Here is a 57067-nt window from a genome sequence, read left to right as displayed (position 1 = left end):
AACCTTCTGAAGTGCTTTCAATTGGAATTTCCATTTTCATAGATTCAAGCATCACGACTTCCTGACCAAGTTGTACTTGATTCCCTTTTGCTGCGAATATATTTAAAACAGTACCTGCCATACTTGCTGTTATTTCTTTCATTTTCATTCTCCCCCTAGTTCACTAATTTTTTGGTTAAAAAGCTTGTGGTGTACTTTCCCTTTTGAAAATCATTATCCGTTAGTACATTAAGGAAAAGTGGTGCATTAGTTTTAATCCCTTCAATTTTTAAGTCTTTAAAGAAGCGAACCGCTTCTTCTAATGCTTTTACACGTGTTTCATTGTGAATAATAACTTTCGCAATCATTGGATCATAGAACGGTGTAACCACACTTCCTTCATCATAACCTGAATCAATTCTTACTCCCGCCGAATGATTCCATTCAAGCCTGCTGATTTTACCTGGTGACGGAAAAAAACGAACAGGGTCTTCAGCATAAAGCCTAAATTCAATAGCGTGACCTGACAATGTGATTTCATCTTGGAGCAATGGTAACCGTTCACCTCGAGAGATGAGGATTTGCCATTTCACTAAATCGAGACCAGTTATCATTTCAGTTGCCGGATGTTCAACCTGAAGGCGAGTGTTCATTTCTAGAAAATAAAAATTTTCCTTTTCATCAACAATAAATTCAATAGTTCCTGCATTTGTATAATTAACAGCACTCGCCGCTTTTAAGGCTGTTTCAAACATCATATTTCGAGAATGGTCCGATAAACAAGGTGACGGAGATTCCTCGATTACTTTTTGATGTCTTCTTTGAACAGAACAGTTTCTTTCAAACAAATGAACGATATTTCCATGGCTGTCACCAAACACCTGGACTTCGACATGTCTTGCATCTTTGATATACTTCTCGATAAAGACTTCGTCAGAGCCAAAATAGGCCATTGCTCTTGCTTTTGTCTGGTCAAAAGACTTAACGAGCGCTTGCTCATCTTCACAAAATACCATTCCTATCCCGCCGCCGCCGCCGCTTGCCTTCAGCATAACTGGGAAGCCGATTGTATCTGCAAGAACAATTGCTTCCTCAATAGCTTTTATACCGCAGCCACTGCCGGGAACCACCGGGACACCCGCCTTTTCCATCGTCTGACGAGAAATAATTTTGTCACCCATTAATTCAATAGTTGCCGGGTTCGGGCCGATAAAAATAATACCTTCCTCTATTGCTCGTTTAGCAAATGTAGCATTTTCAGATAAAAAGCCGTAACCAGGGTGAATTGCATCTACTTTCTCTCGTTTTGCTATTTCTAAAATTTTATCTACTTGTAGATAGGACTTGTTTACAGGAGGCTCCCCCACACAGAAAGCCATATTTGCTGCTTTTACAAAGGGCATTTCCTTATCAGCCTCGGAATAAATAGCAATTGTTTCAATCCCCATCTCCTGACAGGTTCGAATAATCCGAAGGGCAATTTCTCCTCGATTAGCAATTAAAATTTTTTGCACGCTTTTTCCCCTTTCGTACCCTGTTTATTCCACCATTTATATGTTTCTACACGATTCTCTGAATTTCCTGCAAATTTTTGAAAACGCTTTCTGAACTTATTTGAAGAATTTTTTGAGTTTTTGTTATATAATTAGAGTGATTCATTTGAAAAATGCCAAAATTACTTCAGTTCATGTTATTCAAGAGCAAATGAATATATACAAGATTATGAGTAATCATATTTAGGAGGTTGACTATGGCAGTAAAAGTGGAAAGACTCAAAGTAAATTATAAAACACTAGAAGAGTTTAAAAAATTCAAAGAATATGGGATTCAAGAATTATCAATGCTTGAAGATCTTGAAGCAAATATGGTTGATAATAATAGTGACTCACCTTTTTACGGAATTTATTTTGGAGACAAATTAGTAGCTCGAATGAGTCTATACCAAATTGATGCAAAGTTTGACCGCTATTTTTATCCGCCGCAAAATTACTTAGAGTTATGGAAACTTGAGGTATTACCGGATTATCAAGGTAAGGGTTATGGCAAGGCGCTTGTCGAATTTGCGAAAAGCAGCTTTGGTCTCCCGATTAAGACGAATCCAAGAGTACAATCAAGAGATTTTTGGGAAAAGATGGGCTTTGCGAATGTCGATTACGATATGGAGCGTGACCGCGGAGAAAATCCATTGGTTTGGTACCCTTCAGGCGTAGAGGCACAACAGCATAATTAATACAAATAAAAAAGCGGACATTTGGTCCGCTTTTTCTACTTTTCTACTCTTTCGAGGTTACCATTTTTGTCCATCTGGAATTTTACTTTTTGTTGGCGGTCCTCATCTTGAAGAACTACCATTTTCCGAGCTCTTTCCATAATTTCAATTAACGAACGATAATCCTCTTCAATAGCCTTTAAATTTTTAGATAATCTTTCGTTTTCTGCTGCCAAGTAGTATGCCTTTTTTTCCAACTCTTTGATTTTTTCATTAGATTTCTTCCGTTCCGCTTCATTGTTGGATGAGGCTAGTGCTTTTTGTTGGAGTCCCTCTAAAAAATGGATCACCGTCGAAAATGTAATTGTGCTTCCTTGTTCATTTCCTGTTGGAGAGGGAACAGCTTCTACTTTAACTGGTTCTTCAAATGATTCTATTTCATTTGAAACTGGCTGTTTTTTTAACTCTTTACGCTGCTTTTTAGCCAACTCAATGCCCGATTTATACTGTTTTCTAACAAACGAATTCCAACGAAAGCCACAGGCTGCTGAAGTACGTGTGAGCTGCTTCCCTACTTCTTCGAATGCTTGCAGTTGCGTACCGCCTTCCCGGATGTGTCGTAACACAACCTCAGCAAGCAACAAGTCTTCATCTTGGGACCATGCATCTTGTCGAGTCGGTGACATGAAATCATCCCTCCTAGTGTTTTTATAATACATATGCATCTACTAGAAAAGATAGACTTAATCAAGCCCTGTGTTTTTCATCTTTATTCATTGTTTTTTCGTATAAACTCATTTACATATTCATGATGAATTTCGCTTTCCCAAAGGATTGCACACTCTCTAATCTCTTCATCTATTCTTTCACGCAGTTTTGTTTCTTCCCACTTTCTAATCCAAATTCTTTTATAGGATTTTAATACACTTATATCGTTAGATATCATCTGTCCAAGGTATCTATCACAAGCCTGGAGAGAGTCATCAGTGTATAGTGAGTTAATAAACCCAATTTTCTTTAAATATGATGCAGTTTGGAGCTCTGCTTCCATTAAAAGCTTCATTGCAATGGAAGCAGGCAGCTTTTCTGCTAAAATTGAACCTCCGCCCCATCCCGTTGTTATCGCTTGCTTTCCTTGGATAAACCCTGCCAATATACCTTCTCGGGCAATACGATAATCGCAAGCAGCCGCAAGTTCACAACCACCGCCAACTGCTGTTCCATTAATGAGAGCAACAGTCGGAATAGGCAATGTAAGCAGCGAATAAAGTATATTCGCCATTTTTGAGAGCATCCGATAAGCTTCTTCCTTTGTGCGAAGGGAATGAAAAACAGACAAGTCTCCCCCTGAACAAAAAGCAAGATCATCTTCTCCGGTAATAACTAGTGCCTTAATATCAGGGTGAAAAGATCTTTTTATTGCTTCAGCCAATCCTTCCATGACTTCAAAATTAATAGCATTTCTTTTTTCACTTCTAGTAATGGTAAATACCAAATAACCCATATCACGTTTTTCAATTTTGTACGACAACCTGTAACACAGCCCTTCTTTATTATTTCGCAAAAATGAGTATGTATAAATCCAAAGAAACGACAAAAGCACAAGGGAAATAAACCCTTGTGCTTTTTATCTTACCTTAAAATTAGTCGTTCACTACATCTTTTCCTTTGTATGTTCCGCAAGCTTTACATACACGGTGTGAAAGTTTCATTTCACCACAGTTTGGGCAGCTTACCATACCAGGTACGTTTAATTTAAAATGAGTACGACGTTTTCTTTTTGCAGTTTTAGAAGTCCTTCTAAAAGGTACAGCCATTCTTCCCACCTCCTTAAAGAGTATTAAGAAAGTAATGAAGGCCAGGAATGCTGGGTCTTCACTTTGCTTCTTAGATTTGTCGATTAAATTTACGAAGAAGAATTGTTTTCATCGAGAAACTTTGCGAGACCTGCTAGTCTCGGATCAATTTTTTTAGATTGATCTTCTCCATGAACAACTTCCCAATCCTTGCCAGATTGTGGAGCAGCATCTTCACGATTAACATCTTCGCAAAAAACTTGCATTGGTACCTCAAGTAAAAGAATCTCTCGAAGGATCGGCATCACATCAATCACTTCACCTTTCACTTGATATGCTTCCTCTTCAGTTTCATAAACTGAACCTTGCAAGAGAAACGTTTCAGTTGTTTCGACATTAATTGGAAGTTTAACATCCACTAAAGTACGAGAACATGGAAGTATTAAGTAACCTTCGATTTTTAAATGGAACGTTACTTTTGTTGAATCGATATCGCCCCGACCTGTAATATGCATCGGAGAAACTTCCCGGATGGTTGGATCATCTTGTTTGATCTCATCCACACGAACTATCTCATCAATAATAAATTCCTTGTTTCGATATTTTTGTAATTGACTTAATGTCCATTTCAATTGAATCACCCCAAGGCAACAAAGGTAATTATAGCCTTCGATAAATTTTTTGTCAATGTTTTTTCTTTACACCCCGTCAGATGATTAAAAAGCAAAATACACCTATCTGTTTCCTATACTAGTTTAACCAGATAACTCTTTTGCAAACATCCTTAATATCTTACCATATAATTTGATTGGTTTCCTTAAAATATTGCTATAATGTTAAGAAAAGCAAAAATCACACGAGATTTTAAAGTTTTAAGGAGAAATTAAATGAGAGCTGTTGGATTAATCGTAGAGTATAACCCTTTTCATAATGGGCATGCCTATCATTTACAGGCATCTAAGGAAGCAGCAGAAGCTGATATTGTTATTGCAGTAATGAGCGGGAACTTTTTACAGCGCGGGGAACCTGCACTTGTGTCCAAATGGCAGCGAACCAAAATGGCATTGTTAAATGGAGTAGATATTGTTTTTGAACTACCTTATTGCTTCGCCACTCAAAAAGCAGAAACCTTCGCAAATGGTGCTGTGTCAATGTTGGATGCAGTGGGCACTCATTGCCTCTGTTTTGGAAGCGAGAGCGGAGACATATCCGATTTCTTTTGTACAATTGATCACTTAGAAGCGAAGCAACATCTATTTAATGAGAACATTAAACAGTTCCTAAGCACAGGTGTCAGTTATCCGAAAGCTTTATCCCTTGCATTTGGGCAACTGCCAGATTCGGATAAATATTTGGATTTAGCTAAGCCAAATAATATACTTGGACTCGAATACATAAAAGCTATAAAACAACAAAAGTCGAATGTCATCCCAATGACGATACCTCGAAAAAATGCTAACTACCATGATCAGGATTTTACCTCTGCAACGATTGCAAGTGCAACTAGTATCCGAAAAGCTATCTTTGCTGATAGCGATGGAAAATCTGCTATAGACCAATATGTACCAAAGGCTACCAAACAATTGCTAAATGAATATTTACAATCTTATCAAGTATTTCACCAATGGGAAAACTATTGGAGCTATCTTCAATTTCGTTTAATTCATGCGAGCCCGGAAGAGCTGAGGAATATTTATGAAATGGAAGAGGGGCTTGAAAATAGACTTCTCTCTGCGGCACGAGAGGCTGATACATATCTTGAGTTTATGCAAAAAATTAAAACGAAACGTTATACTTGGACAAGACTGCAAAGATTATGTGTTCATATATTAACTAATTCAAAAAAAGAGGACATGGCAATGATCTCAGAAAAAGCCTCTTATTTAAGACTTCTTGGCATGACCACCAAGGGCAAAGAATACCTAAATAAAAACAAGACTCATCTTAGTCTCCCCCTAATATCGAAACTTTCTTCTTTTAAAGGAAAAGAGATTAACCTAGATATTAAAGCAGCAAGGGTTTTTTCACTTGGGCTTTCTAACCATTTAAAAAATAAAATGATCCATCAAGAATATCAGCAGCCACCTATTTATATAAAGTAAAAAGCTCTGTTAAACAGGGCCTGTTGATTTCCGCTCCAATCAACGAGATGCCAAAGTCAACAATATTTCTTAACTTAACCATAATAAAAAGATGATGCAGGCGCACCATCTTTTTATTATTTTTCCTTTAGCTTTTCTAAGTAGCTAACAGCTTCGTCAAATGTATCAATAGGAACAATTTTCATGTTGGTTTTTATCTCACGGGCGGTCTTTACAGCATCCCGGTAATTGGAACTCTTTATTCCTTTTTCATTCGGGGCTAAAAAGATTTCTGCGCCTGCTTTGTCCGCTGCAACTATTTTTTGTTCAATTCCCCCTATAGGACCAACCGTCCCATCCACTTCAATGGTCCCTGTACCTGCAATCTGATACCCTTTTGTCAGGTCACCGTCGGTCAACTGGTTATAGATTTCTAAAGAAAACATGAATCCTGCGGAAGGTCCACCAATTTCATCCGTCTTTACCTTAACTTTTGGATCAACCATTATTTCTTTATCATCAACGAGCGAAATCCCAATTCCAACCTTTCGAGGATCTTCTTTAAAAGCTTGGAGTTTTAATGTAACAGTCTTTGTACTTTTATTTCGTAAATAGGTTAATTCTACCTTGTCACCAGCATGTTTATTACTCACGTAATCAATGAATTTTTCCGAGGAAGGAAATTGCTTCCCATCCACTTTAAAAATCCGATCACCCGCGGAAAGTTTGCCATATGCAGGCATATCAGGAATCACTTGAACCACATAAATTCCCTTATATTTATATTTAACAGGCAGACCCGCTTTCCGGTAAGCTACCTCAATGGCATTTAATTTCGAACCCGCCATAAGATGGAGCTGTCGTACATTGTATTCTTCTTCGGTTTCTTTTTTATTTAATATCATATCAAGTGGATAAAGCTCCTCATATTTTCTAACTTTTGCTTCTATATAAGAGAAAACATTAGCTCTACCCATTCTAACCGTCGTAAGCATAAAATTTCCTTCATCCTTATCGCCGCCTTCAACACTGATGATTGGTCCCAGTTCCTTCGCCATTCCCGGTTTGGAGACATAGTATGGCAATGAATAAAACATTCCCCAAACAAAGATAATCGTAATAACTAGTGCAGACCCTATATATATTTTTTTGCGCATCGCAATTTTTACCCCTTCCACTGTTCAATCACGGTTTTTATTTGCGTTAGATGTTTTTTCGCTTCAGCCTCGCCTATATTAATAATCTCTTCAATATTTGTAAAGGCTCGTGAACTATAAGTTTCGACAGGGGGACGAAGCATTACACTTGCAGCAATTTCCCGATTGTTAATTATCTCTGCTTGCATAATATCAATACTCTGCATAATGACATCATAGATAGAGGTAATTTCTGCGTTCCTCTTTACCCTTGAAACATCTACAGCGATAACGATATCTGCCCCCATCTCTTTAGCGACAGAAACAGGAACGCGATCAGATACGCCGCCATCTACAAGGATTCTGCCATTATATTTTTCGGGCACAAAAATTCCGGGTATCGAAATGCTTGCCCGGACTGCATCTGCAACAGGACCCTTTTTAAATACCACCTTTTCACCCGTTAATAAATCAGTAGCGACGATTCCAATTGGAATCGAGAGCTCCTCAATATTTTTACCGTGGGTAAATACCTTAATAAATTCCTTTACCTTTTTACCTGAAATAAAGCCCATTTTTGGAACTGTAAAGTCCAAAAAGTACTTCCTCTTAAAGGCAGTGGATAATTTATATAACCGATCCATATCAATACCTGCACCGTAAAAACTTGCAACTAGTGCTCCCATACTGCTGCCAGCAATCAGATGAATCGGAATTTCAGCGTCTATTAATGCTTTAATGACACCTAAATGAGCAAACCCGCGTGCACCTCCTGAACCAAGCGCCAACCCTATTTTTGGGTGCTCCATAATTATAGACCTCCTATCAATACCTAATCAAAATAATTGATTTCTTAATTGACGGACTTTACGAATTCCTTCCATGTAAAAGTGAAATCTCGTTCAATCTTATGGTCTAAATAAACGTTCTATGAGTATATTTGAGTTATATGAGGACAAGTCAGGATGGAATATTTCTTTATTTTACCATTCATTTAATCGATTGCACAGTTCAACGATTTCCTCGGGAGGAGGTCTCTTCATTGTTTCGGTCCAAATTAAAAACAATTTTTTTATCCATATCCGTCACCATTCTAGCTGGCTCGCTAATATTTTATCCACAAGAGTCCTTGGATGCATCTATCCGTGGCCTAAATATGTGGTGGGAAATAGTTTTTCCATCCTTATTACCATTTTTTATTGTTTCCGAAATGTTAATTGGCTTCGGGGTTGTAAAATTTATTGGTGTATTATTGGAACCACTAATGAGACCTCTTTTCAAGGTTCCTGGTGTGGGCGGATTTGTTTGGGCTATGGGGATGGCTTCTGGATTTCCTGCTGGAGCAAAGTTCACAGCAAGATTAAGAGAAGAAGGCCAGTTAACACGAATTGAAGCGGAAAGACTTGTTTCTTTCACAAATTCATCAAATCCATTATTTATTTTCGGGGCTGTTTCGGTAGGATTTTTCTATAATCCACATTTAGGGGTTATCCTTGCACTATCTCATTATTTAGGAAATATTTGTGTTGGGTTAATCATGCGCTTTTATGGAAAAGAATCACCTGATGAAATCCCTACGAAAAGAAAAAAGTTCAAAATCCGTTCAGCTTTATCAGCTTTGCATCAAACGAGACTAAAAGATAATCGACCAATTGGAAAACTACTTGGGGATGCGGTTAATTCTTCTATTCAAACCTTATTAATGGTTGGCGGGTTTATCATTCTTTTCTCTGTGATAAACAAAATACTTTATCATTTACATATTACGGCCACATTAGCAAAATCTATTGAGGTGCTGCTATCTGCGCTGTCCTTCCCTGAAATGTTAAGTATTCCGTTTATTTCAGGTTTATTTGAGATCACTTTAGGCAGTCAATTAACGAGTCAAAATCCAGATGCAACACTTTTACAAAAAGCGATGATTACCAGCTTTATTTTAGCCTTTAGTGGTTTTAGTGTCCAAGCCCAAGTTGCTAGTATCCTGGCACAAACAGATATTAGATTTAAACCATTTTTTATGGCGAGAATCCTTCAAGGTATTTTCGCAAGTTTGTTTGCATTGATCTTATGGAAGCCCGTTTATTTGCGTTTTAATGGGAATGAACAGCCTTCAAATGCCTTGCCAGTCAGTTTTTTCGAGAATGGCTCATGGGCAGACCCTCTATTTCATAAAATGATTGTCATTGGGCCGATTATCACCATCATCTCACTCGTAGTTTATGTGCTTATTTTGTTTTCCCGCTTAAAAAAACAATAATAAAAGAGCTGGCATGCATAGCCTGGCTCTTTTTTCATTTACCCTTTAAACTTCTTTTGTAATTCTTTTTCAACAATTGGCGGGACTAGGGACGAAATATCCCCATTATATTTCGCCACTTCTTTAACAATACTTGAGCTTAAGAAGGAATATTGATTATTCGTCATGATAAAAAAGGTTTCAATCTCATCATTTAGCACTCTATTCATCGAAGTAATTTGCATTTCGTACTCAAAGTCCGAAACTGCCCGCAATCCACGGATGATGGCATTAGCATTAACTGCCTTTGCATAATCAACCAGTAAGCCTGAATGAACATCTACTTTAACATTCGGAAGATCTTTTGTTACAGCCTTGATGAGATTCATTCGCTCTTCAACAGTAAATAATGGATTTTTAGATGAATTATTTAAAACGCTAACATAAACGGTATCAAATACTTTGGCACCTCTTCTAATAATATCTAAATGACCAAATGTAATTGGATCAAAGCTTCCTGGACAAACGGCTATTTTCGTCAAATTGATTCCCCCTTACTCAATATCTGTTCGAATATAAATCGTTACCGCAATCATCCCATACTTTTCATGTTTTATTTGGCTAAATCGTCCTACTGCTTTGGGTAATTCAACATCAAAGCCATGCTCACATACAACGATTCCATCCTTGTTCACTACATTCTGATTATCCATCTTTTCCATTAAATTGACCAGTTGCTGTTTTTTGTATGGCGGATCTAAAAATATGTAATCAAAGCAAATCTCTCTTTTAATGAGAGCCTTAAGTGCTCTGTCAGCATCATTACGGTAAACCTCTGTCTGGTCCTCAAATTTACAGGCTTTTATGTTTTCCTGAATCACTTGTATGGCTTTTGGCTCTCGATCAATAAATATAATTTTATCCAATCCTCTGCTAAGTGCCTCCAAACCTAATCCACCACTGCCAGCAAACAGGTCTAACCCAATCCCTCCATCAAAATAAGGACCAATCATATTAAATATAGCTTCTTTGACCTTATCCGTTGTCGGTCTCGTCGTATTTCCGGGAACTGCTTTCAGCGGTCTTCCTTTACAACTGCCTGAAACCACTCTCACTTACCTATCACCACATTTTTTCAGAAATAATTTCTTAATTCATCCTACCATAGTTTATTAAAACTAGACAATTTCTGTGGATGATATCTTAATTATTTTGTCGAAGCACACCAAAGATTGTTATATCTCGAAATTTTATCATAAAACACGTATAAGCTTTTGTGTTGTGGAAATAATGTAATTAACAACATCAATTCGAGGATGTTGTTGCCAACCGCGGAGAAGACTTACGTTTCCCCATAAGTTCTTCCTCCGGTTTCTCCTCTCCCTTTGCCTTCTATCCTTTATGAGGATGTGGAAGGACCCTGCAGAAAGTTCTGCAGGTTTTTTTTGTTTTTTATTCAAAAAATCCTTTTTAAGTGATAAAGTATTGATGTATTGATTCATTCTAAAGGAGCGTTTTAATTGATCCAGCGTTTTATTGAATTAGGTGAGGGCTATTCAGATTTATATGAATTACTAGAACTTATTAATGCCAATCAGCACCGTCTTCAACATCTGCTTGCACTTCACACAAAAATAGATGGCAGAGAACTAACTTCCTTGGTTGTTATTTTAAAACCTACTGACCCAGGAAAGTTCCAACCACTTTATGTTTGTCGTGAGGGCATTCCGAATCCAAATTATTGTCCTAATAAAAGGTATGAACTTTTTGCCCAAACTGCTGCCGCGTATAATAAACAAATTCACGAACTATCGGTTAAACCATCTTCCATCTTTTATGAAAAGGAACTTTATTTCCAATACCTAATTGGGATTCTGAGGCTTAATCATTATTTATTACCACTACAATAGGAAAAGGTGAGGGACTAAATATATTCCCTCACCTTTTTAAATACCCATTTTATAGTCATATTCTTTTGCTTTATCGGGTGCTGAATTTTCATACTCCATTCTTAAGAATGGTTTATATGAAGGTTCTACTTTTTTTACAAACGAAAAAGAATTCAACTTTTCCATAATCTCATCTACTTCTTGTTGATTACAATACAGTACAACATATTTTAGCTTTTTTGAAACATAATGTACATTTCCGAAGCGTCTAAGCATTTTAGCTTGTTTTAATGAGTAAAGCCAAACCACCAATCCTTGTCTTTGAACAAACATACTATTTCCCCTTCAACAGAACCATCATTTTAACTAAGTCTAGCATATAAAAACGCTTCATTTCAATTCAAACTTTAATTCTTATCCATATTATATGGTAGTAAAAAAATATTTACTGTACTCTAAAGAAAAAAAATCAGCTAACATTAGCTGATTTTCTCATCCACACCCACAACTTCCTCCACCGCCACAGCCGCTTCTATGGTTGGAATTTGTTTCGAAAAACTGGTTGCCGGTTGGGACTTTTATATGTTCTGAAACAGCACCACCTACGATGATGCTGATTGCATCTAGAAGGTCTTGCAGGTCATTTTCTGCCAATTTAAACTCCGCTACTAGTGGATCCAAATCCATTTCTCTTTTACTTTCGCGGATTTGGGTCATTACTTTTTTATAATCAGGATGGTATTTTCCAAAGCGTTGAACCTCATCATATAATTCCTTTAGACTAACAAAACGCTTTATTTTACGCTGTGACTCCCTATTACTTTGCAATTTATATAAACAAATTTGATATTGTTCTGCAATTTCGGATTCCAGAACCATTTTTGCTAGTTGTTCAGCCTGTTCCAATAATTCAACTCTTTCTAATGTAGCAAGCACGATTACGCCCACCTCCAATGATATTTTAACATGAAAGTGTTAGTAATGCGAAAAATACAGTTTATCTAGTGATATTTACCATAAATTCTTTTTCCATTCCATACGGTTGATTATTTAAATCCACAACTTCAAGTTTAACCCTGTGGCTGCCCGCAGAAAGCCCTTTAATGATAAATGCTGCCGCATTAACTTCTGATTTTTTCTTACCATCAATCCATATCACAAGCTTTCCTAAATTCTTCTTTGAATGATCGGTTTCGCGAAAACTAATTCCTGAAACAACACAATTAATTAATACTGTTTCTCCTTTTATTTGGTGGTGGACAAATAATGAAGGTATTTCGGTCCTTGGCTTAATATGATTAAATCCGGAAAGCATTCCAATCAAAAAAATAATAAGGACTACCTGCGGAAGCTGTTTTTTCATTTTGATTCACTCCTTCTTTGATTGTATTGTTCGCCTCCATTTCATTTTTTAGTCTTAATCCTCTTGTTAACACACAAAAAAAGCCACAAAATAAACATGTGGACTTAGTTAATTTTGATTTTTCATTGCTTGAAACATATGATACATCATGGACGCCATTTGTACACTATTTGAAAATTTATTCACTTGATCTGGAATGGTCTTTTTATAATAGTGTAAGGACTCAATTTCAAGTGCTTGTAAATCATATGGATTTCTTGATAACTTTCGGTACCAGATTGGTTGTTCGCGGATAAACTGCTTTAAATCCTTCTGACTTTCAATATATTCAAGGACATCTCTTCTCATAAATTAAAGCCCCTTCCTATCAGTCTTTTCTAAACAAAAAGGGATGTTTTGGTCCTTCAGGTGGTTTTGCTGCACCCCCCGCTGCATTGTTTCCTTGAAATTGCGAAAGGACACTTTGGACTGCTCCGAGGGCCTGACTTAAGTTATTAATATGGTTTTGCATCTGATTCGGATCCATTTTCTTAACCATCCCCATAATTGTCGAAATCCAATCACCTTTTGATTCTGTGCTTGCTTCTTCAGCAGCTGATTCATCACTAGTTCCAATCGTTTCCCACCGAGTATCCTCTTCCCCTAACAAATACCACTCTTCATATAACTCCTGCCAGGTTGCCTTCCCCCTCCGTACTTCCTGGACAAGTTTAGGATTGCTTTTAACAAATTCTTTAAATTGTATAACGGTAGGGTGTAATTGTTTTTGTGTCATTTTTCTCACCTCAACCCATATTACTGCCAATAATACATTATGAAAGATCATTCAAAATGTGAAAGGACCACGCAGGATAAATATATTTAATATTTTTTCTGTAAATGATAAGATGTCAGAAGAATAAGGATTGAAAGAGGTATCTAGAATGAAAGATGAATTACGACAATTATTAGAAACATGTATCGAAAATGGTTCAGAAGCAGATCTCAGTTCACTTACCTTCCTCTTAGAAGGGCTAAAACAAAAAATTAATCAAAACCGCATTACCTATATTGACGGGATTCTTCAAATGGACAGGAAATTTGTAGAGAATACTTGCGAAATTACCATTCCCATTCATCCAATAATAAATAATAATCTAGACATCGTCCATGGCGGAATTACTGCTACTGTTCTTGATACTACGATGGGTAGTTTAGCTAATTACTATTTGCCAAAAGGATTTGGGGCTGTTACTAATCAATTAAATATCCATTACATAGCACCAGGTATTGGAGAAACGATTCGTTGTAAAGCGGAGATAGTCCATAAGGGCAGCAAAACAATGGTAATATCAGGAGAAGCCTACCGGAGCGATGGAAAAAAAATGGCCTATGCGACAGGTACATTCTTTATTATTAACAAATCATGACCAGGGGAGTTTGAAACATAATGGTCACCGCCATCGTCATTCCAATTATTTGCCTTTACTTTTATTGGCTTACAAAAAAAGAGATGAAGGAAAATGATTCAAAGTGGGCTAGTGCTGGTCACGTCCAGCACGAAGCAATTTTAATTGGGGAAATTAAAAGCATCATAGAGGAGAAACAACGGTTTTATTATCACCGTTATATTCATGTTCAATCATTAAGATTGCAAACAGAAACAAAATTAATTACAGTTCAAAAGATTACGCCCATTACAAAAGGCTTTCAGAAAGTTTCCTTTAAAGTAGGGGATACCATTAAAGTATATGGAATGTGGAAGGATAATAAATTTGTATTTAACGAATATGTTATTGAAAAAAGGTGACCTTAACGTCACCTTTTTATTGTTCTATTTTTTGAATGAAATTTTGTGTATAGTATTTTTCATAAACTCCTACTCCAAGATGTGAATAATCCTTATTTAATAATGCCTCCCGATGACCTTTACTATTGAGCCAACCTTCCACCACAGCAGGGCCATCGGTATAGTTTGCCGCGATATTCTCACCTGCAGACTTATAAACCACTTCAGCAGTTTTTAATCTTTTGTCGAGGTCTCCAAATTTCTTAGATGTATGTGAGAAGTCATTGTTTTCTGACATGTCCTTACTGTGTTGAAACGCTGCTTTAGCCGTATTTTCATCCCACTTTAAAACCTTTAATTTGTTTCTTTCTCTTAAGACATTGGTAATGTCAAATATCTGTTGTTCGGTGTCTTCTTCAATCTTGCGCCGCCTTTCCTCGCTAGGCTCAGGAGCCTGAATTAAGACTCCATTATAAACCAGTTCATAGGGACGCTGCTTGATTAGTGTAGACGCATCTAAGAAACGAACACTTGAGAGGTTTCCTGTGAACTTATCTATATATAGTTGAACAAAAATATCACCCAATTGTACCATCGGCCGAAGATTTAAATCAGTATCGTTTAGTTCAAAGCGATAAGAATTTCCCTTAAATTCGAGATTAACATTCGTATCAATATAGTGTGTATTAAAAATTTCCTCAACTGGTTGTCCAATTTCAAATGGTGCTACATCTAAATTCTGACCAATCGCAAAAATCGTAACAATACGCTTATTTTCTACACCCACTTGTAAATAGCCTTTAGAATTTTGATTATAAATATACCACTGATAGCCATACATAGATTCATCAATCCGTAATGGTCTACCAAGTTCCTTTTCTAAATTCTCTTCATTTTTTCCAATTAATAAAGCCAAACCTTCTTTTGGTTTCTCTGAGATAATTTTTTTACTAGGTTTATTCACTGGGTTTTGGCTTATATTTTGTTCTTTTACTTCTGATGTATTATTTTCTTTAATTAAAATAGTATCATCATTATTTTCGTTTATACTGACATAAAAACCAATGGTTAAAAAAACAGCTGAAAGGATTAAAATTTTTGACAGTATACGCAGAGGCATTCACCCTCTCTGGAACTTTTTCTATCATTATATGTGTAGATAAAATTATTATATCATCTATAGCTTGAATAATAATAGTGATTATCATAAATATCAGATAAATGAACTGATTAAAAGAAAACAGGTACACTGAGTACCTGTTTTCTTTTAATCGACTATTTTTTTTATATAATAATTCTTAGTGTTGTACATTATTAAAGTTTTGTTCAGATATTTCTGTTAAGGCGACCTTTGCCTGATCATCAGATAATTCTCTGATGGCGAAGTCACCTAATGAAACAATTCCAACTAATTTATCTCCTTCGACCACAGGTAAACGGCGGATTTGATGTTCTGCCATTATTTTTGCCGCTTCCTTGCTTGAAGCATCAGGTGTGACTGTAATCAGTTGATTACTCATGATATCTTCTACCTTGGTAGACCCAGGATGTTTTTCTGCAACACCTCTTACGACAATATCACGGTCTGTTATCATGCCCACAAGCTTGTCCTGGTCAAGAATTGGGATAGCACCTACATTTAACTCTTTCATTTTTAAAGCCACTTCATATACATTATCCAATAAAGTACAACTTTCAACGTCTTCCGTCATAATATCCCTGATATTTTCCATTTTCTTACCCCCATGGTATAATTATTACAGCTTATCATTATTCTAGGTTTTCCATCCAATAATGTTTTATTCGCCTGAATCTATTCATTGCAAGTTGCTTGATTTTCAACTATTATTAAAATTGAATAATAATTGCTTTACTGATAAAAGAAACATTGGGGTAATGGTATCGTTTTTAGGAGGGATTATTTATGAAATTCGAGAATACTGAGATTGAAAAGTTAAAGGCTGACTTAAACCGACTAGATGAAGTCATGTTAGACCACGGTTTAGTGCGCGAGGGGCAATGGGACTATGAACGTGTTACATATGACCGCAAGTTTGAATTAAAAGAAGGGGTATTTTATTTGCGCGTTCGCGGACATGCGATAGAAGGTGATATTGGGGCTGATAAAGCAACAATTCAATTAATGACCCCGCTATTAGGTAAACATTACTATCCGCATGGTGTGGAATATGGTGAAGGTGAAAACTTCCCTGCCTCACTTGTGAACCAATGTAAAAAAATCCTTGATGCTGTGAAAGCCGAAGTAAGTAAATTTGCTCTATAAAATAAAATATAATAAAAAAGACGCATGGAGTCATGCGTCTTTTTTATTTTGAAGTTGCAAGGACCTTAATTTACAGTCCTAGGATTGCTTTAATCATCGAAGTGGTCTCTCCGCCATGATAAAATACATAAAGCAATAGATATACAGCAACTCCAGTGATTGCTGTAAAAAACCATATAACACTTGTTATTGGGCCAAGTTTGCGATGGGTAGAAAGTTTATTTTTGTATCCGGTAAGAATAGACACAACACCGAACACAGCTCCTATTGTCGCAAGTGTAATATGAAAGATTAAAAATATGGTGTAATAAATTTTAATATTTTCTGGCCCACCGAACGACGTGTTTCCAATAAAGATTGTCCGGGAAGCATAAATGATAAAAAATATCACAGCAAAAATAGCAGCCAAAACCATTGTTTTTTTATGAGATTCAATCTTCCTGTGCGCAATTTGCCACCATCCAATGGCAACGGTAATAGCACTTAATACGATAAATGAAGTACTGATCGTGGGTAAAATCGGTAAGGAGTTCATTCCATATCCTCTCTTTTCTTTTATTCTACAATAATAGTAGTTCAACTACCTTAACAATTCAACGGATAAACATGAAATTTCCTCTAAACAGTAAAAAAATCTCCCAAGAGTATGGGAGATTATTTTATAATGAGAGGATTTAGCTGCTGCTTCATTTCTTGTTCAGTATCGTCTTGATCTTTTCGATACCATTCAAAGAAAACATGTCCAAGAATTACTCCGTAAATGATTTCTTGAATAATTTTCATTAATACTCCACCAAGCTGCTGGTCATGAAGCAGTGACATCGAACTAAAAAGCTCGGGACCACTTAAATTCAAGCTATCAAAGTTCGCAGAACCGACACATAAACTCATTACTTGTCCCCAAACCTGTGGGTCAGAATAGGTCGCATACATTGGTGTATCTGCAAAGATAATTAAGGCACAAGCAGGTGTTAACAGAATTCCATCTGCAAAAATATAACCCACCTTTTTTAGTCCACTTAATGTCTCATGTTCTGGCAATTGATTAAGTAACGGCCACCACATGAAAGTTGCAACAACAAATAATAGGATAGAATAAATAGCATGCAGCCAACCATTTTGCATGACATGGTCAAAAATTATTGGTACATGATAAAAGGAAAATAAGCCATTAAAAACAATCAAGGCAATTAGCGGCTTTGTTAAAACTGTAAAGATAGAATTGACTGCGCTAATGCTAAAAATTTTCCTCCACACCCAATTTGGGATACTAATAATTAATATAGGTGGTACCACCAATACTAAAGCAGCCATTTGAATCATATGAACCCAAAACATAAGATGGGCTAATAAATCGACTGGCGATCCCTTAATGATATACAGAAGGATTATTGATAAAAGAAACAAACTACCTTGTGTTTTCGTTAAGGGCTCACTATTTGGAAACCAGGTTCTATATTTTGTTGTAAGTACAAAGTATCCTGCAGTAACTACAATTAAGATTAATAAAAAGTACGGGCTCCAAAGTGCTTTAAAACCAAAAATATCTAAAGTAAGCACCCAAATCACCTCTTTTTGAATTAAAAGAATTATTGACTCTATTATACCCTTGGTTAAAACGATAAGCAAAGAAATGGAAGCTTCCATTTCTTGCTCTTAAAAAAGAAAATCGGCTAGTAGCCGATTTTCTTTTTTTGAACCTATTACCACCAAATAATTGTTGAAAAGGCAAGTATAGTTATTGCTCCAACCAACACACCTGAGTATAAAAAGAGTGATGGAGCTTCATGCCCTTTATGGCTCATATGCATGAAATAATATAGTTGGAAAATAACTTGAACCACTGCTAATAAAATAATAAACGGTACAGTAAACCATGAAGTAAACCCTTTAATATATACAGCTGCAAAAGCAATTAATGTTAAGAAAATCATTAAGGCAAAAGAAACTAACTGATATTTCATTTCTTCTGCATTTTTCCTGCGACGATATTCAATGTCTACTCTTGGGTTACCTGAATTTAATTGTTGATTAGCCATCAGTTTATCCCACCATTCCCATTAAATATACTACTGTAAAGATAAATACCCAAACAACGTCAATAAAATGCCAGTATAAACTAAACACATAGAATTTTGGAGCGTTGTAAAGGTCTAAGCCCCGTTTAGAATTTCTAAACATCAATGTTAAACACCAAAGTAAACCAAAAGCAACGTGGCCCCCGTGGAAACCAACTAGTGTATAGAAGGCAGATCCGAAAGCACTGCTTGTAAATGTATGCCCTTCATGGACATAATGGGTAAATTCGTAAACCTCTAGTCCTAAGAACCCTGCACCTAATAGAGCTGTAAGACCAAGCCAAACCATCATTTTTTTGAAGGCAAAATTCTTCATATGATACATTGCGTACACACTTGTTAATGAGCTGGTTAAGAGCAGCATTGTCGCAACAAATGTTAACGGTAATTCAAATAAATCCTTTGCTAAAGGATGACTTGAACTTGGAACTTTATCCTTTAAAGCAAGGTATGTGGCAAAGAGGGAGGCAAAAAGAACTGTCTCTCCCCCTAGGAAAAACCAAAAACCTAAAAATTTATTTTTTGATTCAAGGGTTGATTTTTCCGGCGCAGCAGGCCATGTTTCATAAGTAAATTTTTCATCAGCGTGCATTATGCCTTTACCCCCTTATCATCATCATCCATTAAGTCCTCTTTGTGAATATGGAATCCATGATCATCTTTTACTGAACGTAAGAACATGGAACCAAACGTTACTAACAATCCAATAATCATTACTGGTAAAGCCCAAGCCTTATCATTTACATGATACATTGCTCCAAAAGCTGCAATGAATAATCCTAAAGCCATCATAAACGGTAAGAAAGATGAATTAGGCATATGAATGTCACCAAGCGGCTCAGCTGGAGTCATTCCTTTTTTACCATCCATTTTTTCTAACCAGTATGCATCTAACCCACGAACAAGTGGAAGTTGTTTAAAGTTATAGAACGGTGGTGGTGAAGGGATTGCCCATTCTAGGGTTCTTCCATCTCCCCATGGATCATTACCGACTTTAACATTTTTCACAGATGTTACGATGATGTTATATAACATTACAATAACACCTAAGCCCATAAAGGCAGCTCCTATTGAACTAACCATGTTGGCACTGTCAAATCCTTGACCAGGAAGGTATGTGAATACGCGTCGCGGCATTCCCCATAAACCTAAGAAATGTTGGATAAAGAAGGTTAAATGGAACCCGATAAAGAACAACCAGAAAGTAATTTTACCTAACGTTTCATTCAACATTGTTCCAAACATTTTTGGCCAATAAAGATGTGTGCCCGCAAATACTGCAAATACTACACCACCAACAATAACGTAATGGAAGTGCGCAACAACGAAATAAGTATCATGGTATTGATAATCTGCTGCTGCGGAGGCAAGCATTACCCCTGTTACTCCACCCGCAAGAAATGATGGAATAAATGCCATTGCCCAATGCATAGGAGTGGTAAATTTAACACTTCCTCCCCACATTGTTAAAAGCCAGTTAAATATTTTAATTCCTGTCGGTACACCAATTGCCATAGTAGCTACTGCAAAAATGGCATTAGCTACAGGTCCTAAACCAGTTGTAAACATATGGTGAGCCCATACCATGAAGCCTAGGAAACCAATTAATACCGTTGCAAAAACCATGGAAGAGTAACCAAATAAACGTTTTCTTGAGAAAATTGGGAAAATCTCCGAAAAAATCCCGAATGCCGGAAGTATTAATATATATACTTCTGGGTGACCGAAGATCCAGAATAGATGTTCCCAAATTACGGTATTTCCACCTAATGTAACATCAAAGAAATTCGCACCAAACAATCGGTCGAACATCATTAGAACTAAACCAACCGTTAATGGAGGAAATGCGAACAAAATCAGTGCAGAAGTAACAAATGTAGTCCAAGTAAACAAAGGCATTCTCATATATGTCATACCCGGAGCACGCATGTTAATGATGGTAACTAGGAAGTTAATACCACCAATCAAGGTTCCAATACCAGATATCTGTAAACCTAAGATATAAAAGTCTACACCATGGCCTTTTGAGTGAAGTGCAAGTGACGCATAAGATGTCCAACCTGCATCAGGAGCTCCACCTAAGAACCATGAAAGGTTTAGAAATATTCCACCAAAGAAGAATAACCAAAATCCTAGAGCATTTACAAATGGAAACGCAACGTCGCGTGCTCCAATTTGTAATGGCATTACCGCATTCATAAATGCAAATACAAGCGGCATTGCAGCAAGGAAAATCATTGTTGTTCCATGCATTGTGATAATTTCATTAAATAATCCGGCACTAACAAAGTCATTATTAGGCACTGCAAGCTGGATGCGGATAAATATTGCCTCAAGTCCGCCCACTAAGAAGAAAAATCCACCTGCAATGAGATATAGGATAGCGATCTTTTTATGGTCAACAGTTGTTAAAAAGTCCCATAAAGTTGCCCCAAATCCCTTTTTTTGAGCATAGGTACTCACAATTTTACCTCCCTTTCAACCAATTCCCCTTTTATTTCTGAACCTTTAATCCCATTAAATACTCTGATAAGGCATTAAGCTGTTCTTCAGACATTTCAGGGTATTTACCTGTCATCATGTTTCCAGGTTTGTATGTTTCCGGGTTACGGATCCAATTTTTTAACTCTTCTTTATTATGATCCAAAACACCTGCTACACGAGTGCGATTACCAAAATCTGATAAATTTGGTGCAAGACGTGCTGTCTCAGGCATTTTATTTGATGGTGTTACGGCATGACAACCGATACAGCTTTGATTGAAAATTTCTTGTCCCTGTGCAGCAACAGTGCCTTGTGCTTTAGCTGGCTCTTTCACATTCTGCATCGAAGCAACCCAATCATCAAATTTATCTCTGCTGATTGCTTTTACTTTAAAGTCCATTAATGCATGGGATGGTCCACAAAGTTCTGCACATTTCCCATAGAAAAGATTTCCGGCTTCGTTGGCTTGTTTATCATCAAACTCTAACCAGAATTTATTGATATTATCAGTGTTAGTATCAAGTTTTCCACCAACAGCTGGTATCCAGAATGAATGTTTAACATCAGTAGACTTTAAATTGAAGTACACTTTTTCATTCGTAGGTACAACTAAATCCTGACTTGTTACAATCTTCTGTCCAGGATATTCAAAATCCCACCAGTATAAATGTGAGCGCACATTAATAACAAGCGCTTTTGTATTTTTCTTGTCCATTGGTGATACATCTGCAAGCTTAAAGGTTGCAGCTACTGTCGGAACGGCAAGAATCAATAGTAAAAGAATCGGTACAACAGTCCAAATAATTTCTAATTTGTGACTTCCTTCTACTTGTTTTGGGATTCTGTCATCCTTTCGTTTAAAACGAACCAAGATCAAAATGAAAATGATCGCGACAACAATAATAACCCCAACCATGATTAAAGTACTTAACTTCATTAAATCATATTGCGTTTTCGCAACTTCACCGGCAGGCTTTAACGTGGAAAGGTACGGTTCGCCACATCCGGAGAGTACAAGCGCTAAAATCGAAAATAACGAAATCAAACGCCACTTTGCAAGCCTTTTCATAGCTTAATCAAACCCCTCTTTCACTAATAAATTATAAAACATTTGGTGGATCAAAGAAGTATGTAGGATGACTGTTTCCTCCAATTTCATTTAGAAACAATCAATTGCAAAACTAAATCAATGTAAGGATAACCATTGCTACAAAAATAATAGTTAAGTATTGCAAAGAGTAAACAAACATTAGTTTTGCCCACTTTATGTCATCTTTGATTCTATATCCATAAATCCCTAATGCCAGCCACCCGATATTTAATAAGATAGCAAGTACTAGAAATGGGATTCCTAACTTGGTTAGAAAAAACGGAATCGGTTGAAGTGCAGCAACCCAGAGAACGATGTGAATTTTGGTGGTTTTAAACCCCTTCACTACCGGTAGCATTGGAATACCAGCTGCTTTATATTCTTTAACTCTTCTCATCGCCAATGCATAAAAATGTGGTGGCTGCCAAGCAAACATTAAAACAAACAATGACCATGCCATAATATCAAGATTTGCATCGACCGCTGCCCACCCAATAAGCGGAGGTACGGCTCCTGAAATGCTCCCGATAATTGTATTGGAAACCAATTGCCTCTTCGACCACAGGGTATAGAGGAAAACATAGCTAAAAACTCCAAGCAGTCCAATTACTGTTGCAGTCATCGTAGTAAAGAATAAAGACAGTGTTCCCAGTCCAATGAGTAAAATACCTAATGAAAGAACTTTTACCGGCCCAATTTTCCCAGTTACAGTTGGTCGCGCTTTCGTTCTTTCCATTAAATGGTCAATATCGCGATCAACATAATTATTGATTGCACAGGACCCAGCGATAATTAATGAAGAACCAACTACGGTAAAAAAGACAATATCTAAATTATTTAGAAAGCTTTGCCCTGTAAAATGTAGTGCTAACCATAAACCAGTAAAAGTAGTAATAAGGTTGGAATTTACAATCCCTATTTTTATTAGGGCCATAAGGTCTTTCCAAGCTGTGGTTTGTAAATTGGTATTCAGGCCCGCAGCGCCATTATCAATAGCAGCATCTCCGTAAGCCTTAGAGTCAGACATTTGTTTCTCCTCCTAAACCTAAATAACAAAACATTCATCATTTAAGTACGTAATATTGATACTTCATTATTTATGCCCTCATTTGTAATAAAAAGGAATGCTCATCAGAAAAAATCAATAAATTTTTTTCGACTTGAATAATAATTATCAAAAAAGAATAGTGATTTTTAAAACACTTTCTCTGTATATTAAATCACACTTTCCGATATTTTTGTGAACTTTTTTTGAATAATTTTATACAAAATTGTAACAGAATTCATTATTTCATGACTAATGTATGAATTTTATGGTTAGGACCTCTTATTTTTATATATGAATCATTCTATAATATATACCCTTATCTATTACTAACAGACTAAAAGCAAAGTTTCAACTGTTTCCACTATAATAATAGTGTTAATCATTTGTTATTCAGGACCTTTTTATTACTAAAAGTTATTTAATAATCTATACTTAATTTCTGTTCTTTTTCGACATTATTCGGTATTATTAATAGGGATTTTAAAAATCTTGTTCTTTTCCATTTATTATACTGTCAGGTTTATCCAATGACAAATTATTGAACTTTTTAAGAGGTGACTTATTTGCGACGATCTTTGAAGTGGTTAGCGGTTGCCACTACCATCGGAATGATTTTTATTCTAATCGGCGGTGCTTTAGTGACAAAGACCGGTTCTGGAATGGGCTGCGGGAGATCTTGGCCACTTTGTCATGGTAAATTCCTTCCGTTGGCTATAACACCAGAATTAGCTATTGAACTTGCCCACAGGCTTGTTTCCGGATTAGGTGGAATTATGGTTCTCATTCTATCTGTTTGGTCATGGAAGGCGATAGGGCATATAAGAGAAACGAAATTTCTTTCATTCCTTTCCTTTTTCTTTTTACTATTACAAGCATTAATCGGGGCAGCTGCAGTAAAATGGGGACAATCAAGTTTTGTCCTAGCCTTACATTTCGGTATTTCTCTTATCTCCTTTTCATCGGTGTTATTGTTAACACTTTTAATTTTTGAAATTGATAAGAAATTTAATGCAGAAAAACTTTATATTGATAAGAGAATGGGGTTCCATATTGTCGGTGTTTCCATTTATAGTTATCTTGTAATCTACACTGGTGCACTTGTTCGTCATACTAAGTCTAGCCTTGTTTGTCGAGACTGGCCTTTATGTTTAAATGACTCCCCAGGTTTCCCCTCTAACTTGTACGAATGGGTGCAAATGGGGCACCGGGCAGCAGCTGGTCTGATCTTTATTTGGATTACCTATATCCTTATTTTGACAATCCGCAAATATAAAGAGCAAAGAGTTCTTTATTGGGGTTGGATTATTTCCTTCATCCTTGTTACCTTGCAAGTGATTGCTGGGGCCTTGATTATTTTCACTCGTTTAAATCTCTATATTGCGCTTTTACATGCATTCTTTATTACTTGCTTGTTTGGGGTTTTAAGTTATTTTCTTTTGTTATATTCTAGGTCTAAGAAAAATTATCATTAAAAAAGTTGCTAGGGAATAAGATCCCTAGCAACTTTTTTTAGTTTTTGGCTGCCTTAAACTTGTCTGTTGATTTTCTTTCCAGGCACTTCGCTTTCCGCGGGCGTGCCGGGGAGCCTGTCTAGCTACAGCGCCTAGCCCCTCGAGGTCACTTCGGTCCTGCCGCTGAAGTCAAAGAACGACTTCAACGTCAGGCCCTCCAGCGCTTTTCGGGGCTGAACAAGGCGCTTCCGCATTTCTTTCTCCTCGTCGCTTTGCTCCTGCGGGGTCTCCCCTGCCCCGTACTCCCGCAGGAGTCTTCGTGCCTTCCATTCCAATCAACAGAGTGCAAAAAATCACATTAACATTTAAAACAGCCTAGTTTTTCGTTAAGTCAATTAAAAGGTCTCCCGTTAGTATTGCATCACCGCTTGAAACATAAATATCCTTAACAATTCCTGAAAACGGTGCTTGAACGGTTGTTTCCATTTTCATCGCTTCGGTAATCATTAAATGATCACCGCGCTCTACTTTTTCACCTTTTTCGACGATCACCTTTACCACGGTTCCTGGCATTGTCGCAGCTAGTTGATTTTCATTTTTCGGATCAGCCTTTAACCTAGAAACTACCGTAGATTTAATACTTTCATCCTTTATGGAGACTTCACGCGGCTGACCATTTAATTCAAAGTAAACTACCCTCGTACCATCTGCTTGTGGATGACCGATAGAGACAAGTTTAACAATCAGTGTTTTCCCTGTTTCAATTTCCACTTCAATTTCCTCACCCAGTCGCATTCCATAAAGGAATGTTGGGGTATCAAGTACTGAGATATCGCCGTACTGCTCATCTATTTTCATGTAATCCATAAATACCTTAGGATATAAAGCATAAGAAATAACCTCAAAATCCGTTACTTGTCTGCCTAGTTCTTTAAACAATTTTTCTTTAATTTTCTTTAAATCCACTGAATTAAGCAATTCACCTGGGCGAACTTCCAATGGTTTTTTTCCTTTTAAGATTACTTGTTGTAAGTCTTCTGGAAAACCACCATATGGCTGACCAAGCGATCCTTCAAATAGTTCAACAACTGAGTCCGGAAAATCCAGCGTATCTCCCTTTATTAGTACATCTTCCTCAGTTAAATCATTTTGAACCATAAATAATGCCATATCACCAACAACTTTTGATGAAGGCGTCACTTTAACAATATCCCCAAACATATGATTTACACGTGAATACATTTCCTTTATTTCATCCCAACGGTCACCTAGGCTAACCGCTCTGGCTTGTTGTTGGAGGTTACTATATTGACCTCCTGGCATCTCATGTTGATATATTTCAGTATGAGGCGAAACCATACCACTTTCAAAATCTTGATAATATTTGCGGACATCTTCCCAATAATATGACAATTTTTCTAATGCATTGATGTTTACTTTCGGTTGCCTTGATGTCCCTTCAAGAGCATAAAATAATGAATTAGCACTAGGCTGCGATGTTAGGCCCGCCATTGTTCCTAATGCCGTGTCAACAATATCGACTCCTCCCTCTATTGCTCGAGCATACGTAAAAAGACCATTTCCGCTGGTATCATGTGTATGAAGATGGATAGGAATATCAATTGTTTCTTTTAGCTCTGAAATAAGAATGTACGCTGCCTCAGGCTTTAATAATCCAGCCATATCCTTAATTCCTAGTATATGAGCCCCTTGAAGTTCCAATTCTTTAGCCAAGTGTTTATAATATTGAAGATTGTATTTCGTCCTTGCCTGATCTAAAATGTCCCCTGTATAACAAATGGATGCTTCAGCAATTTTACCAGTTTGACGAACCGCATCAATCGCAACTTCCATTCCCTTTACCCAATTTAAACTATCGAAAATTCGAAAAACATCAATTCCGCCCGAAGCAGATTGATCCACAAATTCACGGATCAGATTATCAGGATAGTTTTTGTATCCTACCGCGTTCGCTCCACGTATCAACATTTGGAATAAAACATTAGGAATTTTCTTACGAAGTGAAATTAATCGGTCCCATGGATCTTCTTTTAAGAAGCGGTATGCCACATCAAAAGTTGCGCCTCCCCACATTTCAAAAGAAAATAAATCGGGCAAAAGTTTTGCAGAAGGCTCAGCGATATGAAGAATATCATTTGTACGCATACGGGTAGCTAAAAGTGACTGATGTGCATCACGAAAGGTCGTATCCGTTAATAAGACTTCTTTTTGATTCTTAACCCACTCAACAAGGCCCTCTGCACCGTACTTATCAAGGATTTGCTTAGTGCCCTCTTGATAAGGCAAATCATAAGGTAAATGAGGAATTCTTGGCTTCGAAAAAACTGGTCTTTTCTTCTTCTCAATTCCCGGGAAACCATTTACAGTGACTGTACCAATGTAGGATAACATTTTTGTCCCACGGTCTTTACGAAACGGGAAAATAAACAATTCCGGAGTCATATCTATAAATGAGGTATCATATTCGCCGTTCCTAAACTTTTCATGCTTCACGACATTTTCTAAAAACGGTATATTCGTTTTAATTCCTCTAATCCTGAATTCCTGCAAATTACGAACCATTTTTGAGGCTGCTTGTTCAAAGGTCAGCGCCCAAGTTGATAGTTTTACTAATAACGAGTCATAATACGGTGTAATGACAGCACCTTGAAAGCCATTTCCTGCATCCAAACGTACTCCAAAACCTCCACCTGAACGATATGCCATAATTTTTCCTGTATCGGGCATAAAATTATTTAGCGGGTCTTCCGTTGTTACCCTTGACTGAATTGCAAATCCGTTAATTTGTATTTCTTCTTGTAAAGGTATACCAACTATCGGACCATGTATTTCATGTCCCTCGGCAATCAATATTTGCGTTTGAACGATATCGATACCCGTTACCATTTCTGTGACTGTGTGTTCTACTTGAACCCTTGGATTTACTTCAATAAAATAAAAATCATTTCCTGAAACAAGAAATTCTACTGTACCTGCATTCAAGTAATTTATATTTTTCATCAATTGTACGGCAGCTTCGCATATTCTTTTTCGTAATTCATCAGATATGGATACGCTTGGAGCAACCTCTACAACCTTTTGATGCCGCCTTTGGACGGAACAATCGCGGTCAAAAAGGTGAACTATATTCCCATGCTTATCACCAATAATTTGAACTTCTATATGCTTTGGATTTTCAATTAATTTTTCCAGATATACTTCGTCATTACCAAAAGCAGCCTTTGCTTCTGACTTAGCCCTTTCAAATGCTTCACGGATTTCATCTAGGTGTTTCACAATTCTCATCCCGCGGCCGCCCCCGCCAAGAGAAGCCTTAATGATAATTGGCAGCTTGTGTTTTTCCACAAAATCTTCTACCTCAGTTACATCTCTTACCGGACCTGGGCTTCCTGGAATGACTGGTATTCCAGCAAGCTCAGCTTGATGCCTTGCTTTAACCTTATCCCCAAACATATCTAGTTGTGTTATTTGAGGTCCAATAAAAATAATTCCTTCTTCTTCACAACGCTTAGCAAAATGAATATTTTCAGACAAAAAACCATAGCCTGGATGAATGGCATTCGCACCGCTTTTTTTGGCGATTGCAATAATGCCGTCTATGTCTAAATAGGCATCAATCGGTTTTTTCCCTTCCCCTACGAGATAAGCCTCATCAGCTTTGTAACGATGGTAGGCTCCAGAATCTTCTTTAGAATAAATTGCAACAGTTCGAATATTCAGTTCTGTACAAGCACGAAAAACCCTTATGGCAATTTCTCCTCGGTTGGCGACCAATACTTTATTAATTTGTCTAGTCACAAAAAAGCACCCTCTATTCTATGTATTTTTAAAAACGCGAAGAGCTTAAATGTTCTTCGCGTTTTGACTAAATATAAAAAACCTTACCATCGTTTTGTTTAACTCGATTATCCATTTGTTCCTGGTTATTTTTATATTTCTTTTCATATTTATTGAACATTGCAACATTAACAAGTATTCCTGTTGCCGCTGCAAGCATTAAGAGAGAGGAACCCCCATAGCTTATAAATGGCAGTGGCACACCAGTAAGAGGAATTAACCCAGATACACCAGCTAGATTGATAAACGTCTGGATACCAATCATGCTGGAGATACCAAAAGCAAGGAGACTCCCAAAAGGGTCTTTACATTGTAATCCGACATATATTCCTCTCAATACAATATAAAAGAGGAGAATAATAACGAATCCCACACCCCAAATCCCTAATTCTTCGGCAATTACCGCCATGATGAAATCTGTATGTGATTCTGGAAGATAGCCAAGTTTTTGAATACTCTTCCCTAGGCCTAATCCATTAATCCCGCCCGAACCAATTGCAATGTAGGAGTTAGCTAAGTGAAATCCTTCATTATTTACGTACTTATCAGCAAACGGATTGTTTAATACGGCAAAACGACTTTGTTGTTCGTCAGAAAAAAACTTCCCCCAGGAGACCAAAACAAGCGGCAAAAGAACGATCATTACAATAATAAGTAATTTGCCGATACTTTTAAAACTCAGCCCAGAACACAAAATCATCGTACTTGCGATGGCCATAATAATCGCAGCAGTACCAAAGTCAGGTTGAATGATAATAAGTGCACATATAATAAAAAGATAAACTAAAGGTGGGAGAACCCCTTTGTTAAATTGATTGATATAGGCTTGCTTTTTCGCATAGACGGCTGCCAAATAAATGATAGCTGCCAACTTAACAAACTCCGATGGCTGGAATAAGAAACTCCCAATTGAGTACCAGCTTTGCGCATTATTTTTTTCTACCCCAAATACAAATAAACCTAACAAAGATAAAAGAGAAGCTAGCACAATTAATACCAGAACTTTTTTGAACATCATGATCTTATATGGAAGAATTGCAGTGAAAAGGAAGATTACAGTAAAAATCATCAACCATACTTTTTGTTTTTGATAAAAGTAATCAGGTGGATAACCATACCTTTGAACTGCGGAAGCCATACTGGCACTGTATATCATAACAAGTCCAAAAGTACACAAAAGGATAGTAGCAATAATTAACGTATAATCATATGATTTCAATATTTTTTTTAGCATTTATTGGTCCTCATTTTCAATATTGATTTATATCACTCTATTATAATAGAAAATATACATTATTTCTTGAGGAAAGGTTAATTTGTTACAACAAATTAATATTGGAGTAGGCCCAATAATATATGAAATCACCTGCTCATAATTAACAAAAAAACCCAAACAATGAACAGTAATTGTTTGAGTTCCTATGCAACTATTTCCTTAATGAAGCATCATGAAGCATTGATAACTCTTTCTCTAATGTATCAAGGATTGCTTTACCATCTTTACTATCTATTAAACCTAATCGAACAGCAAAATCTATCTCTCTTGATAGGCCAAACATTTGCGTATCCAGCACCTCTTCATAAAGAGGACATTGGGGCATTGTGAGATTGTCCATTTGCACTTTGATTAGCCTTAATATTTTTTCTGCGTCAGCCTGTAATAAGGCAAATGCTTTTTCTTGGTGATTCACGATCATTTCAGAGGCCAACATAAATCCCCCCATTTCAGAGCGATAATTCAACTTATCTATAAATTTTACCGTTTACAACGGAAAATTGCAAGAACAATGAAGTCGATTAAATAAAGTAGCAAGTTGGGACTTTTGTTCTTCAAATATGATTTATCTTATCGCGGACCTGATTTTACTATTATGACATTTTGCCAAAAAGAAGTTATACTAATTATGCAAAGGTTTAGGGGGAATAAACTATGGAAAATATCATTATCATTTCAGGAAACGTGAAGTATACAATTACACTTGATCCAGGTGTGTGGATTTTTGACGACCGACGAGTTGATTTAACCACCTATTTTACAACAAAACTAGAGAATACTGAATCATTGGAAGAGTATACGAAAGCAGTATCCAAACATTGGGACCGTGAAATTATCGAGGGTGCGATTTACCCGCCCACATTGAAAACTGAAAAGAAATTTGAAAAAGAAAAGGTTTTGACTGGGACCTTTGGTATACCATTAAAACCCTTTCTACAAAATTCAGAACCTTCTAGTGATGCAAATACATTTGTTATACATTGTATTGACAGTGAATATGAATACCCTCTAGAAAAGGCCAATGATTTTATCTTAGGATTTTCCAATAATGGAAAGCCACTTACAGGAGACGGTCCAATCCATGTCTATTTTGGCGATGGCTCAAATCTTACAAGTCCGATTAAAAACGTAAAGAGCTTTACCATAAAATAAGACGGGTGCCTTTGGCGCCCGTTTTATTTTTTTATATAATTTAGAGTAAGTCTGCAGCTAAAAGAGCTAATCCCGACCTTTCCCCTTTCATTAATTTAACATGTCCTGAAATAGACTGATCCTTAAATTTTTCTACAACATACGTTAAGCCGTTGTTATATGCATCTAGATAAGGATGATCAATCTGTTCAGGGTCTCCCATTAACACAATTTTACTACCTTCTCCAACACGCGTAAGAATCGTTTTCACCTCATGCTTCGTTAAATTTTGCGCTTCATCTATTATGATGAATTGCTTCGGTAAACTTCTGCCACGAATATACGTTAATGCCTCCACCTCAATTGATCCGAGTCCTGCTAAAATCGCATCAAGTTCACCAGGCTTTTTGGTGTTGAATAGAAATTCTAGATTATCAAAAATGGGCTGCATCCATGGTCGAAGCTTCTCCTGTTTCTCTCCCGGTAAAAAACCTAAGTCCTTCCCTACCGGTACTATCGGCCTTGCCACTAAAAGTTTTTTATATTCCCGGAAATCTTCCGTTTGCATTAAACCAGAAGCAAGTGCTAACAGCGTCTTCCCTGTTCCTGCTTTCCCAGTTAATGTAACTAAGTGAATATCTTTTCGTAATAACAATTCAATTGCCATTGTCTGCTGAACATTCCTAGAATGGATGCCCCAAACATGCTCTTGATTTAAAGCTAATTTTTTTACTTTCTTACTGGTTTTATCTACCATTCCTATGGCAGAGGCAGAACTGCCCAATGCATCTTTCATTACTAAAAATTGATTCGGATAAAATGGGTGATTTGCTATCTCCGAGAGATTCAGTTCACCTTTTTCATAAAAACGACCCAATAATTCGATGGGAATCAACACTTCAAAAAAGCCTGTGTAGATATGATCAATTTCAACCACTCGATCATTCAAAAAATCTTCGGCATCTAAACCAATTGCATCTGCTTTGACCCTGACAAGAGCATCCTTACTTACTAGAATAACCGGCTTTCCATTTTCTTTGGTTTGTTCTTCTAAAAATAAATTTTTCGCCACAGCCAAAATTCGATTATCATTTGTTTTTTCTACAAATATATCCTGAAGTTCATGAAAGGTACGATGATTCAACTCAATTCGGATGGTCCCTCCGTTTTCAAGAGGAATTTTTTCATGGAGTTTTCCTGAAGCTCTAAAACCATCAATTAACCTTGATACTTGTCTTGCATTTCTCCCTACTTCATCCATGTACCTTTTCTTTGAGTCCACTTCTTCAAGAACCACTGCAGGAATTACAACCTCATTATCTTCAAAGGAGAAGAGTGAATACGGGTCTTGCAACAAGACATTCGTATCTAACACGTATATCTTACTCAAAGCAACGCCTCCTGCTTTACTTGTTGTTTGGATTGCATCTTGCAAACAACCCTTCTGCTAGATTGGACTTTGGTAAAATATATGTTTATTGGAATAAAGATAGAAGGATTTCCGCACAATAAATGTTAGTGAGACATTCAATTCAGATAAATGATTTTGACTTTATCTCAATTATTTATAAAGCTTGCGGAGGTGGAATAAAAATGAAGAAAACCTTAATCATAACTGCATTATTGCTCATCCTAGCGGGCTGCAGTACAAAGAAGGAGCTCTCAAACAATGTAAATGATTCATCCGTTAAAGTAAAAAACAGTTATATTGAAAATGTTGATCGAAAAACAGGGCAAGAAATCTCGAAACGATTGGTAAAACTTGCAACAAGTATTCCAAATGTTAAAGATGCAACTGCTGTCGTTTTAGGAAGATATGCAATTGTCGGAATTGATGTAAACGCAAAAATTGATCGTTCACAAGTAGGGTCTATTAAGTATTCCGTGGCTGAAAGTTTAAAAAAGGATCCGTATGGTGCCAAATCAGTAGTCGTAGCCGATGCGGATACAACACAGCGTTTGCGAGAGATTCAAGAGGATATTAATAAGGGAAGGCCAATCCAAGGGATTATGGAAGAACTTGCCGATGTAGCGGGTCGATTAATGCCCGAGATCCCTGGAGATATACTTACCCCAAGCCCTAAAAATGCCCCTGAAAAGCCAGATAAGAAGCTAAATTCTAACGATCAAAAGAAGCTGGAAAAAGAACAAGAAGACCAATCTAACCACTACAAATAGAAAAGCAAAAAGCTTAGGGTAATTCCTAAGCTTTTCTTATTGCATCCATTACTTGATTGTCTAACTTTTGGGCAGCATTTTTATCATAGGTTTTATCATATTGAACCTCTGTGACTATTTTTGAACCATAAAACATTACATCCCTTACAGCAGTAATGTCCACCTGGATTAGAGCAAGTTTTAGTGGAACATCCTGCAGTCTTTCCTCTTTTACCTGAGCGTTCCCGTGAATAGCATATGTAGATTCGTTCGCAATCAAATTAATAACCACTTGATTGTTTTTATGAATATTTTCGATGATCCTAGAGCGATTATCAACTGCAAAATAGATGGTACTTTCATCCTTTGCAAGCACCCAGGAAATTGAGCTGACATTAGGACCCCCTGTTTCATAATCAACTGTTGCCAATGTCACGAACCGCTCTTTTTGCAGTTCATCATATAAAGGCTTAATTAGCACTGGTTCTACTTGATTTGCCATTTTTCTACATCCCCTTAAATTAGTCCTTTGCTCTGTTTAAAGAAACAGATATTCTCATATTACTACTATCCCATTCTTTCATCAAATTTAACCCATTGATTACTTACAAACATTCTGCCATGATATACTAGAGGAAACATCGGTTATTAGAAATAGTTAAAGAGGTGTCTTATGAGAGTTAAATGTGTAATTTGCGATAAAATTGAAGCAATCGAGGATGAATCGTTTGTTGCTAAACGACTTCGCAATCGTCCCATCCATACATATATGTGTAAAGAGTGCAATTCAAGAATAACGGAAAAAACGAATGCCAGATTTGAAACAGGAAATTTTCGATTATTTCGTAATAAAACTGAGGAAGACGATTGGTAAAACGAAAAATCCAGACCCTATGAGGTGAGTAAAAAAAAACCATCAGGTCAATTCCAACTGGAATGACTTGATGGTTTTTTTTTATTCTTCGATAGGGTAGTTCTCATATTTTTCTGGTTCATGATTAATCTGCTGCAGCATGACTTCAATTAATTCCCGCGGAAAGCGAGTATTTTTCGTTTCTTCTCCTTGTTGATAGGAAACATAATACATGACTACATCTGTTGTTACCTCAATGTTCGAGAGGTTAAGATCCGCCAGCATTTCCTCAAAAAGGTGTAATGTATCTCGAGCTGCTGTATCATCAGGCCGTGCGTCGCATACAACCTTAATTGTAAGCCAATTATATAGTGTATCCTGTACGGATTTCATTTACCAAAACCCCCGTTATTTCGCTTCTGCCTGATGCTTTTTCGTCTGATGTAAGCGTATTTTATAGATAATCAATAACACGGCCGCACCTGCGAGTCCTTCAGCGATTGGCAACGCATAAGAAAAAATCAGCATCACAAAGCATCCAATCAAGAGACAAATATAAATAACAATGTTTTTCAAAAGAGGCAATTTTTTTGCAAAGCCTAACTTATAGACAATGGCCGCTAAAATAACAATATATACATACTGTAACCACACAGCGGTTTTTACATCTGTTAGTTCAATGAAAAATCTAAGGCTAGGAGAGAATCCTTCCATCTTCTTGCACTCCTTTTACTTAACTCTGTTCAGCATATTTTTTCTTTTTAGCAGCTCTTTCACGTTCATTTTTATCAAGAATTTTCTTACGAAGACGAATTGATTCCGGTGTAACCTCACAATATTCGTCATCATTTAAATATTCTAATGACTCTTCTAAGGTCATAATGCGCGGCTTTTTAATCACTGATGTTTGATCTTTGTTAGCTGAACGCACATTTGTTGCTTGTTTCATTTTAGTAATATTAACGGTGATGTCATTTTCACGAGTATTTTCACCCACGATCATCCCCTCGTAAATTTCAGTACCTGGTTCAACAAAAATAGTTCCACGGTCTTCCACTTGCATGATACCATATGTCGAAGCTTTTCCAGATTCCATTGAGACAAGCACACCTTGGTGTCGTCCACCAACTTGGCCTGGTAACATCGGCTGGTAGCTATCAAAGGTATGATTAATAATTCCATAACCACGAGTCATAGTTAAGAATTCAGTAGTGTAACCAATTAATCCACGTGCTGGCACATTAAAGATTAAACGAACTTGGCCGGTACCATTATTGATCATATCCAGCATTTCGCCTTTGCGGGCACCAATTGATTCCATTACAGAACCAGTATGCTCTTCAGGTACATCGATTTGGACTCTTTCCACTGGTTCACAACGTACACCATCAATTTCTTTAACAATAACTTCCGGTTTAGAAACTTGAAGTTCATAGCCTTCACGACGCATGTTTTCAATTAAGATTGATAAATGAAGTTCACCACGGCCAGAAACGATCCATGCATCAGGTGAATCTGTGTTATCCACTCGTAAACTTACATCTGTTTGCAATTGAGCACGTAATCTTTCTTCAATTTTCCTTGCAGTTAAATACTTTCCTTCTCTACCTGCAAATGGACTGTTGTTAACAACAAATGTCATTTGTAATGTTGGTTCATCTATTCTTAGGATTGGCAGTGCTTCTTGATGTTCAACCGGGCAAACTGTTTCACCAACGTTGATATCTTCCATACCTGATACTGCAATTAAATCTCCCGCTACTGCTTCTTGGATCTCTTGACGCTTTAATCCAAAGAAACCGAAAATCTTGGTCACACGGAATTGTTTCACTGAACCATCTAATTTCATTAAGGCAACTTGTTGACCCACCTTCATCGTACCGCGGAAAACACGGCCGATCCCGATTCTGCCAACATAATCGTTGTAATCAAGAAGTGCAACTTGAAATTGTAATGGTTCTTCACGATTATCAACTGGAGCAGGTATATATTCAACAATTGCATCATACAAGGATTGCATATTTTCATCTTGCTTCTCAGGGTTAGTACTTGCTGTACCATTAATCGCTGAAGCGTAAATAACTGGGAATTCAAGTTGATCCTCATTTGCTTCAAGTTCAATAAATAAATCGATAACTTCATCGATTACTTCTGCAGGTCTTGCAAAGTCACGGTCAATTTTATTAACAACAACAATTGGAGTTAAATTCTGCTCTAATGCCTTTTTAAGAACAAAACGAGTTTGTGGCATACAGCCTTCATAGGCATCAACTACTAGCAATACCCCATCAACCATTTTCATAATCCGTTCCACTTCTCCGCCAAAGTCAGCGTGTCCTGGAGTATCCAAAATATTGATACGAGTATCTTTGTATTGAATCGCCGTGTTCTTCGCGAGGATGGTGATTCCACGCTCTCTTTCTAAGTCATTCGAATCCATAGCACGTTCTTCAACATGCTCGTTAGAACGAAATGTTCCAGATTGTTTCAACAATTGGTCTACCAATGTTGTTTTCCCGTGGTCAACGTGGGCAATGATCGCAATATTACGTATATCATTTCTTATATTCAAAAAATTCCACTCCTATATTCTAAAAATAAGTCTATTTGTAGTTTCCCATTCACAACTAAAACATTATACCACAATTAAAGTGGAAACCCCTAACCATTTTATTGTAGAATTAAAATTATACTAAAGCACTCAATTTTTGAACTAAAAAAGGGGTATCAAAAAATGAAAAACGTGAAGTGGTCATTACTCGTTTATGCCATCCTTGCAGCCGCGAGTATAATGGGGATTGGCATTGCAATTAGCGAAAAAAGCATAATCGGTGCACTTGGCTGTATCATTGCAATTATCGTAATTATGGGGATGGGCTTTAAAACCAAAAGAAAAATGCGTGAAAATGGAGAATTATAAAAAGAAGAAGCCTGCATCGGCTTCTTCTTTTTACCATCTACCCCCTTTTAAGTAGTCCTTCAAGATTGATTGGTGCAATCCATGATTTGCAGTAAATAATGAATCCTGTGCAAGAAAATTAAGTTTTTCTCCCCTTAGATTTGTAACCACCCCGCCTAGTTCTTCAATAATTACTGCTCCTGCAGCAACATCCCAAGGCGATAAGCGCATCGAGAGGTATGCGTCAACCCTTCCTGTCGCAACAAACACCATTTCAAGGGCTGCTGAACCATATGACCTTGTTCCCCGTGAATCTTTCACTAGAGGTATCATTAAATTATGATCAATACGGTGATTTTCCATTACCCATGTTGCATTTAGTGCAATGATGGATTCCTTAACCAGTGTATCCTTGAGTGGTACCAGAGTCTTTTCATTTAAATAGGCTCCATTTCCCTTTTTGGCATGATACAGTTCATCATGGACCACATCGTAAATGAGTCCAATTTTACCAATCCCATTCTCATATATCCCAAGAGAAATAGCAAAATTTCTTTGTTGGTGTATAAAATTCATCGTTCCATCGATTGGATCAATCATCCAAACCACACCATCAAGACTTTCAAGTGTGTCTCCAAACCCTTCTTCTCCCAATATTTTATGATCGGGATATACCGCTCTGATTTTACTAATAAAAAATTGCTCAATTTCTTTATCCATATTTGTAACCAAATCATTAGCATTTGACTTCGTTTGAATATTCAATGTTTCATCAAAAGATAATCTAATTCTAGCTCCAGCGTCATTAACCCATTCCTTTGCATGAGAATAAATTTGATCCCAGTTCATAACACTCCTCCAACACATCTAAATAAATTCCTGTCTAGATTTCAATGTATGTAGTATGATGCATGATAAATTAAATAATGTACCTTTAGCTTAATCAAATTGTTAGAACACATCAACTTTTAAGAGGTACACGTACCACATCAAAAAGGACAATAATAAACGAACCCCCTTCATTTTTGCTGGAGTTCGTTTTGATAAGTTCAGAGTATATTCTATTTCTCTCCATCCTGCTTTATTTCTCCTTGGATAAAAAACATCATAAATTTATCAAAGTGCTTTTAATCGTAATAATTCTTGGCGGATTTTTTCTAATTTTTGTTTGCATTCTTTCATTTTTTTCTCATTCTTTTCTTCAATCGCTTCGAATAATGTAGCTAATTCATAATCCATTTCCAATCTTAATACTGCAGTCCTTTCCTTTTCGCTTGCTTTTTTTAGTGAGGTATTCATCAATTGTTTCACGTTTCTCCTCCCCTTCCTGGATTTGATTCATTTTTCAGATTATTTTTTTACTGTATAATATGAGTCAGGGAGATATGTTGCAACAAATATGTGCTCTAACCTAGAAAGCATCAAACTATAGGTCTCTCTGATTGTTATGCTACAATTAGAAACAAATGTTTATTTGGAGGTTTATATATGGGTTTTACAGGATTTACAAAAGAAGATTTTGATGTTTTTTTAATAGATGGTTTAGAGGCAAGGATGGAGGCTTTGAAGGAAACGGTCAGACCTAAATTGGAAGAATTAGGAAATTATTTCGCCCCTTTCATTTCTTCACATACGGATGATGAAATGTTTGTTCATGTGGCAAAACATGCTAGAAGGACCATTAATCCGCCTAAAGATACTTGGGTTGCATTCTCAAATAATCCTCGTGGTTATAAGATGCTCCCCCATTTTCAAATCGGCATGTGGAATACCCATTTGTTTATATGGTTTGCTGTTATTTATGAAGCACCTCAAAAAGAATTAATTGCTGAAAGATTTTCAAAAAAAATAGCAAAAATTTACAAAGATACACCAAAGGACTATGTTTGGTCAGTGGATCATACAAAGCCAGAAACCATTTCCCACAGTCATTTATCAAAGGAAGAACTTCGTTCGCTTTTTGACCGCCTGCATAACGTAAAAAAAGCAGAATTATTATGTGGTTATACAATTGAAAGAGAAAAAGTCATTCAATTAGGTTCTGATCAATTAATTCAGCAAATTGAGGGTGTTTTTGAGAAAGTTGCCACTTTATATCGAATTTCACAAAATAGAAAGTAAGAAAAAAATCAGATCCTGCACAAGAGGTGCAGGATCGTGTTTATCCTATTTCATTTTAATTCTATCCCCGGAGGCTGCATCTTTTACTTTTTTTATAGTTCGATAAGAAGAATAGCCACTCATTTCTTCAAATTCATTACAAATTGTCTTTTCTTCGGCTTTGCTGGGAACGATTTCTTTAAAGCGGCGATATGCCTTCAATACGACATCGCGGTCAATTCCCTGTTCATATGCCTTTTCAATTGTTTCAAAAAATGCAATTACATCCACAATTTCTTCTGTACTCCATTGATGGTCAATAGGATATTGGTATTCCATAATTTCACCTTCTTACTAAATCAACTAAACAGAATCATATACTTATTTTCCCCATTTTGCACGAATTTGTTCAGCATCATGTATCATTCGATGAAATAATTCTTCAACTGTAGGGACATCTTTTATTAAACCCATCACTTGCCCTGCCCATGCAAAACCATTATCAGGTAGACCATCATAAATATAGCGTTGGTTTGCAGTTCCACTAATGTAATCTTTTAAATCATCATATCCCCCATTGTTTTTTTCAATTTCTAGAATTTTTTCTGTCCAACTATTAGCTAATGCTCTAGCCGGAGCACCGATAGTCCTTTTAATCACCACTGTGCCAGATTCATTGCCTTCCACTAAGGTATTCTTATATAGTTCATTGGCATGAACACATTCTTTTGTTGCAATGAATCTTGTACCCATTTCAATACCCTCTGCACCTAAACTAAGGGCAGCCATTAGTCCACGTCCATCACCTATTCCCCCTGAAGCAATAACAGGTATAGAAACAGCATCTACCACTTGAGGCACCAGTACCATTGTACCTACATCATCTCGGCCAAGGTGGCCCCCACCTTCCTGCCCCACAACCATAACAGCATCTGCACCAAGTTCCTCTGCCTTAACTGCCTGTCTTCTGGCCGCAACAAGGACAAGTGTTTTTATCTGTGTACCATTTAATTGCTCAAATATGGGAGCAGGATTTCCTCCTGTCATTGAAACAACCGGAACCTTTTCATCAATAGCCACTTGTAGAAAATCGGCAAATGGTCTTCCATGCTGTCCAATCGCAAAGTTCACCCCAAAAGGATTGTTTGTTAGTTGTCTTACTTTACGTATTTCTGCTCGAAGTTGTTCAGGTTCAGCTAATGACATAGCTGTGATCTGCCCTAGACCACCTGCGTTTGAAACAGCTGCCGCTAATTCAGAATAGGCTAAATAGGCTAATCCCCCTTGAATTATCGGATAACGTATGTTTAATAATTGAGTCACTCGTGTTTTCCATTCCAATTGAAACCCTCCTAAAAACTTTCTACTTGTTATTTCGTTACTTTAGGGTAATTTTCCTGTGTTAAAGGGAAACTATCAAAAACTGGATAAGGAATAACATAAATTTCTTTGCAATGAATGGGAATAATGCTATAATTCCTTTGTTTATTATTGAAATTCGACATAATTAGAGTATTTTTTACAAAGAGGTGTGTTTATAAATTGTCTCAAAATCAAACACCGTTATTTAGCGGTTTATTAGAACATGCAAAGAAGAATCCAATTCAGTTTCATATTCCTGGTCATAAAAAAGGCGCTGGGATTGACCCTGAATTTCGTAACTTTATCGGGGATAACGCCCTGTCTATCGACTTAATAAATATTGGTCCGCTAGACGATTTACATCAGCCAAAAGGGATTATCAAACAAGCGCAAGATTTAGCAGCCGAAGCCTTTGGTGCAGATAGAACATTCTTTTCTGTACAAGGCACAAGCGGAGCGATAATTGCGATGATTATGGCTGTTTGTGGTCCAGATGATAAAATTATCGTACCTAGAAATGTTCATAAATCTATCATGTCTGCCATTGTTTTCTCAGGTGCTATTCCAGTGTTTATCCAGCCCGAAATTGATAAGGAACTAGGTATATCTCATGGAATCACTCCCGATGCCGTGGCAAGAGCTCTTAAACAGCATCCAGATGCGAAAGCAGTATTAGTTATCAACCCAACTTATTTTGGTATTTCCGGAGATTTGAAAAAGATTGTTGAAATTGCACACTCTTATGATATCCCTGTCTTAGTTGATGAAGCCCATGGGGTGCATATTCATTTTCATGAAGAACTTCCACTCTCTGCAATGCAGGCAGGTGCAGATATGGCAGCTACCAGCGTTCATAAACTAGGTGGTTCAATGACTCAAAGTTCGATTCTAAATGTAAAAGAAGGCCTCGTTTCTGCCAAACATGTCCAATCCATATTAAGTATGCTTACTACCACCTCTACCTCGTATTTATTGCTTGCTTCACTCGATGTTGCACGTAAGCAATTAGCTACTAAGGGAAGGGAATTAATTGATAATACCATTAAATTAGCACAATCGATTCGAAAAAGAGTTAATGAAATCGAAAATCTACATTGTATTGGTGAAGAAATCTTAGGATCAAAAGCTACCTTTGATTATGATCCAACTAAATTAATTATTTCTGTAAAAGAATTAGGATTAACTGGTTATGATGTAGAAAAATGGCTAAGAGAAAAACATAATATTGAAGTGGAACTTTCCGATTTATATAATATTCTTTGTATTATCACACTTGGAGACACAGAAACTGAAGCTGACTTACTAGTAAATGCTCTCAAGGAATTAGCGGACATATGCCAGCACAGTACCGATAGAATTGAGCCTGTAGAAGTTCTACTACCTGAAATCCCAGTGCTTGCATTAACACCTAGAGATGCATTTTATGCGGAAACAGAAGTTATTCCTTTTGAAGAATCAGAAGGAAGAATTATTGCAGAATTTGTTATGGTTTATCCACCAGGTATCCCAATTTTTATCCCTGGTGAAATTATTACAAAGGAAAACCTCCATTACATCCGGAAAAACCTCGAAGCTGGCCTTCCTGTACAAGGACCGGAGGATGATGAGCTCAAATCACTTCTTGTGATTAAAGAGTATAAAGCAATAAAATAGAACAAAAATACAGGATTCCATTTAGGAATCCTGTTTTATTTTTATTAGCTATTATTTATCTTCCTCTGTATGATGAGCCTCGCAACAATTGCACTTAGAATAAAGCACCGTTACTTTTTCATCTTCAAAATGATCAATAGTAGAATTACATGTTTGGCATACTAAAGTACCCATTTGCTCAATCCCCTTTTCATTAATGAATGTCATTAAAGCGAAGTATTTATATATCCTTAAACAAATAATAATATATCACATTATAAATTTCAAGCCTAAATTGTATATCACATTTAAAAAATACTCATAAAAAAAAGGCCTAAACAGGCCTTCTTTTTTGAATTATTACTCATATTGGGTGATAAATGGGATGGATGGGAGTGTTTCTCTGAAGAAGTCAGCTAAATCTTCGGCCTGCTGTTGGTCTGGTATACGGAATATAGTTTGAAGGTAATCAATATCTTCAATATCTTTGGGGTCAAGGAGAGTGGATCGGCCTGTTTGCATGCAAACAACCAAAGGCTTCCCAAAAAACATTTTGGTATAAATAATTCCAAAATCATAACGAGTACTTTCCGTGGTAAATCCAATAAATCTCACTTTTGAATTTTCATGCTCATCATAGAGCTTCTCAAAAATTCCCATAAGTTCCTCCTTCTTTCAGAATTTAATATTTAGAATATTATTATAATTCAAATTTTAACAAGAAACAAGAAACTTGTACAATTATTTCATGCGGCAGTTGTCATAAGATTTTATTCAGTGCTAGAATAGAGATGGTTAATATTAACTGACTAGTGGGGGGGAATGATGATGGCTGTTAACGCATACATTAAGCTAGTGCCTTCATCTGCTAAACAAAATGTAACAATTGAGGAAGTAAAAGATTTATTTCACGAGTATAAAAAAAATACAACAAAAACAGGAAACCAAATAGGATGGGAATACGGAGAGTCAGCCTTCCCATATGAAATGAAAGAAACAACAGAGGCCAAAGGAAAATGGTTCTATTTACACTCAAATGATGAACGCTACTATGCCATTTTAGTTGGAATTGATCAGGAAACGATTCGTAATGAAGACGGTCAGGAATTTGAACAAACATACATACAAGTCACTTTACCTGATCAATCTACTTACGGTGATAAAGGAAAAGCCAATGAATTTTGTAAATACCTTGCGAAAAAACTGCAAGGGGAACTCCATCTATTCAATGAACGGATCATGTATTATTATCCACGAAAATAAAAAAGCTCCTTGAGGGGCTTTTTTAGTGCGTAAACATTTCCATGGTATAGTGAATCGAAGTGTATATAACGAGGCTTAAGGTAGTGATAAAAAGAGTTTTACGCGCTGATTTGGTTACATGATTTCCAATTAAAAAGGCTAGATAAAAAAACACAAAAAACATGATGACTTTATATATAAGCTGGTCATGCTTTGACAACCATTCAATAAATGTATAACCGCTCCAAATGATAAATTGTAGTATCACGACAATATAGACCCTCATATTTATCACCACTCTTAATACATTCAAAATTGATATTAGAATGCTGTTTCTTTTAAGTATATGTTCTAAAAACGAGAGATATATTTTGTTTTTATGATACCAGGGATATTTTTACGCCTCAGTACATAAATCAAATCATCCTAAATAGAAAAAGTCCTTTCCGCTATTTAGCGAAAAGGACTTTTTTGTTTCTAAATTATTTCATAATATGGATTGGGCTTCCTAATGCAACTTCTGCCGCTTCCATTGTGATTTCTCCAAGTGTTGGATGTGCATGGATGGTCATAGCAAGATCTTCTGCAGTCATTCCTGCTTCAATCGCTAGGCCTAATTCTGCAATCATATCTGATGCGCTTGTTCCAGCAATCTGTGCCCCAATTACAAGTCCATCTTCTTTCCGAGTAATTAGTTTCAAGAATCCATCACCACTGTCTAATGATAACGCACGACCATTAGCAGCAAATGGGAACTTAGCCGCGTTTACAGTAATTCCTTCTTCTTTTGCTTGGGCTTCTGTGTAACCAACTGAAGCAAGTTCAGGTTCAGAGAAGACAACTGCAGGAATACCTAAATAATCAATTTCAGAGGTGTGACCAGCAATCGCCTCAGCAGCAATTTTCGCTTCATATGATGCTTTATGTGCCAATTGAGGACCAGCAACAACATCACCAATAGCATAGATATTGCTAAGGTTCGTGCGACATTGTTTGTCAATTTCAATCAAACCACGGTCAGATAACTTAACACCCACTTGTTCTAATCCCATTTCATCAGTGTTAGGGCGTCTTCCGACCATTACAAACACATAATCTGCTTCGATTTTCTTTTCTTCGCCTTTTGTTTCGAACGTTACAACAACGCCGTTTTCAGTTTCTTCAACGCCCTTAGCAAATGCTTTTGTAAAGAATTCTGCACCTTTTTTCTTCATGCTTTTCTTTACAAGAGCAGCCATTTGCTTGTCAAAAACGCCAAGACCGAGTATTTCTTCCGCACCTTCTAAAATGGTAACCTGGCTGCCAAAGTTTGCATAAGCACCACCTAGTTCAATTCCGATTACTCCACCGCCGATAACAACGATTTTTTCAGGGATTTCATTTAAGTTAAGTGCACCTGTAGAATTTAGAACACGTTTTGAATATTTAAAGGCTGGGAGCTCGATAGGACGAGAACCAGTTGCAATAATTGCATTTTTAAAGGTATAAGTCTGTGCTGAATCTTCATTGATAACACGTAATGTATTGGCATCAACAAAATAGGCCTCACCACGAGCAATGTTTACTTTATTACCTTTTAATAAACCTTCGACACCACCTGTTAACTTTTTAACGATGCCTGCCTTAAATTCTTGAACTTTTGTAAAATCCACTTTTACATTTTCTGCGGTAATTCCAAAAGTATCCGAATGCATGGCTGTTTCGTAACGGTGTCCTGCCGAAATTAACGCTTTCGATGGAATACAACCGACATTTAAACAAACGCCGCCTACATATTCTTTTTCAACAATTGTCACCTTTTGTCCAAGCTGTGCTGCACGAATAGCTGCAACATATCCTCCTGGACCAGCTCCGATGACTATAGTATCTGTTTCAATTGGGAAATCTCCAACGACCATTATATTACGCCTCCATTAACAATAGTTCTGGATCGTTCAACAAACGTTTAATATGATTTAATGCATTTTGTGCTGTTGCTCTATCGATCATGCGGTGGTCAAAGCTTAAAGATAAAGCTAATACTGGTGCCGCAACAATTTCACCATTTTTAACGATTGGTTTTTCTGCAATACGGCCAACACCCAAGATGGCAACTTCAGGGTGATTAATTACTGGAGTAAACCATTGACCGCCCGCTGAACCAATGTTGGAAATCGTACATGAAGCACCTTTCATTTCATTAGGAGCAAGTTTTCCGTCACGTGCTTTTCCAGCTAATTCATTGATTTCGTTAGAAATTGTGAAAACTGACTTACGGTCTGCATCTTTTACAACTGGTACAAGTAAGCCTTTTTCTGTGTCAGCTGCAATTCCAATATTATAATAATGCTTATGAATAATTTCACTTGTTGCATCATCTAGTGATGTGTTTAATGCAGGGAATTCACGTAATGCACTTGTTAATGCTTTAACGATGTATGGTAAGAATGTAAGCTTAATGCCTTTGGCTGCAGCTACCTCTTTAAACTTCTTACGGTGTGAAACAAGTTTAGTTACATCCACTTCATCCATAAGTGTTACGTGTGGTGCAGTGTGCTTAGAGTTAACCATGGCCTTAGCAATTGCCTTCCGAATACCACTCATCTTCTCGCGTGTTTCTGGGTATTCACCTTGTGGAATAGCAGCGGCTGCTTTTGGTGCTTCCACTCCAGATGGTTCCGTTACTGCAGCTGCATTAGTAACAGCTTGTGCTGAAGGTGCAGCTCCACCGCTGACAAAGGCATCGATATCAGTCTTTAAAATTCGTCCAAGATTTCCTGTACCTGGAACCAACTGGATATTTATTCCTTTTTCACGAGCGTATTTACGAACAGACGGCATTGCTACAATTCGACGATTTGGATCTACTTCAACTTGCGGTGCCACTGCTACTGCTGCTGGTTGTGGTGCTGCATCTTGTTTAACCTCTGGCGCAGGAGCTGCTGCCGCTGGCTTCTCTTCTTGTTTCGGTTCATCAGCATGTTCATCGCCTTTAAATTGAAGGTTTTCGTAACCAGGAGCATCAAAGGTTACTAAAACTTGTCCAACTGTAGCGACAGTTCCTTCGCCAACTAATACATCAACTACTGTTCCTTCAACAGGGGAAGGGATTTCTACTACAGCTTTATCATTTTGAATCTCACAAAGTACATCATCTTCTTGAACTTTGTCACCTGGTTTTACGAACCATTTAACAATTTCGCCTTCATGTATACCTTCACCGATGTCAGGCATTTTAAATTGAAATGACACTAGGATTCATCCTCCTAAATTACATGTTTTTTTGAGCAACATAACTATAGAAATATTAGTGTACGATTAAATAAGTTAATTAAAAGGTTAAAACTTTTTTAGCTGTTGCAATTACATCTTTATAATTCGGAAGCCAAACAGCTTCTGCTTGCGGGAATGGAAAAACTGTATCTGGAGCAGCCACACGTAAAACTGGTGCTTCCAAACTTAAAATTGCACGATCATTTATTTCAGCAACAACATTTGCTGCAATACCAGCTTGTTTTTGTGCTTCTTGAACAACAATCGCACGGCCTGTTTTTTCAACGGATGCAATAATTGTCTCAATATCAATCGGGCTTACAGTCCGTAAGTCAATTACTTCCGCAGAAAAACCTTCTTTTTCTAACTCTTCTGCAGCTTTCAATGACTCATGTACCATTGCACCATAGGTAACAATTGTAACGTCTGTACCTTCACGTTTAACTTCAGCTTTTCCTAGTGGAATTGTATATGACTCTTCAGGAACTTCTTGACGGAAAGAACGGTATAACTTCATATGCTCAAGGAAAACAACTGTATCATTGTCACGGATAGATGAAATGAGCAGCCCCTTAGCATCATACGGAGTTGACGGAATAACAACCTTTACTCCTGGTGTCTGAGCCATAAGTCCTTCTAAACTGTCAGCGTGCATATCAGGAGTATGTACCCCTCCACCAAATGGCGAACGAAACGTTACTGGCGCACTAGTCTTTCCACCTGAACGAAAACGTTGGCGGGCTAACTGACCAGCAATGGAATCCATTACCTCAAATACGAATCCAAAGAATTGAATTTCGGGAACTGGGCGGAATCCTTGTAAACTTAGACCTACTGCTAAGCCGCCGATTCCTGATTCAGCGAGTGGAGTGTCAAATACACGATCTTCGCCAAATTCCTGTTGCAACCCTTCGGTTGCACGGAATACACCACCGTTTACACCAACGTCTTCACCGAATACTAAAACATTGGGATCGTTGCGTAATTCCGAACGTAATGCATCTGTAATTGCTTGAATCATTGTCATTTGAGCCATGGCTTACTTCGACTCCTTTTCTTTATATATTTCATATTGTTCTTTTAAGTTTTGAGGCATTTCTTCATACATAATAGACATTAAGTCGGTAACCTTTTGTTTAGGTGCAGCATCAGCTAATTTAATTGCTTCTTTAATGTCTTCTTTCGCTTGTTCGATTACTTCATTTTCTTTTTCTTCTGACCAAAGACCTTTGTTCTCAAGGAATTTACGGAAACGAACTAATGGATCTTTCTTTTCCCATTCATTGTCAAGATCTGCTGTACGATAACGAGTTGGATCATCACCAGCCATAGTATGTGGACCATATCTATATGTTAAAGTTTCAATGAATGTTGGACCTTCACCATTAATTGCTCTCTCGCGTGCTTCACGGACAGCAGCATAAACAGCAAGTGGATCCATACCATCAACTTGAATTCCTGGAATTCCAGCTGCAACAGCTTTTTGAGCAAGAGTTTTGGCAGCAGATTGCTTTTCAACAGGAGTTGAAATCGCGAATCGGTTATTTTGAGCAATGAAGATAGCTGGAGCTTTATAGGCACCTGCAAAGTTCATTCCTTCATAGAAATCCCCTTGTGATGTACCTCCATCACCGGTATAAGTAATGGCTACTGCCTTTGTTCCACGCTTTTTAAAACCAAGAGCAACACCGGCAGTTTGTACATATTGGGCACCAATGATTATTTGAGGATGAAGAACATTTACTCCGTCCGGAATTTGCATACCTTGGAAATGTCCTCTTGACCATAAAAATGCTTGAGATAACGGTAAGCCATGCCAAACAATTTGAGGAACATCACGATATCCAGGTAAAATAAAATCTTCCTTTTCTAATGCAAACTGTGAAGCTAATTGAGAAGCTTCTTGCCCTGCAGTTGGAGCATAGAAACCTAATCTTCCTTGACGATTTAAAGAAATAGAACGCTGGTCAAGAATTCGTGTATAGACCATGCGACGCATTAATTCTTGTAGTTGTTCATCGCTTAAGTCTGGCATCGCCGCTTCGTTAACGACTTCACCAGATTCATTTAGAATTTGAAGTGTTTGAAATTGTTCTTCAACAACTTCTAGTGTTTTCTTCGCATCAAGCTTAGCGTTTTGAGTTTTAGAAACCATTTAGGTCACCTCTTCCTTTCAATTCAGGAGCTAAATTTTTGAAAATATTATCCACTAAGTTAGATTACCCAAAACCTAAAGAATAAAAGCAGATAATAAGTCCTATCCATTTTATACTTTGTATTGGATAAACCCGTGATATTACATAGAATTTTGGTTATCTTAGTTCTTCACATACTAATAAATAGTTTTTCACAGAAAAGATAAGATAAAACAAATTTTCTTTTACCTCACAATTATTTTATTCTGTACCACTATTTTATGTAACATCATTGATACAATTAATGAACTCTTTTACAAGTTTACCTCATTAGTTTTTACACGTCAAATAGTATATATTAATATTTTTCAACACTAACATGTTGCTAATTAATTGTTTATTATTCCTTCTGTATCATTAGATTTCAAAATCTGTTATATATATATATTCTTTTTTCGAAGTTGTTATAATATAAAAAAATCGGCATGGTATGCCGATTTTTTTATATTAAATACTATTTAGTTACTTGAATTAAGTCCGGCCTGCTTATAAAATGACAACTTTTTGTCATTGTATTGTTCTGTCAGCATATTAAATTTTTCATTTGCATTAGAAATCCTTTTATATGTTTCATTGAGTTTATTTACTTGGGCTTCAAGATCATCAAGTGGGAGGTTTTTATTTTTAAACATTTCGTATAATGCTTTATCATTTTTAAGGGCTTCATTATATTCAGTGTATAACTCTTCATGCGCTTCATATCTTTTCATCATCGTCTCATACATTTCATTAGCTAATTTCGTAAGGCTTGGATCTTCAAATTTATCCTTTATTTTTTTAGCTTTTGAAAATTCCTTTTCTGAGAGCTTGATACTGTTTGTTTCCTTATCCATAAGTTCTTTTCTTTGATCTACTAATAAAAGGGCTTCATCTGAAAGCTTAACGATTTGATCATATTCTTTCATGCCGAGTTCAATAATTTGGTCATAAATCGCTTTTTCCTTTTTTTCAAGTTCAAAAAGCGGATTCTGTTGTTCCTCGAATACCTTTTCTGCCGTTACGACTTTTTCTAACACGGTATACATTTTTTCTTCAGGTGTTTTTTCTTTTGTACATCCTGCAAAAATCACTGCCAAAACCAATATAAAAAAAATAAAACCAGAATTTTTTATAAATGACATGTTTTAAACCTCCTGCTTATTCCATATTCTACTATATCGGCACTTGGTTTGTTTGACAATAACAAGTTTGTGAAAAGGATTCATCAGGTGGGCTTTAATCAATTGTTAACTTTTTATTAATTGTCTGATAGACTAATTATTATCAATAATTCAGTTAGAGTACAGGAGTGAGTGTTTCATGATAACGATGGGTGATATCATACGAGATGGCCATCCTTCCCTTAGAAAAGTGGCAGCAGAAGTATCCATGCCGCCTTCTGAAGAGGATAAACAAATACTAAGCAGCTTATTAGAATATGTCATTAATAGCCAAAATCCTGAAATGTCTATACAATACGGCCTGCGCCCTGGAATCGGTTTAGCCGCCCCACAAATCAATGTCTTAAAACGAATGATTGCTGTCCATTTAATGGATGAGACAGGGACTCTTTATAGTTATGCGCTATTTAACCCAAAAATTATTAGCCATTCTGTTGAAAAATCCTATTTGAACTCAGGCGAAGGCTGCCTGTCCGTTGATAGAGCGATTCCTGGCTACGTCCCGAGATATGCAAGAATCACGGTAAAGGGAACAACTCTAAACGGTGAAGAAGTGAAACTTCGTTTAAAAGGACTTCCTGCTATTTGTTTTCAACACGAAATTGATCATTTAAATGGGATTATGTTTTATGATTATATTAATCATGAAGATCCATTAAGACCGATCGAAGGTGCCATTGCAATCGAGCGGTAAATCGCCATATTTGAAGTTGTAAAAACATAAAAGAACTGGCCCAAGGGTCGGTTCTTTTTTAGCTGGATTTTATATTGTCAATCTAATTCCATGTTTAACCATGATTGAATCAGCATTTTCTTCATATAATAAAGTAAAAATACTCTTATTTTAAAAAAACTTCAATAATCTGCCATAGCTTACTTTACATTGGACAAGGTTCGTATAAAATAGGAGATAAGGAGATGATCCACTATGTTAAAGAAGCTTAGAAAGAAGCTCTTAAAACAGTGGAATGATTTACTACGAAAAAAATCTATTGCATAAATACATTGCCTAAATTTATTTAGGGCCCTTCAAACTTGCGAAGGGCTCCTTCATTATTGTAAATTGTAAAAATAACGATTCTTTTTACATACTTTTCATACAAGACTAATGTTTTCCAAAGAAAATAAATGAAAAAGATGAAAATGTTTTATATAATAGAAAAAGCTATGTCCCAAGTTAGGAGCGATATTGTAATGATATTTAAAGTATATTATCAGGAAAGCATCACAGAAGTACCTGTCAGAGAGAATACAAAAACCCTTTTTATTGAAGGTGAATCAGTAAGAGACGTCCGTTCAAAAATTGCTGACCGTGGCTATAATGTTGAATCCGTTCAAGAAGTTAAGGGAGCACACCTTAGTTATGAACAACAAAATGAAGACTATAACGTATTGGAGAAATGATAATTTATGAAATTTGTTAAGAATGATCAAACTGCAGTTTTTGCCCTGGGTGGATTAGGCGAAATTGGCAAAAACACATATGCAGTTCAGTTCCAGGATGAAATAATTTTAATTGATGCCGGCATAAAATTTCCAGAGGACGAGCTATTAGGCATTGATTATGTTATTCCGGATTATACCTATCTGGTTAAAAATCAAGAAAAAATAAAAGGTTTATTTATTACTCATGGACACGAGGACCACATTGGTGGTATTCCCTATTTATTACGTGAAGTCAATGTTCCAATTTATGGAGGCAAACTGGCTCTTGGATTAATTAAAAATAAACTTGAAGAACACGGCTTACTAAGAAATGCAAAGCTGATTGATATAAAAGAAGACGATGTCATTAAGTTCCGCAAAACATCGGTTACTTTTTTCCGCACCACTCATAGTATTCCTGATTCTTATGGAATTGTTGTTAAAACACCACCAGGTCAAATTGTTCATACTGGTGATTTTAAATTTGATTTTACTCCTGTCGGTGAACCAGCTAATTTAACTAAAATGGCCGAAATCGGTAAGGAAGGCGTACTTTGTTTACTCTCAGACAGTACGAATAGTGAAATACCTGAATTTACGATGTCAGAACGCCGCGTAGGCGACAGTATTAACGATATTTTCCGTAAAGTGGATGGCCGAATTATATTTGCTACCTTTGCATCGAATATTCACCGATTGCAGCAAGTAGTAGAGGCTGCCGTGGTATATGGAAGGAAAGTTGCAGTTTTTGGACGAAGCATGGAAGCTGCCATAAATATTGGACTTGAGTTAGGGTATATTAATGCACCTAAAGAGACCTTTATTGAAGCAAATCAAATTAATCGACTGCCTGCTGATAAAGTTACCATCCTTTGTACTGGAAGTCAGGGCGAGGCGATGGCTGCCCTATCAAGAATTGCAAATGGTACACACAGACAAATTCAAATCATTCCCGGAGATACCGTTGTATTTTCATCTTCACCAATTCCTGGGAACACAATCAGCGTGAGCAGAACTATTAATATGCTCTACAGAGCAGGTGCTGAAGTCATTCACGGAAAACTCAGCAATATTCATACCTCTGGTCACGGTGGACAGGAAGAACAAAAGCTTATGCTTCGCTTAATCAGACCGAAGTTCTTTATGCCTATTCATGGTGAATATCGTATGCAAAGAATGCATGCTAAGATTGCCGTTGATTGTGGCGTACAAGAAGAAAACTGTTTTATCATGGATAATGGTGAAGTATTAGCTCTTTCCGAGGATACAGCACAAGTTGCAGGAAAGATCCCATCTGGTTCCGTTTATATTGATGGCAGCGGAGTAGGCGACATCGGAAATATCGTCTTACGTGACCGTAGGATCCTCTCAGAAGAGGGGTTAGTGGTTGTGGTGGTAAGTATTAATATGAAAGAATTTAAAATTGCATCAGGACCAGATTTAATTTCACGTGGATTTGTTTATATGCGAGAATCAGGCGATTTAATCAATGACGCACAGAACCTCATCACCAAACACTTGAATAGGGTAATGGAAAGAAAGACAAGCCAATGGTCGGAAATTAAAAACGAAATTACCGATACATTAGCTCCTTTCCTGTACGAAAAAACAAAACGCAGACCAATGATCTTACCAATCATTATGGAAGTGTAAATAATAAGAGAAGCGGAAGCACCTGTAGGGGCGCTTCCGCTTTTCTTTATTGTCTAGCTCCAGCGCCTAGGGGCTCGGGGTCATAAGCCAATCAGACATGAAGGTTAAAGAACAACCTTCACGCCTGCTCGTCTTATGCCTGTCGCCCCTGAGCAAGGCGCTTCCGCTTTTCTTATTCCAATACCTTTTTTTCAAATCGATCGATATCCTGGTCTGTTCCGATTACAATTAACACATCATTAGCGTGAAAGGTTTCTTTCGCTTGTGGAGAAACAATAATCTCTTCTCCTCTTTTAATAGCAACAATATTCAAACCATATCTCTTCCGAATGTCCAAATCCATAATCGTATGACCACTAAGTCTTCCATTCGCGACAATTTCAACAATACTGTGTTCATCTGAAAGTTCAAGATAGTCAACAACGTTACTAGAGGCCATATTGTTTGCTATACGTCTTCCCATATCTCTTTCTGGGTGAACAACACTGTCTGCTCCAATTTTACGAAGGACTTTTTCATGGTAATCGTTTTGAGCCTTTACTGTAATACGTACGACACCTAGTTCTTTAAGAATAAGGGTTGTTAGTATGCTTGATTGAATATCATCGCCAATAGCAACGATTACATGATCAAAGTTCCGGATCCCTAAGCTTTTTAAAACGGCTTCGTCTGTTGTATCACCTACAACTGCATGGGAAGCAATCATAGCATATTCATTGACACGTTCCTCATTTTTATCAATTGCCAGTACTTCCATCCCCTCATCGGTCAGTGTACGGCAAATACTTCCACCGAATCGGCCCAGCCCAATGACTGCAAAGCTCATTTTCATAGTATTACCCCTCTGCATCAAACATTCTTACTATGATCCATTTTAGCATTATTCATTAAAGATATATAGTATGGTACTTCTATTTACTCAGGTCTGTTTTTCTTCTTTCTATAAAAGAAAACGAAAAGAAATCCTAATAATAATAAAATAGCTATGATAGGGATATTGCCAATAATCAATACAACTAAACTTGATAAGCCAGCCAACAACATATTGATACTTTTCATAAATTGTTTTTTTGTTTTTTCCCAAGTATTTAACTTGTCTTTATCGATCGTTGGAATAACTACGCTTTTTTCATATAAAGTGATGTTAACCGTCGATAGGGATGTTTGATTTTCTAAGAATTTCATCTTTCCTTCAATGGCCTCGATTTCCTCTTGGACAACTGCTAAATCAGCAGAGATTTTCAATAAATCTTCTGTCTTTACAGCACTTTTCATGAATGCTGTTAACCGCTCTTCCACTACCCTTTTTGATTTTAATCTTGATTCAAGATCAACATATTCCTCCGTTACATCCTGCCCCGTAATGCTTCTATGCAGAACCTCAGCAGCTTGGCTCTCTGCATCATGTAAAAAAGCTTGAAAGTTTTTTTGTGGTATTCTTATTCTAATGCTGCCACTTACTTGCTCCTTCCCCTCTTTGTACACATTGGACTCAGTAATATAGCCACCATATTTGATTACTTTCTCTTCAAGAGTTTGGACCGTTTTATCGAATTTTTTTACACGTAGTTCGAGATCCGCTTGATAAATGACCATTTGGTTTTGAATTTTTATATTATTGGGTTCAGTTGGTTTTTCCACCTTTCCCGATTCACCTGAATAAAAGTCTGCTTGCTCGCTACTTCCAGATTGAGCTTTATTTAAAGCCACATCATTACTTTGAGACATTTTTTCACTTTTTTCCTCACTGCCCGCACTGCAACCAGCAATACAAATTAATAAGATAATAAATAGGATAGGTAACCTTCGTATTCTATTTTTCATCTTCAAACACCCCTTTAATTCTTATTGTTATGGCATGTATAAATATTTACTTATAAATACCGACGAGTAAAAGGCTGCAAGGTTACAGTCATATAAAAAAGCAGCCCGTTGAATTACAACGGACAGCTTTTCAATGGTTATTATTCTGTTTTTTCCAATTCATCCAAGACACGGTTTACACGTTTCTCGAGCATTTTCATGCCGCTTCCACCTGCTTGGAAATGACGGAGCTTCCCTTCACGGTCAAAGACATAATACGCAGGGACATATTGATTTTCGAACGCTTCTGTTAACTTATGTTCACTGTCTACAAAAATCGGTTGATTGATACCATGTTCTGCGGCTACTTGTTTAATTTCCTCGATATTCAAATCGTTTTCAGAACGCGGCATATGAACAGCAACCACATTTAATTTGTCCTTAAAATCATCACGAAATTGGTTGACTTGAGGCATTGCTTCTTTACAAAGATGGCAGCTGACCGACCAAAAATGGATTAATGTTGGTTTTTCACCGATAAGGTCAGACTTTGTTACTTCACCATTTAACCATTCAACAGCCCCAGTTAATTCTGGCATTGGTTCACGTAATTTCATGTGGTATCCCCCTATTAAAAAGACCTAACACTATAATAGGTTAGGTCAATCTATTTTCTACAAATTATACATTCAATGTAGCTTGTCCAGGCTTCCAGTTAGCTGGGCAAAGACCACCAGTTTGTAATGCTTGAAGTACACGAAGAGTTTCATCAACATCACGGCCGATATTGTTGTGGTTCACAACAGAATACATTAATTCACCTTCAGGGCTGATAATGAATAATCCGCGTAATGCGATCCCTTCTTCTTCAATTAGAACACCATAGTCACGAGCTACAACATGGTTAGTATCAGCTGCTAATGCGTAGTTTAAATCACCAAGACCATTTTCTTTACGGTCTGTTTTGATCCAAGCAAGGTGAGTATGAATAGTATCAGTAGATGCACCAATAACAACTGCATCTAAATCATCAAACTCTTCATAGCGGTCTGATAAAGCTGTGATTTCAGTTGGACAAACAAATGTAAAGTCCATTGGATAGAAGAATAATACAGTCCACTTATCGTTTTTCATGTTTTCTTCTAGACTTACTTTACCAAATTCTTTGTTTGGCAATACTGCATCCATTTCAAAACGTGGTGCTTGTTTACCTACCATACGTTCAGGCATTCAAATCCCTCCAAATATTAAGTGGTTATAGCAATTCTCATTTGCTATCCTTTATCACAATACTAATTATAGGGTAGAACTTATTTCGAGTCAATATTAAATTATAATCAATTTAATTAAATAATTATTATTAATTATAACCCTATTTCCCCTCCATAAGTTTACCCTATTTACTTCAGAATAAAACGACGATATGTAACAATTTCCCTTTTAATTCTCTTTTATTTTATCATGATTGCGAATCAGAATAAAATAATCAGCCTGCTTATCTATTCCCCAGATGAGAAAAATAAGATCTAATAACTTTAATTGCTACACCTATTGCTTCTTCCTGTGGATTTAACTTTGCATGGTGCAATCCATATGGTGATTCTACACCAAGCCAAAACATAAGCCCGGGGATTTCTTTTAACATATAACCAAAGTCTTCACCTGTCATCGCTTCCTTACACTCAATAACATCCACATTGGTTTCTTCTTCAATATATTGCATAAAGTCTCTTGTGATCGACTCCGTGTTATATACTTGATGATACATCGAACCATAATCGATTGAGGCTTCACATTCAAAGCCTGCTTCGATTCCTTTAACAATTGCTTCAATGCGATGTTTAACCTTTTTCATTGATTCAGCTGAAAGCGATCTAATCGTTCCTTCCAGTCTTGCATTTTCAGCAATAATGTTTTGAACTGTGCCTCCAGTAATTTTCCCTATGGTTATAACAGCACTATCTAATGGGTCAACATTTCTCGAAACAATGGTTTGGAGCTGATTGACCAATGAACATGCGGCAACAACCATATCATTCGTTTCGTGCGGTCTTGCTGCATGCCCCCCCTTGCCCTTTAGATCAATAAACAATTCAGAGGTATTTGCAAATAATAACCCTTCCTTCAATGCTATTGATCCAACGGGATACTCTGGTGCAATATGTAAGGCAAAAATC

At 36.8% G+C, this 57067-nt stretch carries 66 protein-coding genes (2 of these 66 cut by a window edge); 18 read left to right on the top strand and 48 right to left on the bottom strand.

Annotation, left to right across the window (positions count from 1 at the left end; translation table 11 throughout):
- A protein-coding gene (locus AC4QJR_RS08420) for a biotin/lipoyl-containing protein (RefSeq protein ID WP_098572663.1) crosses the window boundary here: on the bottom strand, positions 1–142 show its 5' portion. It extends 71 nt beyond the left edge of the window; the window shows 142 of its 213 coding nt (coding positions 1–142); the start codon lies at positions 140–142; its stop codon lies beyond the left edge, outside the window.
- Positions 143–155: 13 nt separating this feature from the next.
- Positions 156–1493: an acetyl-CoA carboxylase biotin carboxylase subunit gene (locus AC4QJR_RS08415; RefSeq protein WP_496525885.1), complete on the bottom strand. Its 1338-nt coding sequence runs from the start codon at positions 1491–1493 to the stop codon at positions 156–158.
- A 236-nt stretch (positions 1494–1729) separates the two neighbouring features.
- Between AC4QJR_RS08415 and AC4QJR_RS08410 the strand changes: the two genes are divergently transcribed.
- Positions 1730–2209 carry an N-acetyltransferase gene (locus AC4QJR_RS08410; protein ID WP_496525884.1) on the top strand — a complete coding sequence of 160 codons (480 nt, stop codon included), beginning with the start codon at positions 1730–1732 and terminating at the stop codon, positions 2207–2209.
- Positions 2210–2244: 35 nt separating this feature from the next.
- Here the strand turns inward: AC4QJR_RS08410 and AC4QJR_RS08405 are convergent, their stop codons facing one another.
- The 4 genes from AC4QJR_RS08405 to AC4QJR_RS08390 all read right to left on the bottom strand — a co-directional run bounded on the left by AC4QJR_RS08405 (position 2245) and on the right by AC4QJR_RS08390 (position 4616).
- Positions 2245–2874 carry an RsfA family transcriptional regulator gene (locus tag AC4QJR_RS08405; RefSeq protein WP_251456189.1) on the bottom strand — a complete coding sequence of 210 codons (630 nt, stop codon included), beginning with the start codon at positions 2872–2874 and terminating at the stop codon, positions 2245–2247.
- Between the two features lie 83 nt (positions 2875–2957).
- Positions 2958–3719 carry an enoyl-CoA hydratase/isomerase family protein gene (locus AC4QJR_RS08400; RefSeq protein ID WP_496525883.1) on the bottom strand — a complete coding sequence of 254 codons (762 nt, stop codon included), beginning with the start codon at positions 3717–3719 and terminating at the stop codon, positions 2958–2960.
- 112 nt (positions 3720–3831) lie between these two features.
- On the bottom strand, positions 3832–4005 hold the full coding sequence (gene rpmF, locus AC4QJR_RS08395) for a 50S ribosomal protein L32 (protein WP_026566356.1): 174 nt from the start codon (positions 4003–4005) through the stop codon (positions 3832–3834).
- Positions 4006–4094: 89 nt separating this feature from the next.
- Complete coding sequence (locus AC4QJR_RS08390) at positions 4095–4616, bottom strand: YceD family protein (RefSeq protein ID WP_496525882.1); 522 nt, start codon at positions 4614–4616, stop codon at positions 4095–4097.
- Between the two features lie 255 nt (positions 4617–4871).
- Here AC4QJR_RS08390 and AC4QJR_RS08385 point away from each other — a divergent pair, with 255 nt between their 5' ends.
- Positions 4872–6086, top strand: coding sequence for a nucleotidyltransferase (locus tag AC4QJR_RS08385; protein ID WP_496525881.1), 1215 nt, complete (start codon positions 4872–4874; stop codon positions 6084–6086).
- A 116-nt stretch (positions 6087–6202) separates the two neighbouring features.
- On the opposite strand, the gene AC4QJR_RS08380 is transcribed toward AC4QJR_RS08385, so the two are convergent.
- Positions 6203–7222 (bottom strand): SepM family pheromone-processing serine protease, encoded by a 1020-nt coding sequence (locus AC4QJR_RS08380; protein ID WP_251456192.1) that lies wholly within the window; start codon positions 7220–7222, stop codon positions 6203–6205.
- Positions 7223–7230: 8 nt separating this feature from the next.
- Positions 7231–8010 (bottom strand): patatin-like phospholipase family protein, encoded by a 780-nt coding sequence (locus AC4QJR_RS08375; RefSeq protein ID WP_375374760.1) that lies wholly within the window; start codon positions 8008–8010, stop codon positions 7231–7233.
- 233 nt (positions 8011–8243) lie between these two features.
- Here AC4QJR_RS08375 and ylbJ point away from each other — a divergent pair, with 233 nt between their 5' ends.
- Positions 8244–9458, top strand: a complete 1215-nt coding sequence (ylbJ, locus tag AC4QJR_RS08370) for a sporulation integral membrane protein YlbJ (protein ID WP_496525880.1) — start codon at positions 8244–8246, stop codon at positions 9456–9458.
- 38 nt (positions 9459–9496) lie between these two features.
- On the opposite strand, the gene coaD is transcribed toward ylbJ, so the two are convergent.
- Both coaD and rsmD read right to left on the bottom strand, forming a co-directional pair.
- Positions 9497–9979: a pantetheine-phosphate adenylyltransferase gene (gene coaD / locus AC4QJR_RS08365; protein WP_098572654.1), complete on the bottom strand. Its 483-nt coding sequence runs from the start codon at positions 9977–9979 to the stop codon at positions 9497–9499.
- Positions 9980–9991: 12 nt separating this feature from the next.
- Positions 9992–10552 (bottom strand): 16S rRNA (guanine(966)-N(2))-methyltransferase RsmD, encoded by a 561-nt coding sequence (gene rsmD, locus AC4QJR_RS08360; protein ID WP_098572653.1) that lies wholly within the window; start codon positions 10550–10552, stop codon positions 9992–9994.
- Between the two features lie 405 nt (positions 10553–10957).
- On the opposite strand from rsmD, the gene AC4QJR_RS08355 reads away from it, so the two are divergent.
- The gene (locus AC4QJR_RS08355) at positions 10958–11347 is read left to right on the top strand and encodes a DUF7147 family protein (protein WP_098572652.1); all 390 of its coding nucleotides are present in this window, start codon (positions 10958–10960) and stop codon (positions 11345–11347) included.
- A gap of 36 nt (positions 11348–11383) precedes the next feature.
- Here the strand turns inward: AC4QJR_RS08355 and AC4QJR_RS08350 are convergent, their stop codons facing one another.
- The 5 genes from AC4QJR_RS08350 to AC4QJR_RS08330 form a co-directional block, all read right to left on the bottom strand.
- Positions 11384–11659, bottom strand: a complete 276-nt coding sequence (locus AC4QJR_RS08350; protein WP_026566347.1) for a YlbG family protein — start codon at positions 11657–11659, stop codon at positions 11384–11386.
- Positions 11660–11818: 159 nt separating this feature from the next.
- Positions 11819–12262: a YlbF/YmcA family competence regulator gene (locus AC4QJR_RS08345; protein WP_098572650.1), complete on the bottom strand. Its 444-nt coding sequence runs from the start codon at positions 12260–12262 to the stop codon at positions 11819–11821.
- A gap of 61 nt (positions 12263–12323) precedes the next feature.
- Positions 12324–12689, bottom strand: a complete 366-nt coding sequence (locus tag AC4QJR_RS08340; RefSeq protein ID WP_496525879.1) for a hypothetical protein — start codon at positions 12687–12689, stop codon at positions 12324–12326.
- A 108-nt stretch (positions 12690–12797) separates the two neighbouring features.
- Complete coding sequence (locus AC4QJR_RS08335; RefSeq protein ID WP_098572648.1) at positions 12798–13037, bottom strand: YlbE-like family protein; 240 nt, start codon at positions 13035–13037, stop codon at positions 12798–12800.
- Positions 13038–13056: 19 nt separating this feature from the next.
- A complete protein-coding gene (locus AC4QJR_RS08330; RefSeq protein WP_098572647.1) occupies positions 13057–13464 on the bottom strand; it encodes a YlbD family protein in 408 nt (135 codons plus the stop codon).
- A 148-nt stretch (positions 13465–13612) separates the two neighbouring features.
- On the opposite strand from AC4QJR_RS08330, the gene AC4QJR_RS08325 reads away from it, so the two are divergent.
- Together AC4QJR_RS08325 and AC4QJR_RS08320 are read left to right on the top strand one after the other, a co-directional pair.
- Entirely contained in the window at positions 13613–14098 is a 486-nt protein-coding gene (locus AC4QJR_RS08325; protein WP_375374759.1) for a PaaI family thioesterase, read from the top strand.
- A 20-nt stretch (positions 14099–14118) separates the two neighbouring features.
- Positions 14119–14478: a hypothetical protein gene (locus AC4QJR_RS08320; protein WP_251456205.1), complete on the top strand. Its 360-nt coding sequence runs from the start codon at positions 14119–14121 to the stop codon at positions 14476–14478.
- A 16-nt stretch (positions 14479–14494) separates the two neighbouring features.
- Here AC4QJR_RS08320 and AC4QJR_RS08315 read toward each other — a convergent pair whose 3' ends face one another.
- Together AC4QJR_RS08315 and AC4QJR_RS08310 are read right to left on the bottom strand one after the other, a co-directional pair.
- Complete coding sequence (locus AC4QJR_RS08315) at positions 14495–15577, bottom strand: CAP domain-containing protein (RefSeq protein WP_496525878.1); 1083 nt, start codon at positions 15575–15577, stop codon at positions 14495–14497.
- A 178-nt stretch (positions 15578–15755) separates the two neighbouring features.
- On the bottom strand, positions 15756–16190 hold the full coding sequence (locus AC4QJR_RS08310; RefSeq protein ID WP_496525877.1) for a CBS domain-containing protein: 435 nt from the start codon (positions 16188–16190) through the stop codon (positions 15756–15758).
- Between the two features lie 191 nt (positions 16191–16381).
- Between AC4QJR_RS08310 and AC4QJR_RS08305 the strand changes: the two genes are divergently transcribed.
- A complete protein-coding gene (locus AC4QJR_RS08305; protein WP_251456209.1) occupies positions 16382–16741 on the top strand; it encodes a YugN family protein in 360 nt (119 codons plus the stop codon).
- Positions 16742–16811: 70 nt separating this feature from the next.
- Here the strand turns inward: AC4QJR_RS08305 and AC4QJR_RS08300 are convergent, their stop codons facing one another.
- The 7 genes from AC4QJR_RS08300 to cyoE all read right to left on the bottom strand — a co-directional run bounded on the left by AC4QJR_RS08300 (position 16812) and on the right by cyoE (position 23420).
- Positions 16812–17276 carry a DUF420 domain-containing protein gene (locus AC4QJR_RS08300; RefSeq protein WP_496525876.1) on the bottom strand — a complete coding sequence of 155 codons (465 nt, stop codon included), beginning with the start codon at positions 17274–17276 and terminating at the stop codon, positions 16812–16814.
- A 119-nt stretch (positions 17277–17395) separates the two neighbouring features.
- Positions 17396–18301 (bottom strand): cytochrome c oxidase assembly factor CtaG, encoded by a 906-nt coding sequence (gene ctaG, locus AC4QJR_RS08295; RefSeq protein WP_496525875.1) that lies wholly within the window; start codon positions 18299–18301, stop codon positions 17396–17398.
- A gap of 143 nt (positions 18302–18444) precedes the next feature.
- Entirely contained in the window at positions 18445–18780 is a 336-nt protein-coding gene (ctaF, locus tag AC4QJR_RS08290) for a cytochrome c oxidase subunit IVB (RefSeq protein ID WP_098572639.1), read from the bottom strand.
- A gap of 4 nt (positions 18781–18784) precedes the next feature.
- On the bottom strand, positions 18785–19411 hold the full coding sequence (locus AC4QJR_RS08285) for a cytochrome (ubi)quinol oxidase subunit III (RefSeq protein ID WP_026566335.1): 627 nt from the start codon (positions 19409–19411) through the stop codon (positions 18785–18787).
- On the bottom strand, positions 19411–21282 hold the full coding sequence (gene ctaD / locus AC4QJR_RS08280) for a cytochrome c oxidase subunit I (RefSeq protein ID WP_098572638.1): 1872 nt from the start codon (positions 21280–21282) through the stop codon (positions 19411–19413). The genes AC4QJR_RS08285 and ctaD overlap by 1 nt, the downstream gene beginning before the upstream one ends.
- A 31-nt stretch (positions 21283–21313) precedes the next feature.
- On the bottom strand, positions 21314–22372 hold the full coding sequence (gene coxB / locus AC4QJR_RS08275; protein WP_098572637.1) for a cytochrome c oxidase subunit II: 1059 nt from the start codon (positions 22370–22372) through the stop codon (positions 21314–21316).
- Between the two features lie 112 nt (positions 22373–22484).
- Entirely contained in the window at positions 22485–23420 is a 936-nt protein-coding gene (gene cyoE / locus AC4QJR_RS08270) for a heme o synthase (RefSeq protein ID WP_496525874.1), read from the bottom strand.
- Between the two features lie 584 nt (positions 23421–24004).
- On the opposite strand from cyoE, the gene AC4QJR_RS08265 reads away from it, so the two are divergent.
- Positions 24005–24913, top strand: coding sequence for a COX15/CtaA family protein (locus AC4QJR_RS08265; RefSeq protein WP_496525873.1), 909 nt, complete (start codon positions 24005–24007; stop codon positions 24911–24913).
- 354 nt (positions 24914–25267) lie between these two features.
- Here AC4QJR_RS08265 and pyc read toward each other — a convergent pair whose 3' ends face one another.
- The 3 genes from pyc to AC4QJR_RS08250 all read right to left on the bottom strand — a co-directional run bounded on the left by pyc (position 25268) and on the right by AC4QJR_RS08250 (position 30459).
- On the bottom strand, positions 25268–28711 hold the full coding sequence (gene pyc / locus AC4QJR_RS08260) for a pyruvate carboxylase (RefSeq protein ID WP_496525872.1): 3444 nt from the start codon (positions 28709–28711) through the stop codon (positions 25268–25270).
- Between the two features lie 67 nt (positions 28712–28778).
- Entirely contained in the window at positions 28779–29984 is a 1206-nt protein-coding gene (locus AC4QJR_RS08255) for an FtsW/RodA/SpoVE family cell cycle protein (RefSeq protein ID WP_496525871.1), read from the bottom strand.
- Positions 29985–30177: 193 nt separating this feature from the next.
- Entirely contained in the window at positions 30178–30459 is a 282-nt protein-coding gene (locus AC4QJR_RS08250) for an Fpa/YlaN family protein (protein WP_251456731.1), read from the bottom strand.
- Between the two features lie 221 nt (positions 30460–30680).
- Between AC4QJR_RS08250 and AC4QJR_RS08245 the strand changes: the two genes are divergently transcribed.
- Positions 30681–31178, top strand: a complete 498-nt coding sequence (locus AC4QJR_RS08245; protein ID WP_098572632.1) for a hypothetical protein — start codon at positions 30681–30683, stop codon at positions 31176–31178.
- 40 nt (positions 31179–31218) lie between these two features.
- Here the strand turns inward: AC4QJR_RS08245 and AC4QJR_RS08240 are convergent, their stop codons facing one another.
- Positions 31219–32547 (bottom strand): PhoH family protein, encoded by a 1329-nt coding sequence (locus tag AC4QJR_RS08240; RefSeq protein ID WP_098572738.1) that lies wholly within the window; start codon positions 32545–32547, stop codon positions 31219–31221.
- 203 nt (positions 32548–32750) lie between these two features.
- On the opposite strand from AC4QJR_RS08240, the gene AC4QJR_RS08235 reads away from it, so the two are divergent.
- A complete protein-coding gene (locus AC4QJR_RS08235) occupies positions 32751–33335 on the top strand; it encodes a YhcN/YlaJ family sporulation lipoprotein (protein WP_098572631.1) in 585 nt (194 codons plus the stop codon).
- A gap of 25 nt (positions 33336–33360) precedes the next feature.
- Here AC4QJR_RS08235 and AC4QJR_RS08230 read toward each other — a convergent pair whose 3' ends face one another.
- The gene (locus AC4QJR_RS08230; RefSeq protein WP_251456227.1) at positions 33361–33816 is read right to left on the bottom strand and encodes a pyridoxamine 5'-phosphate oxidase family protein; all 456 of its coding nucleotides are present in this window, start codon (positions 33814–33816) and stop codon (positions 33361–33363) included.
- Positions 33817–33987: 171 nt separating this feature from the next.
- On the opposite strand from AC4QJR_RS08230, the gene AC4QJR_RS08225 reads away from it, so the two are divergent.
- Positions 33988–34188 (top strand): YlaI family protein, encoded by a 201-nt coding sequence (locus AC4QJR_RS08225; RefSeq protein ID WP_098572629.1) that lies wholly within the window; start codon positions 33988–33990, stop codon positions 34186–34188.
- Positions 34189–34269: 81 nt separating this feature from the next.
- Here AC4QJR_RS08225 and AC4QJR_RS08220 read toward each other — a convergent pair whose 3' ends face one another.
- Genes AC4QJR_RS08220 through typA form a run of 3 tightly spaced genes read right to left on the bottom strand, consistent with a single transcriptional unit; the run spans position 34270 to position 36739 of the window.
- Positions 34270–34560, bottom strand: coding sequence for a hypothetical protein (locus tag AC4QJR_RS08220; RefSeq protein ID WP_098572628.1), 291 nt, complete (start codon positions 34558–34560; stop codon positions 34270–34272).
- Positions 34561–34575: 15 nt separating this feature from the next.
- Positions 34576–34881 carry a YlaH-like family protein gene (locus AC4QJR_RS08215; protein WP_098572627.1) on the bottom strand — a complete coding sequence of 102 codons (306 nt, stop codon included), beginning with the start codon at positions 34879–34881 and terminating at the stop codon, positions 34576–34578.
- A gap of 19 nt (positions 34882–34900) precedes the next feature.
- Entirely contained in the window at positions 34901–36739 is a 1839-nt protein-coding gene (gene typA, locus AC4QJR_RS08210; RefSeq protein WP_098572626.1) for a translational GTPase TypA, read from the bottom strand.
- A gap of 162 nt (positions 36740–36901) precedes the next feature.
- On the opposite strand from typA, the gene AC4QJR_RS08205 reads away from it, so the two are divergent.
- Positions 36902–37087, top strand: a complete 186-nt coding sequence (locus tag AC4QJR_RS08205) for a YlaF family protein (protein WP_098572625.1) — start codon at positions 36902–36904, stop codon at positions 37085–37087.
- A gap of 30 nt (positions 37088–37117) precedes the next feature.
- Here the strand turns inward: AC4QJR_RS08205 and AC4QJR_RS08200 are convergent, their stop codons facing one another.
- Positions 37118–37915: an inositol monophosphatase family protein gene (locus AC4QJR_RS08200; RefSeq protein WP_496525870.1), complete on the bottom strand. Its 798-nt coding sequence runs from the start codon at positions 37913–37915 to the stop codon at positions 37118–37120.
- Between the two features lie 267 nt (positions 37916–38182).
- Complete coding sequence (locus AC4QJR_RS08195) at positions 38183–38377, bottom strand: YkzI domain-containing protein (RefSeq protein ID WP_098572623.1); 195 nt, start codon at positions 38375–38377, stop codon at positions 38183–38185.
- Positions 38378–38554: 177 nt separating this feature from the next.
- Here AC4QJR_RS08195 and AC4QJR_RS08190 point away from each other — a divergent pair, with 177 nt between their 5' ends.
- Complete coding sequence (locus AC4QJR_RS08190) at positions 38555–39187, top strand: YktB family protein (RefSeq protein WP_496525869.1); 633 nt, start codon at positions 38555–38557, stop codon at positions 39185–39187.
- Between the two features lie 45 nt (positions 39188–39232).
- Here the strand turns inward: AC4QJR_RS08190 and AC4QJR_RS08185 are convergent, their stop codons facing one another.
- Complete coding sequence (locus AC4QJR_RS08185) at positions 39233–39505, bottom strand: UPF0223 family protein (RefSeq protein WP_496525868.1); 273 nt, start codon at positions 39503–39505, stop codon at positions 39233–39235.
- Between the two features lie 42 nt (positions 39506–39547).
- Entirely contained in the window at positions 39548–40507 is a 960-nt protein-coding gene (locus AC4QJR_RS08180) for an NAD(P)H-dependent flavin oxidoreductase (RefSeq protein WP_496525867.1), read from the bottom strand.
- 201 nt (positions 40508–40708) lie between these two features.
- Here AC4QJR_RS08180 and AC4QJR_RS08175 point away from each other — a divergent pair, with 201 nt between their 5' ends.
- Positions 40709–42181 carry an aminotransferase class I/II-fold pyridoxal phosphate-dependent enzyme gene (locus AC4QJR_RS08175; protein ID WP_496525866.1) on the top strand — a complete coding sequence of 491 codons (1473 nt, stop codon included), beginning with the start codon at positions 40709–40711 and terminating at the stop codon, positions 42179–42181.
- Between the two features lie 51 nt (positions 42182–42232).
- Here the strand turns inward: AC4QJR_RS08175 and AC4QJR_RS08170 are convergent, their stop codons facing one another.
- Together AC4QJR_RS08170 and AC4QJR_RS08165 are read right to left on the bottom strand one after the other, a co-directional pair.
- Positions 42233–42355, bottom strand: a complete 123-nt coding sequence (locus tag AC4QJR_RS08170; RefSeq protein WP_098572606.1) for a GapA-binding peptide SR1P — start codon at positions 42353–42355, stop codon at positions 42233–42235.
- 165 nt (positions 42356–42520) lie between these two features.
- The gene (locus AC4QJR_RS08165) at positions 42521–42820 is read right to left on the bottom strand and encodes a DUF3055 domain-containing protein (RefSeq protein ID WP_496525865.1); all 300 of its coding nucleotides are present in this window, start codon (positions 42818–42820) and stop codon (positions 42521–42523) included.
- 168 nt (positions 42821–42988) lie between these two features.
- Between AC4QJR_RS08165 and AC4QJR_RS08160 the strand changes: the two genes are divergently transcribed.
- The gene (locus tag AC4QJR_RS08160; RefSeq protein ID WP_375374745.1) at positions 42989–43423 is read left to right on the top strand and encodes a DUF1885 family protein; all 435 of its coding nucleotides are present in this window, start codon (positions 42989–42991) and stop codon (positions 43421–43423) included.
- 461 nt (positions 43424–43884) lie between these two features.
- On the opposite strand, the gene lpdA is transcribed toward AC4QJR_RS08160, so the two are convergent.
- From lpdA to AC4QJR_RS08135, 5 genes are all read right to left on the bottom strand, one after another.
- A complete protein-coding gene (gene lpdA / locus AC4QJR_RS08155) occupies positions 43885–45300 on the bottom strand; it encodes a dihydrolipoyl dehydrogenase (RefSeq protein WP_375374744.1) in 1416 nt (471 codons plus the stop codon).
- Between the two features lie 4 nt (positions 45301–45304).
- The gene (locus AC4QJR_RS08150; protein WP_496525864.1) at positions 45305–46633 is read right to left on the bottom strand and encodes a dihydrolipoamide acetyltransferase family protein; all 1329 of its coding nucleotides are present in this window, start codon (positions 46631–46633) and stop codon (positions 45305–45307) included.
- A 79-nt stretch (positions 46634–46712) separates the two neighbouring features.
- Positions 46713–47690, bottom strand: coding sequence for an alpha-ketoacid dehydrogenase subunit beta (locus AC4QJR_RS08145; protein WP_375374742.1), 978 nt, complete (start codon positions 47688–47690; stop codon positions 46713–46715).
- A 3-nt stretch (positions 47691–47693) separates the two neighbouring features.
- Entirely contained in the window at positions 47694–48809 is a 1116-nt protein-coding gene (gene pdhA / locus AC4QJR_RS08140; protein ID WP_251456248.1) for a pyruvate dehydrogenase (acetyl-transferring) E1 component subunit alpha, read from the bottom strand.
- Between the two features lie 498 nt (positions 48810–49307).
- Entirely contained in the window at positions 49308–49970 is a 663-nt protein-coding gene (locus tag AC4QJR_RS08135; protein ID WP_375374741.1) for a YkyA family protein, read from the bottom strand.
- Positions 49971–50148: 178 nt separating this feature from the next.
- Between AC4QJR_RS08135 and def the strand changes: the two genes are divergently transcribed.
- From def to rnjA, 3 genes are all read left to right on the top strand, one after another.
- Positions 50149–50703, top strand: coding sequence for a peptide deformylase (gene def, locus AC4QJR_RS08130; RefSeq protein ID WP_098572597.1), 555 nt, complete (start codon positions 50149–50151; stop codon positions 50701–50703).
- A 500-nt stretch (positions 50704–51203) separates the two neighbouring features.
- Positions 51204–51413: a DNA-dependent RNA polymerase subunit epsilon gene (locus AC4QJR_RS08125; protein WP_098572596.1), complete on the top strand. Its 210-nt coding sequence runs from the start codon at positions 51204–51206 to the stop codon at positions 51411–51413.
- A gap of 6 nt (positions 51414–51419) precedes the next feature.
- Positions 51420–53087 carry a ribonuclease J1 gene (gene rnjA, locus AC4QJR_RS08120; protein WP_251456255.1) on the top strand — a complete coding sequence of 556 codons (1668 nt, stop codon included), beginning with the start codon at positions 51420–51422 and terminating at the stop codon, positions 53085–53087.
- A gap of 172 nt (positions 53088–53259) precedes the next feature.
- Here rnjA and AC4QJR_RS08115 read toward each other — a convergent pair whose 3' ends face one another.
- The 5 genes from AC4QJR_RS08115 to AC4QJR_RS08095 form a co-directional block, all read right to left on the bottom strand.
- Positions 53260–53919: a potassium channel family protein gene (locus AC4QJR_RS08115; RefSeq protein ID WP_098572594.1), complete on the bottom strand. Its 660-nt coding sequence runs from the start codon at positions 53917–53919 to the stop codon at positions 53260–53262.
- Positions 53920–54002: 83 nt separating this feature from the next.
- Entirely contained in the window at positions 54003–54911 is a 909-nt protein-coding gene (locus tag AC4QJR_RS08110; protein WP_496525863.1) for a DUF4349 domain-containing protein, read from the bottom strand.
- Positions 54912–55051: 140 nt separating this feature from the next.
- Positions 55052–55507 (bottom strand): TlpA family protein disulfide reductase, encoded by a 456-nt coding sequence (locus AC4QJR_RS08105; protein WP_098572592.1) that lies wholly within the window; start codon positions 55505–55507, stop codon positions 55052–55054.
- Between the two features lie 64 nt (positions 55508–55571).
- The gene (locus tag AC4QJR_RS08100; protein WP_098572591.1) at positions 55572–56120 is read right to left on the bottom strand and encodes a peroxiredoxin; all 549 of its coding nucleotides are present in this window, start codon (positions 56118–56120) and stop codon (positions 55572–55574) included.
- A gap of 265 nt (positions 56121–56385) precedes the next feature.
- A protein-coding gene (locus tag AC4QJR_RS08095; RefSeq protein ID WP_496525862.1) for an N-acetyldiaminopimelate deacetylase crosses the window boundary here: on the bottom strand, positions 56386–57067 show its 3' portion. It continues 440 nt past the right edge of the window; only the last 682 of its 1122 coding nucleotides appear in the window; the start codon falls outside the window, past its right edge; it ends in the stop codon at positions 56386–56388.

Source organism: Neobacillus sp. BP17 (assembly GCF_059579525.1).
Note: the sequence above shows the minus strand (reverse complement) of the source record. Positions and strands in the feature narration are given on the sequence as shown.

What these genes read in the sequence shown, in the direction of transcription:
- AC4QJR_RS08410 (WP_496525884.1), top strand. Translation starts at nt 1,730, where the DNA reads ATGGCAGTAAAAGTGGAAAGACTCAAAGTAAATTATAAAACACTAGAA.
- AC4QJR_RS08100 (WP_098572591.1), bottom strand. Translation starts at nt 56,120, where the DNA reads ATGCCTGAACGTATGGTAGGTAAACAAGCACCACGTTTTGAAATGGAT.
- AC4QJR_RS08405 (WP_251456189.1), bottom strand. Translation starts at nt 2,874, where the DNA reads ATGTCACCGACTCGACAAGATGCATGGTCCCAAGATGAAGACTTGTTG.
- AC4QJR_RS08135 (WP_375374741.1), bottom strand. Translation starts at nt 49,970, where the DNA reads ATGTCATTTATAAAAAATTCTGGTTTTATTTTTTTTATATTGGTTTTG.
- AC4QJR_RS08165 (WP_496525865.1), bottom strand. Translation starts at nt 42,820, where the DNA reads ATGGGAATTTTTGAGAAGCTCTATGATGAGCATGAAAATTCAAAAGTG.
- AC4QJR_RS08225 (WP_098572629.1), top strand. Translation starts at nt 33,988, where the DNA reads ATGAGAGTTAAATGTGTAATTTGCGATAAAATTGAAGCAATCGAGGAT.
- AC4QJR_RS08160 (WP_375374745.1), top strand. Translation starts at nt 42,989, where the DNA reads ATGGCTGTTAACGCATACATTAAGCTAGTGCCTTCATCTGCTAAACAA.
- AC4QJR_RS08310 (WP_496525877.1), bottom strand. Translation starts at nt 16,190, where the DNA reads ATGGAAAATATCAGGGATATTATGACGGAAGACGTTGAAAGTTGTACT.
- AC4QJR_RS08325 (WP_375374759.1), top strand. Translation starts at nt 13,613, where the DNA reads ATGAAAGATGAATTACGACAATTATTAGAAACATGTATCGAAAATGGT.
- lpdA (WP_375374744.1), bottom strand. Translation starts at nt 45,300, where the DNA reads ATGGTCGTTGGAGATTTCCCAATTGAAACAGATACTATAGTCATCGGA.
- AC4QJR_RS08170 (WP_098572606.1), bottom strand. Translation starts at nt 42,355, where the DNA reads ATGGGTACTTTAGTATGCCAAACATGTAATTCTACTATTGATCATTTT.
- AC4QJR_RS08385 (WP_496525881.1), top strand. Translation starts at nt 4,872, where the DNA reads ATGAGAGCTGTTGGATTAATCGTAGAGTATAACCCTTTTCATAATGGG.
- AC4QJR_RS08350 (WP_026566347.1), bottom strand. Translation starts at nt 11,659, where the DNA reads ATGTTTGTTCAAAGACAAGGATTGGTGGTTTGGCTTTACTCATTAAAA.
- coxB (WP_098572637.1), bottom strand. Translation starts at nt 22,372, where the DNA reads ATGAAAAGGCTTGCAAAGTGGCGTTTGATTTCGTTATTTTCGATTTTA.
- AC4QJR_RS08245 (WP_098572632.1), top strand. Translation starts at nt 30,681, where the DNA reads ATGGAAAATATCATTATCATTTCAGGAAACGTGAAGTATACAATTACA.
- def (WP_098572597.1), top strand. Translation starts at nt 50,149, where the DNA reads ATGATAACGATGGGTGATATCATACGAGATGGCCATCCTTCCCTTAGA.
- cyoE (WP_496525874.1), bottom strand. Translation starts at nt 23,420, where the DNA reads ATGTCTGACTCTAAGGCTTACGGAGATGCTGCTATTGATAATGGCGCT.
- AC4QJR_RS08235 (WP_098572631.1), top strand. Translation starts at nt 32,751, where the DNA reads ATGAAGAAAACCTTAATCATAACTGCATTATTGCTCATCCTAGCGGGC.
- AC4QJR_RS08380 (WP_251456192.1), bottom strand. Translation starts at nt 7,222, where the DNA reads ATGCGCAAAAAAATATATATAGGGTCTGCACTAGTTATTACGATTATC.
- AC4QJR_RS08285 (WP_026566335.1), bottom strand. Translation starts at nt 19,411, where the DNA reads ATGCACGCTGATGAAAAATTTACTTATGAAACATGGCCTGCTGCGCCG.
- AC4QJR_RS08330 (WP_098572647.1), bottom strand. Translation starts at nt 13,464, where the DNA reads ATGACACAAAAACAATTACACCCTACCGTTATACAATTTAAAGAATTT.
- AC4QJR_RS08200 (WP_496525870.1), bottom strand. Translation starts at nt 37,915, where the DNA reads ATGAACTGGGATCAAATTTATTCTCATGCAAAGGAATGGGTTAATGAC.
- AC4QJR_RS08205 (WP_098572625.1), top strand. Translation starts at nt 36,902, where the DNA reads ATGAAAAACGTGAAGTGGTCATTACTCGTTTATGCCATCCTTGCAGCC.
- AC4QJR_RS08340 (WP_496525879.1), bottom strand. Translation starts at nt 12,689, where the DNA reads ATGAAAAAACAGCTTCCGCAGGTAGTCCTTATTATTTTTTTGATTGGA.
- AC4QJR_RS08305 (WP_251456209.1), top strand. Translation starts at nt 16,382, where the DNA reads ATGAAATTCGAGAATACTGAGATTGAAAAGTTAAAGGCTGACTTAAAC.
- AC4QJR_RS08115 (WP_098572594.1), bottom strand. Translation starts at nt 53,919, where the DNA reads ATGAAAATGAGCTTTGCAGTCATTGGGCTGGGCCGATTCGGTGGAAGT.
- AC4QJR_RS08335 (WP_098572648.1), bottom strand. Translation starts at nt 13,037, where the DNA reads ATGAGAAGAGATGTCCTTGAATATATTGAAAGTCAGAAGGATTTAAAG.
- AC4QJR_RS08320 (WP_251456205.1), top strand. Translation starts at nt 14,119, where the DNA reads ATGGTCACCGCCATCGTCATTCCAATTATTTGCCTTTACTTTTATTGG.
- AC4QJR_RS08185 (WP_496525868.1), bottom strand. Translation starts at nt 39,505, where the DNA reads ATGGAATACCAATATCCTATTGACCATCAATGGAGTACAGAAGAAATT.
- AC4QJR_RS08255 (WP_496525871.1), bottom strand. Translation starts at nt 29,984, where the DNA reads ATGCTAAAAAAAATATTGAAATCATATGATTATACGTTAATTATTGCT.
- AC4QJR_RS08125 (WP_098572596.1), top strand. Translation starts at nt 51,204, where the DNA reads ATGATATTTAAAGTATATTATCAGGAAAGCATCACAGAAGTACCTGTC.
- rpmF (WP_026566356.1), bottom strand. Translation starts at nt 4,005, where the DNA reads ATGGCTGTACCTTTTAGAAGGACTTCTAAAACTGCAAAAAGAAAACGT.
- AC4QJR_RS08220 (WP_098572628.1), bottom strand. Translation starts at nt 34,560, where the DNA reads ATGAAATCCGTACAGGATACACTATATAATTGGCTTACAATTAAGGTT.
- AC4QJR_RS08230 (WP_251456227.1), bottom strand. Translation starts at nt 33,816, where the DNA reads ATGGCAAATCAAGTAGAACCAGTGCTAATTAAGCCTTTATATGATGAA.
- AC4QJR_RS08215 (WP_098572627.1), bottom strand. Translation starts at nt 34,881, where the DNA reads ATGGAAGGATTCTCTCCTAGCCTTAGATTTTTCATTGAACTAACAGAT.
- AC4QJR_RS08190 (WP_496525869.1), top strand. Translation starts at nt 38,555, where the DNA reads ATGGGTTTTACAGGATTTACAAAAGAAGATTTTGATGTTTTTTTAATA.
- rnjA (WP_251456255.1), top strand. Translation starts at nt 51,420, where the DNA reads ATGAAATTTGTTAAGAATGATCAAACTGCAGTTTTTGCCCTGGGTGGA.
- AC4QJR_RS08300 (WP_496525876.1), bottom strand. Translation starts at nt 17,276, where the DNA reads ATGAACTCCTTACCGATTTTACCCACGATCAGTACTTCATTTATCGTA.
- AC4QJR_RS08315 (WP_496525878.1), bottom strand. Translation starts at nt 15,577, where the DNA reads ATGCCTCTGCGTATACTGTCAAAAATTTTAATCCTTTCAGCTGTTTTT.
- AC4QJR_RS08110 (WP_496525863.1), bottom strand. Translation starts at nt 54,911, where the DNA reads ATGAAAAATAGAATACGAAGGTTACCTATCCTATTTATTATCTTATTA.
- AC4QJR_RS08105 (WP_098572592.1), bottom strand. Translation starts at nt 55,507, where the DNA reads ATGAAATTACGTGAACCAATGCCAGAATTAACTGGGGCTGTTGAATGG.
- AC4QJR_RS08145 (WP_375374742.1), bottom strand. Translation starts at nt 47,690, where the DNA reads ATGGCTCAAATGACAATGATTCAAGCAATTACAGATGCATTACGTTCG.
- pdhA (WP_251456248.1), bottom strand. Translation starts at nt 48,809, where the DNA reads ATGGTTTCTAAAACTCAAAACGCTAAGCTTGATGCGAAGAAAACACTA.
- AC4QJR_RS08375 (WP_375374760.1), bottom strand. Translation starts at nt 8,010, where the DNA reads ATGGAGCACCCAAAAATAGGGTTGGCGCTTGGTTCAGGAGGTGCACGC.
- ctaF (WP_098572639.1), bottom strand. Translation starts at nt 18,780, where the DNA reads ATGGCTAATCAACAATTAAATTCAGGTAACCCAAGAGTAGACATTGAA.